Origin of the sequence: Pedobacter nanyangensis (assembly GCF_003313505.1) — a bacterium.
GTDB classification, from domain to species: domain Bacteria; phylum Bacteroidota; class Bacteroidia; order Sphingobacteriales; family Sphingobacteriaceae; genus Pedobacter; species Pedobacter nanyangensis.
Genome location: NZ_QMHO01000003.1, coordinates 57672 through 115342, shown reverse-complemented (window position 1 = coordinate 115342; position 57671 = coordinate 57672). Strand labels below are relative to the sequence as shown.

General features: G+C 40.1%; 49 protein-coding genes and 5 tRNA genes (2 of these 54 cut by a window edge). 39 read left to right on the top strand and 15 right to left on the bottom strand.

Annotated elements, in window-relative coordinates:
- The 5 genes from DUT71_RS06510 to DUT71_RS06485 all read left to right on the top strand — a co-directional run.
- A protein-coding gene (locus DUT71_RS06510) for a TetR/AcrR family transcriptional regulator (protein ID WP_113661734.1) crosses the window boundary here: on the top strand, window positions 1-157 show its 3' portion. The gene continues 464 nt to the left of window position 1, outside the view; 157 of the gene's 621 nt are visible here — the last part of the coding sequence; the start codon falls outside the window, past its left edge; it ends in the stop codon at window positions 155-157.
- Window positions 154-1476: a TolC family protein gene (locus DUT71_RS06505; RefSeq protein ID WP_113661733.1), complete on the top strand. Its 1323-nt coding sequence runs from the start codon at window positions 154-156 to the stop codon at window positions 1474-1476. Before DUT71_RS06510 ends, DUT71_RS06505 begins: the two co-directional genes overlap by 4 nt.
- Window positions 1477-1484: 8 nt before the next feature.
- Window positions 1485-2522 (top strand): HlyD family secretion protein, encoded by a 1038-nt coding sequence (locus tag DUT71_RS06500; protein WP_113661732.1) that lies wholly within the window; start codon window positions 1485-1487, stop codon window positions 2520-2522.
- 117 nt (window positions 2523-2639) lie between these two features.
- A complete protein-coding gene (locus DUT71_RS06495; protein WP_113661731.1) occupies window positions 2640-4187 on the top strand; it encodes a DHA2 family efflux MFS transporter permease subunit in 1548 nt (515 codons plus the stop codon).
- 430 nt (window positions 4188-4617) lie between these two features.
- On the top strand, window positions 4618-5595 hold the full coding sequence (locus DUT71_RS06485) for a metallophosphoesterase family protein (RefSeq protein ID WP_113661729.1): 978 nt from the start codon (window positions 4618-4620) through the stop codon (window positions 5593-5595).
- A gap of 149 nt (window positions 5596-5744) precedes the next feature.
- Here the strand turns inward: DUT71_RS06485 and DUT71_RS06480 are convergent, their stop codons facing one another.
- Window positions 5745-6185, bottom strand: a complete 441-nt coding sequence (locus DUT71_RS06480) for an SRPBCC family protein (RefSeq protein WP_113661728.1) — start codon at window positions 6183-6185, stop codon at window positions 5745-5747.
- Between the two features lie 11 nt (window positions 6186-6196).
- Window positions 6197-6610, bottom strand: a complete 414-nt coding sequence (locus tag DUT71_RS06475; RefSeq protein ID WP_113661727.1) for a VOC family protein — start codon at window positions 6608-6610, stop codon at window positions 6197-6199.
- Between the two features lie 194 nt (window positions 6611-6804).
- Here DUT71_RS06475 and DUT71_RS06470 point away from each other — a divergent pair, with 194 nt between their 5' ends.
- From DUT71_RS06470 to DUT71_RS20570, 4 genes are all read left to right on the top strand, one after another.
- A complete protein-coding gene (locus DUT71_RS06470) occupies window positions 6805-7197 on the top strand; it encodes a BlaI/MecI/CopY family transcriptional regulator (protein WP_113661726.1) in 393 nt (130 codons plus the stop codon).
- 31 nt (window positions 7198-7228) lie between these two features.
- Window positions 7229-8848 (top strand): M56 family metallopeptidase, encoded by a 1620-nt coding sequence (locus tag DUT71_RS06465; RefSeq protein ID WP_113661725.1) that lies wholly within the window; start codon window positions 7229-7231, stop codon window positions 8846-8848.
- Between the two features lie 28 nt (window positions 8849-8876).
- Window positions 8877-11330 carry an outer membrane beta-barrel protein gene (locus tag DUT71_RS06460; RefSeq protein WP_113661724.1) on the top strand — a complete coding sequence of 818 codons (2454 nt, stop codon included), beginning with the start codon at window positions 8877-8879 and terminating at the stop codon, window positions 11328-11330.
- An 81-nt stretch (window positions 11331-11411) separates the two neighbouring features.
- Window positions 11412-14261 (top strand): S8/S53 family peptidase, encoded by a 2850-nt coding sequence (locus tag DUT71_RS20570; RefSeq protein ID WP_113661723.1) that lies wholly within the window; start codon window positions 11412-11414, stop codon window positions 14259-14261.
- Between the two features lie 278 nt (window positions 14262-14539).
- Here DUT71_RS20570 and DUT71_RS06450 read toward each other — a convergent pair whose 3' ends face one another.
- Window positions 14540-15115, bottom strand: a complete 576-nt coding sequence (locus DUT71_RS06450; protein ID WP_113662125.1) for a thymidine kinase — start codon at window positions 15113-15115, stop codon at window positions 14540-14542.
- A gap of 94 nt (window positions 15116-15209) precedes the next feature.
- Here DUT71_RS06450 and DUT71_RS06445 point away from each other — a divergent pair, with 94 nt between their 5' ends.
- Window positions 15210-16364: a hypothetical protein gene (locus DUT71_RS06445; protein ID WP_162795957.1), complete on the top strand. Its 1155-nt coding sequence runs from the start codon at window positions 15210-15212 to the stop codon at window positions 16362-16364.
- A gap of 92 nt (window positions 16365-16456) precedes the next feature.
- Here the strand turns inward: DUT71_RS06445 and rodA are convergent, their stop codons facing one another.
- The 7 genes from rodA to purN all read right to left on the bottom strand — a co-directional run bounded on the left by rodA (window position 16457) and on the right by purN (window position 24900).
- Entirely contained in the window at window positions 16457-17719 is a 1263-nt protein-coding gene (rodA, locus tag DUT71_RS06440) for a rod shape-determining protein RodA (RefSeq protein ID WP_113661721.1), read from the bottom strand.
- A complete protein-coding gene (gene mrdA, locus DUT71_RS06435; protein ID WP_113661720.1) occupies window positions 17703-19679 on the bottom strand; it encodes a penicillin-binding protein 2 in 1977 nt (658 codons plus the stop codon). The genes rodA and mrdA overlap by 17 nt, the downstream gene beginning before the upstream one ends.
- Complete coding sequence (locus tag DUT71_RS06430; RefSeq protein ID WP_113661719.1) at window positions 19680-20195, bottom strand: rod shape-determining protein MreD; 516 nt, start codon at window positions 20193-20195, stop codon at window positions 19680-19682.
- Window positions 20185-21024 carry a rod shape-determining protein MreC gene (gene mreC, locus DUT71_RS06425; RefSeq protein ID WP_113661718.1) on the bottom strand — a complete coding sequence of 280 codons (840 nt, stop codon included), beginning with the start codon at window positions 21022-21024 and terminating at the stop codon, window positions 20185-20187. Before mreC ends, DUT71_RS06430 begins: the two co-directional genes overlap by 11 nt.
- 77 nt (window positions 21025-21101) lie before the next feature.
- Window positions 21102-22124 carry a rod shape-determining protein gene (locus tag DUT71_RS06420; protein ID WP_055132282.1) on the bottom strand — a complete coding sequence of 341 codons (1023 nt, stop codon included), beginning with the start codon at window positions 22122-22124 and terminating at the stop codon, window positions 21102-21104.
- Window positions 22125-22647: 523 nt separating this feature from the next.
- The gene (purH, locus tag DUT71_RS06415) at window positions 22648-24174 is read right to left on the bottom strand and encodes a bifunctional phosphoribosylaminoimidazolecarboxamide formyltransferase/IMP cyclohydrolase (RefSeq protein ID WP_113661717.1); all 1527 of its coding nucleotides are present in this window, start codon (window positions 24172-24174) and stop codon (window positions 22648-22650) included.
- A gap of 147 nt (window positions 24175-24321) precedes the next feature.
- Window positions 24322-24900 carry a phosphoribosylglycinamide formyltransferase gene (gene purN, locus DUT71_RS06410; RefSeq protein ID WP_113662124.1) on the bottom strand — a complete coding sequence of 193 codons (579 nt, stop codon included), beginning with the start codon at window positions 24898-24900 and terminating at the stop codon, window positions 24322-24324.
- Window positions 24901-25134: 234 nt separating this feature from the next.
- On the opposite strand from purN, the gene rpsT reads away from it, so the two are divergent.
- The 11 genes from rpsT (at window position 25135) to DUT71_RS06355 (ending at window position 38831) form a co-directional block, all read left to right on the top strand.
- Window positions 25135-25389 (top strand): 30S ribosomal protein S20, encoded by a 255-nt coding sequence (rpsT, locus tag DUT71_RS06405; RefSeq protein WP_113638735.1) that lies wholly within the window; start codon window positions 25135-25137, stop codon window positions 25387-25389.
- Window positions 25390-25465: 76 nt separating this feature from the next.
- Window positions 25466-26164 (top strand): RadC family protein, encoded by a 699-nt coding sequence (gene radC / locus DUT71_RS06400; RefSeq protein WP_113662123.1) that lies wholly within the window; start codon window positions 25466-25468, stop codon window positions 26162-26164.
- Window positions 26165-26240: 76 nt separating this feature from the next.
- Complete coding sequence (locus tag DUT71_RS06395; RefSeq protein ID WP_113661716.1) at window positions 26241-27074, top strand: endonuclease/exonuclease/phosphatase family protein; 834 nt, start codon at window positions 26241-26243, stop codon at window positions 27072-27074.
- A 224-nt stretch (window positions 27075-27298) separates the two neighbouring features.
- Window positions 27299-29800 carry a phenylalanine--tRNA ligase subunit beta gene (pheT, locus tag DUT71_RS06390; RefSeq protein WP_113661715.1) on the top strand — a complete coding sequence of 834 codons (2502 nt, stop codon included), beginning with the start codon at window positions 27299-27301 and terminating at the stop codon, window positions 29798-29800.
- 120 nt (window positions 29801-29920) lie between these two features.
- Window positions 29921-30211, top strand: coding sequence for a hypothetical protein (locus DUT71_RS06385; protein WP_113661714.1), 291 nt, complete (start codon window positions 29921-29923; stop codon window positions 30209-30211).
- Between the two features lie 30 nt (window positions 30212-30241).
- A complete protein-coding gene (locus tag DUT71_RS06380; RefSeq protein ID WP_113661713.1) occupies window positions 30242-30532 on the top strand; it encodes a cell division protein ZapA in 291 nt (96 codons plus the stop codon).
- A gap of 294 nt (window positions 30533-30826) precedes the next feature.
- The gene (gene rny / locus DUT71_RS06375) at window positions 30827-32389 is read left to right on the top strand and encodes a ribonuclease Y (protein WP_113661712.1); all 1563 of its coding nucleotides are present in this window, start codon (window positions 30827-30829) and stop codon (window positions 32387-32389) included.
- Window positions 32390-32565: 176 nt separating this feature from the next.
- Window positions 32566-33081, top strand: coding sequence for an Mpo1 family 2-hydroxy fatty acid dioxygenase (locus DUT71_RS06370; protein ID WP_113661711.1), 516 nt, complete (start codon window positions 32566-32568; stop codon window positions 33079-33081).
- 123 nt (window positions 33082-33204) lie between these two features.
- Window positions 33205-36012 (top strand): TonB-dependent receptor, encoded by a 2808-nt coding sequence (locus DUT71_RS06365; protein ID WP_162795956.1) that lies wholly within the window; start codon window positions 33205-33207, stop codon window positions 36010-36012.
- A gap of 89 nt (window positions 36013-36101) precedes the next feature.
- Window positions 36102-37460 (top strand): T9SS C-terminal target domain-containing protein, encoded by a 1359-nt coding sequence (locus tag DUT71_RS06360; RefSeq protein ID WP_113661709.1) that lies wholly within the window; start codon window positions 36102-36104, stop codon window positions 37458-37460.
- Between the two features lie 183 nt (window positions 37461-37643).
- Entirely contained in the window at window positions 37644-38831 is a 1188-nt protein-coding gene (locus DUT71_RS06355) for a M57 family metalloprotease (RefSeq protein ID WP_113661708.1), read from the top strand.
- Between the two features lie 548 nt (window positions 38832-39379).
- On the opposite strand, the gene DUT71_RS06350 is transcribed toward DUT71_RS06355, so the two are convergent.
- The 5 genes from DUT71_RS06350 to DUT71_RS06330 all read right to left on the bottom strand — a co-directional run bounded on the left by DUT71_RS06350 (window position 39380) and on the right by DUT71_RS06330 (window position 45416).
- Window positions 39380-39892 (bottom strand): REP-associated tyrosine transposase, encoded by a 513-nt coding sequence (locus tag DUT71_RS06350; RefSeq protein WP_113661707.1) that lies wholly within the window; start codon window positions 39890-39892, stop codon window positions 39380-39382.
- Between the two features lie 947 nt (window positions 39893-40839).
- The gene (locus tag DUT71_RS06345; RefSeq protein WP_113661706.1) at window positions 40840-41322 is read right to left on the bottom strand and encodes a hypothetical protein; all 483 of its coding nucleotides are present in this window, start codon (window positions 41320-41322) and stop codon (window positions 40840-40842) included.
- A 133-nt stretch (window positions 41323-41455) separates the two neighbouring features.
- Window positions 41456-42664, bottom strand: a complete 1209-nt coding sequence (locus tag DUT71_RS06340) for a hypothetical protein (RefSeq protein ID WP_240186870.1) — start codon at window positions 42662-42664, stop codon at window positions 41456-41458.
- A 221-nt stretch (window positions 42665-42885) separates the two neighbouring features.
- Window positions 42886-43350 (bottom strand): acyl-CoA thioesterase, encoded by a 465-nt coding sequence (locus DUT71_RS06335; RefSeq protein ID WP_113661705.1) that lies wholly within the window; start codon window positions 43348-43350, stop codon window positions 42886-42888.
- Window positions 43351-43664: 314 nt separating this feature from the next.
- Entirely contained in the window at window positions 43665-45416 is a 1752-nt protein-coding gene (locus DUT71_RS06330; RefSeq protein ID WP_113661704.1) for a lysophospholipid acyltransferase family protein, read from the bottom strand.
- A 189-nt stretch (window positions 45417-45605) separates the two neighbouring features.
- Here DUT71_RS06330 and DUT71_RS06325 point away from each other — a divergent pair, with 189 nt between their 5' ends.
- The 18 genes from DUT71_RS06325 to DUT71_RS06240 all read left to right on the top strand — a co-directional run.
- Window positions 45606-46502, top strand: coding sequence for a helix-hairpin-helix domain-containing protein (locus DUT71_RS06325; RefSeq protein ID WP_113661703.1), 897 nt, complete (start codon window positions 45606-45608; stop codon window positions 46500-46502).
- Between the two features lie 43 nt (window positions 46503-46545).
- Complete coding sequence (locus DUT71_RS06320; protein ID WP_113661702.1) at window positions 46546-47121, top strand: adenine phosphoribosyltransferase; 576 nt, start codon at window positions 46546-46548, stop codon at window positions 47119-47121.
- A gap of 598 nt (window positions 47122-47719) precedes the next feature.
- Window positions 47720-48871 (top strand): acyl-CoA dehydrogenase family protein, encoded by a 1152-nt coding sequence (locus tag DUT71_RS06315; protein WP_113661701.1) that lies wholly within the window; start codon window positions 47720-47722, stop codon window positions 48869-48871.
- 321 nt (window positions 48872-49192) lie between these two features.
- Complete coding sequence (locus tag DUT71_RS06310) at window positions 49193-50104, top strand: hypothetical protein (RefSeq protein WP_113661700.1); 912 nt, start codon at window positions 49193-49195, stop codon at window positions 50102-50104.
- A gap of 172 nt (window positions 50105-50276) precedes the next feature.
- Complete coding sequence (gene rpsU / locus DUT71_RS06305; protein WP_113646965.1) at window positions 50277-50471, top strand: 30S ribosomal protein S21; 195 nt, start codon at window positions 50277-50279, stop codon at window positions 50469-50471.
- A 125-nt stretch (window positions 50472-50596) separates the two neighbouring features.
- Complete coding sequence (locus tag DUT71_RS06300; RefSeq protein ID WP_113661699.1) at window positions 50597-51481, top strand: tyrosine-type recombinase/integrase; 885 nt, start codon at window positions 50597-50599, stop codon at window positions 51479-51481.
- A gap of 13 nt (window positions 51482-51494) precedes the next feature.
- Window positions 51495-51842, top strand: coding sequence for a ribosome hibernation-promoting factor, HPF/YfiA family (hpf, locus tag DUT71_RS06295; RefSeq protein WP_113661698.1), 348 nt, complete (start codon window positions 51495-51497; stop codon window positions 51840-51842).
- Between the two features lie 243 nt (window positions 51843-52085).
- Window positions 52086-52158 (top strand) — tRNA-Thr (locus DUT71_RS06290).
- A gap of 38 nt (window positions 52159-52196) precedes the next feature.
- Window positions 52197-52282 (top strand) — tRNA-Tyr (locus tag DUT71_RS06285).
- 46 nt (window positions 52283-52328) lie between these two features.
- Window positions 52329-52401: transfer RNA gene (locus tag DUT71_RS06280), tRNA-Gly, on the top strand.
- Between the two features lie 80 nt (window positions 52402-52481).
- A tRNA-Thr gene (locus tag DUT71_RS06275) sits at window positions 52482-52553 on the top strand.
- Window positions 52554-52678: 125 nt separating this feature from the next.
- Window positions 52679-53866: an elongation factor Tu gene (gene tuf, locus DUT71_RS06270; protein ID WP_113661697.1), complete on the top strand. Its 1188-nt coding sequence runs from the start codon at window positions 52679-52681 to the stop codon at window positions 53864-53866.
- Between the two features lie 64 nt (window positions 53867-53930).
- Window positions 53931-54004: transfer RNA gene (locus tag DUT71_RS06265), tRNA-Trp, on the top strand.
- Between the two features lie 103 nt (window positions 54005-54107).
- On the top strand, window positions 54108-54299 hold the full coding sequence (secE, locus tag DUT71_RS06260; RefSeq protein ID WP_113646961.1) for a preprotein translocase subunit SecE: 192 nt from the start codon (window positions 54108-54110) through the stop codon (window positions 54297-54299).
- Window positions 54300-54312: 13 nt separating this feature from the next.
- The gene (gene nusG / locus DUT71_RS06255; protein WP_113661696.1) at window positions 54313-54855 is read left to right on the top strand and encodes a transcription termination/antitermination protein NusG; all 543 of its coding nucleotides are present in this window, start codon (window positions 54313-54315) and stop codon (window positions 54853-54855) included.
- Window positions 54856-55100: 245 nt separating this feature from the next.
- A complete protein-coding gene (locus DUT71_RS06250; protein ID WP_113661695.1) occupies window positions 55101-56537 on the top strand; it encodes a hypothetical protein in 1437 nt (478 codons plus the stop codon).
- An 11-nt stretch (window positions 56538-56548) separates the two neighbouring features.
- Window positions 56549-57022: a hypothetical protein gene (locus DUT71_RS06245; protein ID WP_162795955.1), complete on the top strand. Its 474-nt coding sequence runs from the start codon at window positions 56549-56551 to the stop codon at window positions 57020-57022.
- Between the two features lie 362 nt (window positions 57023-57384).
- Window positions 57385-57671, top strand: partial view of a hypothetical protein gene (locus tag DUT71_RS06240; RefSeq protein WP_113661693.1) — the 5' end (the start) only. Its footprint extends 313 nt past the window's final position; 287 of the gene's 600 nt are visible here — the first part of the coding sequence; the start codon lies at window positions 57385-57387; its stop codon lies beyond the right edge, outside the window.

The window sequence follows — 57671 nt, the reverse complement described above, 5'->3', positions numbered from 1 at the left end:
TATGGGAACGATATCAATGGTAACCACTTCTCCAAACAAAATTGCTCCCGACAGTAACTACGACCTAGAAAACGAAAAAGACAGGGAAATCATTAAAGCCAGATTAATTGACCACCTACAAGAAATGATCCTTACGCACTTAACACCCAAAAAATGATATCAACAAAAATCAGGTTGCTTTTGATAGGTTTGGCTACACCCTTCATCCTGCAAGCTCAAACTACAAAGCAATTAAGTTTACAAGAAGCGGTAGATTTAGGTATTGCCAACAGTAAAAACCTGAAACTATCGCAACAAAAAATAGACGAAGCGGTAGCAAAATTGGCTACGGTAAAAGATAACGCCTTGCCAACCGCAACCGCTAGCTTCATGTACAACCATGCCGAAATCCCAACCAACACCTTGAAAATAGGGGAGGGCAATCCCATCCATCTACCAAACAGGGCCGACGCCTTTGTGGGGACCGCAGCAGTGCAAGAACTGGTGTATGGTGGCGGCAAGTTGAAATATGCCCAAGAATCCACCAAACTTTTAAAAGAAGTAGCGGTACTTGATGCGGATAAGAACAAAGAAGAAGTAAGCTATGCCGTGGTTAACGGATACTTTTCGCTTTATAAATTATTACAAAGCAAAAAAGTAGTAGCGCAAAATCTTACGGCCATTGCTAAACAGTTGAAACAAGCGCAACGCTTTTATGAACAGGGCTTGGTCACCAAAAATGACGTGTTGAGGTTCCAACTACAACAGGCTAATGTTTCGTTAACGGAAATGGAGATTGAGAACAACAGAAAAATAGTGAACTACAACCTCGATATTTTGTTGGGCCTGCCTGAAAACACCGATATTGAAACTAAAGGTGCCGACGACACCTTGCCTCAAATAGGAACGCTTGCCAACTACCTTGGCACGGCCATGTCCAACAGGCAGGAGCTGCAACAATTGGGCATACAACACAAAGTGGCCGATTATAACATCAAATCTATCAAAGCTAACATGTTACCCACCGTAGGTTTGGGCGCCAACCTTTACTACGTGAACCCAAGTGGCAAGTTTATTCCCAGCAGCCAACAATACATTATGCCAATTACCCTGGGCGCCAATATCAGCTGGAACATTGCTTCGTTATGGAGCAACAAAAACAAAGTTGCCGAAGCCAAAATACAACAACTAGAAATAGATACCCAAAAGGAAATTTTAACCGATAACGTTAAAACCGAACTGAATAGGAACTATCAAAACTACCAATTGGCCATACAAAAAATTGCGGTGTTGGAAACTTCTATTGCCCAAGCAAGTGAAAACGATAGGTTGTTAGAATCTAAATACCAAAACAACATTGCTTCCGCCATTGATAGAATTGATGCAGAGACCCTGCTTTATCAAGCTAAAATCAACTTGGAATTAGCCAAAGCCGATGCCAAATTAGCTTACTACACTTTATTAAAATCCACAGGAAAAATATCACAAAATAACTAAGCATAACCATGACAAAGCCAGCAAAAAAGAAAAATAAAGTAATCCCTGTTATACTTGGCGCACTCATTATCATTGGTGCAGTATTTGGTTACACCGAATATAGCTACTACAGCAAACACGTAGATACTGATGACGCTCAAATTGACGGTGATATTAGCCCCGTAATTGCCAGAGTAAGCGGTTACGTAAAAGACATCAACTTTGAAGAAAACACTCAGGTAAGCCAAGATCAGGTATTGGTTACCCTTGATGATAGCGACTATAAAATTAAGCTGGAGCAGGCACAGGCCGGACAAGTTGGAGCCAACGCCAGCGTAGGCGTTTCGCAGGCACAAATTGCGGCTACTGCCGCCAATACCAGCACCGCAAAAGCCAACATAGAAGCGGCTAAAGTAAAGCTTGAATTGGCTAAAAAAGACTACGACAGGTATGAAAACTTGGTGAAAGACGGCTCGATAACCAGGCAGGCATTTGACCAGGCCAAAGCTCAAAAAGAAACAGCCCAAGCTACTTATGATGCTGCCGTTGACCAATATAACGCTGCCGTTAAACAAGTAGGCACCACTCAATCGCAACTGAGCGTAAGCAATTCGGGCGTTAGCCAACGCCAAGCTGATGTTGATTTTGCCAAACTTCAACTTTCGTACACGCAAATCAAAGCCCCCGCAACAGGTATCGTCTCCAAAAAAAATGTACAAAAGGGCCAATTGGTACAAGCTGGCCAATCGCTATTTTCTATTGTTAACGAAAACAGCATTTACGTAACTGCCAACTTTAAAGAAACCCAGTTGGAAAAAATCCACTCAGGACAAAAAGTAAAAATAGACGTAGATGCTTATCCCGACCAGGAAATTGAAGGTGAAGTTTACAATTTCTCGCCCATCACTGGTGCCAAAGGTTCGTTGCTACCTCCGGATAACGCCACCGGAAACTTCGTGAAAGTAGTACAGCGTGTTCCAGTAAAAATCAAAATCATCAACAAAGACAAAGCAATTTTAGAGAAACTGCGCCCAGGAATGAGCGTAAAAGTATCTGTTGCGATATAATGAGTTGTAGGTTATCAGTTTTAAGTTATAGATCTGGATTAGTATGCTAATAAATGTTTAATCACTTTAATTAGAAACTTGTCTCAAATCTAAATACTCATATCTAAGTACTAAATAATGGCCGAAGTAGGTTTAAAAAAATGGATCATCACGTTTACGGTAATCACGGCAGCCCTTTTGGAGCTCATAGATACCACCATTGTAAACGTGGCATTGCCCCAAATACAAGGTAACCTTGGCGCTACGCTCGAAGATGTAGCCTGGCTATCTACCGGCTACGCCGTAGCCAACGTAATTGTACTGCCCATGTCTGGTTGGTTAGGCAGTAGGTTTGGCCGAAAAAATTACTTTCTATTTTCTATCATCCTGTTTACCATTGCCTCTTTTTTATGCGGCAACGCCGATAATTTATGGGAACTGGTAGGTTTCCGTATTTTACAGGGACTGGCTGGCGGTGGCTTAATTTCAACGGCACAAGCCATCCTCATTGAAACCTGGCCACGCGAAGATGTAGGTATCGCCACAGCCTTGTTTGGCCTAGGAGCCGTAGTGGGTCCAACCGTAGGCCCTACCATTGGAGGTTACATCTTAGAAATTACCACCTGGCCCTGGATATTTTACGTCAACATTCCAGTGGGCATCCTGGCGGCCTATTGTGCCTACATGTTTGTCCGAGAAACACCCAAGGACGGCAAGGGTGCACCTATCGATTGGTGGGGGATTGTATTATTGGCCGTGGCCATTGGCAGCTTGCAAACCGTATTAGAAAAAGGTGAAAGCGAAGACTGGTTTGCCACACCATACATCACAGCTCTTGCCATTACCTCCGTTTTTGGCATCCTGTTCTTCATTTGGCGTGAATTAAGTACCGACCATCCTATCGTAAACTTTAAAATCATGAGACATCGAAGCTTCTCCATCGGGATGATTACTTCATTTGTACTCGGTTTTGGATTATATGGTTCCGTGTTCGTTTTCCCCATTTTCTGTCAAAACCTGTTAGGTTTCTCGCCGCTGCAAACCGGAGAGCTGTTTATTGCCGGCGGCCTATGTACCATTGCCATGATGCCCTTTATTGGCATTATGCTTAAAAAAGGTGTGCCTGCCCAATTTATGGCCACTGGCGGAATGATCTTGTTTTTCATCTTCTGTCACATGCTCAGCAAATCAACCCTTTCATCAGGCACCGAGCAGTTCTTTTGGCCTTTGGTGATCAGGGGATTTGGCATGGCATTGCTTTTTGTACCCTTAACCACCTTGGCTATCCAAGACCTCAAAGGCGCAGAAATAGGTCAAGGTTCGGGACTAAACAACATGATGCGCCAATTGGGAGGCTCTTTTGGCATTGCAGCCCTAACCACCTTGATCCACGTAAGACAAGGTTTCCACCGAAACAACCTTTTAGTAAATATTAACGAAAACAATCCAGCATTTACCGAACGTTTAAACGGCCTTATCCACAATTTTATGGCAAAAGGTGCTGCATTTTTAGATGCAAAACTGATGGCCATGAAAGCCATAGAAGGAGCCGTAATTAAACAGACCCTACTGCTAACCTATAGCGACGCTTATTGGGTAGCTGGAGGCGTAATGTTATGTTCAATTCCGCTTTTATTCTTGCAAAAATTTAAAAAGAACGTGAACATGCCCGTAGATGCGCATTAATACTCCACACACAATAACCTAAAAAAGGCCGGCTTTATGCTGGCCTTTTTTGCTCGCAGCAGCTCACCCCGAGGTGCGGGTAATCCTTTTCCAACCACCATCCTTCGAAATCCTTCGCTGCGCCCTACCTACCAGTGGCCCGTAACAGCACCCCATATTTGCCTGTCGAAAATTATGGCAACAACACCGGTAATAGAACTTGAAAAGCTACTCCCTACACCATCGCCTCCTACAGTCCCACTTTCCGCTGCAATCTTTTTGTTGAACCTTCTTGCTGTTATGCCAAGGTACGGCCAATCTCCTGCTCAAGTGCAACCCTTTGGGGTCCTTCACTACGTTCAGGACGGCCGCACAACAAAAAGTATTTCCGCTACAATTGGGTTTATCGTTTTACGGCACAGCAATAAACTCCTTTTCCTATCTTAGCCTAATGAAGCCACTCCATATCGTTACGCTTGTACTGTTTAGTTTGATTTGTCCCTCTTGGCAAATTGAACCGCAACCAAAAACCGTTAAAATAGCGGTCATCAGCGATTTAAATTCCAGTTATGGTGCTACCGTTTATCATCCAGATGTAGCAACTACCTTAAAAGCGCTCGACAGCATTAAGCCCGACATCATCTTATGCGGTGGCGATATGGTAGCGGGACAAAAAGCTTCCCTTACCAAAGCACAACTTCAAAACATGTGGAGCAGCTTCAACAACCATGTGCTCAAGCCAATCCAGAAGATGAACGTACCTTTTGGATTTACCGTAGGTAATCACGATGCTTCCCCAAGTTATCAGGAGGATAGGCAAACGGCACAAGAATTTTGGATGGCAAAACGCAGCCAATTAGGGTTAAAATATGTCGACGACAGCCATTTTCCTTTTTATTTTAGTTATCAGCAACAAAATATCTTCTTCATTAGTTGGGACGCTGCCGGCGCTACAGTAAACCAAGAAGTATTTAATTGGATGGAACAGCAGCTGCAATCGAAAGCGGCTAAAAAAGCGAAGTTGCGAGTGCTATTGGGTCATTTACCCCTATATGCTATTGTAGCTAGTAAAAACAAGCCGGGCGAAGTGCTGGCACACCACCAGGATGCCGCCAATTTCTTCAGGAAAAATGGCATTGATTTGTATATCAGCGGCCACCAACATGCTTATTATCCTGCCCGCCAGCAACAATTGCGCCTACTTAATGCTGGCTGTATTGGCGAAGGTCCAAGGCCTTTATTGGGCGATGACAAACCAGCCACCAGAGCCTACACCATTATTGAAGTGCCAATTAATAACGCCAAGTTGTTTGACTACAAAACTTTCGTTCCCAACACAGGAAAGCAAATTGAACTTTCGCAACTTCCAGATTCGGTAGTGGGTTTTAATGGAATTTCTAAAAAAGACAGGGCAGCCAGCAGTTTGTAGCTACCTACGCCGTTACCTCAATAGGAGCGGAAAGGCCCAGCCACCAACAAACAATGTTGTTAGCTAGAAACTATTTATAACATCGTGGCAGATTGCTCACATGCGCACGAAATAATGGCAATCGCAATGTTTCTTGCTCCGAAACATTGCTAGCCCTCTGCCAGCTCCTTAACCTTTTCCAAAGCCTTTGGCCAGGTTTCCTCAAAGTAAGACTTGTATTCTTCGGTGGTATCCATCTCCACACTTAACACCGATTTGCCATCTTGTTTGGTACTAATTTTATAGTTTTCAAAAGCATTGCCCCATTTTTTCACTTCTTCACTTTCATAATCCTCCACACCATTTTTGTAAAAGCCCAAATGCTGGATCGAAATGAATTCATTGGGAATATGGTCGGCAATTTTTGAGACCATTCCTTCATCTTTTTTACCCAAAAACAAAGCTTTGCTACCCTTTTTCCAGTCAGTTATTACTCTAGAACCTTCTGCAAAAAAAGTTGTCCAAAGAGGATAGGTGGTTTCTCCCAGCAAAATGTCCCAAACTTTTTCTTTAGGAGCATCAATTTCAATTTTAAAATAAATCCGTTCCATAGTTTTGTTTTTTATTGAGGTAATTTACTAAAATCCATGAACAAAACATTCCATTTGTGGCCATCAGGATCAGTAAAGCCCCCGCCATACATCCAGCCGTCCCTTTCGCCGCCTTTGGCAAAAATATGGGCACCAGCTTCTGCGGCCCGCTCTAAAATAGCGTCTACACCTTCTTTATTTTCGGCATCAATGGAAATCAAGCACGCTGTAGCACCGGATAAATCTGCAATTTGAAAGGGAGTGAAAGTTTTAAACGCTTCCTCCGTAAAAAAGTTCACAATAAAATCTTTCTGGCCTATTTTAAACGAAGCCATTGAATTGCTTTTTGGGGCATGCTCGTTTAATTTAAAGCCAATTTTGGAGAAAAATTCGGTCGTTTTTGCAATGTTTTTAACAGGTAGGTTAAGCCAAATTTCTTTTGTCATGGTCTAAGGGTTTAGTGGATAACCAAATTTCACCAAAATTATTGGTGTACTAGGGGTTAAAAAACGACAATAACAAGGCGCAAAAACGACAAAATTTTTCACTTTAAAAGCAAGATCATATACAACTTGTTGATTTTTAAGGTTAAAATTAAAGTAAGTATTGTTTCGTACGAAAGTTATCCTACCTTTGTGCTATGGAAGAGAAGCAATCTATCAATTCAATCCCAGAGCCTACCAGAGCTGAGCTGGAGGTATTGCAGGTGTTATGGGAATTTGGCCCTAGTACAGTCCGCTTTGTAAACGACGAACTGAACAAACAAAGAGAAGTAAATTATACTTCCACTTTAAAGCAAATGCAGATTATGGCCGAAAAAGGCATCCTTAATCGTGATGCGAGCCAAATGAAACATATTTATATGCCCGTACAGGCTGAACTTAAAACAAAAGGACAATTGCTAGACAGGTTTGTGGATACACTTTACAAAGGCTCGGCCGCTAACTTGGTGATGCAGTTACTAGATCACAAAAAAACATCGAAAGCAGAATTAGAAGAAATCAAAAGGTTATTGGATGAGCTTGAGAAATAGATAAAACCAAATAAAAAGAACCACAAACTATATGGAATTTAAATGGGTTAATCTTTTGCCGTCGACATGGATGGAGACATTGTTTGAAACATTGTTCCATTCTTTATGGATAGGCGTAGTGATGGCATCGCTTGCAGCCTTGGTTATGGTAGGTACTAAAAACAGTGCGCCAACTTTGAGATACAATTTGTTGGTAGGGCTACTGGGGCTGTTCGTGCTGAGTATGGCGGCGGTTTTGGTGCTGAGCGTAAACCACGTGAATATTGCGGCTTACTTATTCAGTTTTGACCAAGCACAGCACAAAGTACTGTTTAATTTTCAGTTGGATATTTTTTTGGCGCTGAGCCAGTTTCTAGAAGCGCTAAAGAATTATACCAATCCAATGATGTTGATTTGGATAGCCGTTATCCTTTTTAAATCTGCGCAGTTACTGCTTGGGCTGCATGCCGTAGGGCGTCTTAAGAAAAGCCAAACTTTTGCCGCAGGCCATTTTTGGGAGCAAAAAGTTGATCAGCTTGCACAGCAACTGCAGATCAATCAGGGAATTTCTATTTTGCAATCTGGATTGGCAAAAATCCCAATGGTTATCGGGCACCTCAAGCCTGTTGTTTTAATGCCTATCGGCTTGTTAAATCATTTAAGTTTAGCTGAAGTAGAAGCTATTTTAGGTCATGAACTGGCGCATATCAAACGTAAAGATTATCTCGTAAACATTCTTCAAAACACGCTGGAGGTATTGTTTTTCTTCAACCCAGCGGTGTTATGGTTATCAAAAATGATTAAGGAAGAAAGGGAAAACTGCTGTGATGACTTGGCCATAGCTTGTACAAATGACAAGAACGGCTATTTGAAAGCCCTGGTTTCCTGTCAGGAATTTAGCCTAAACGCTACCGGTTTTGCAATGTCAATGGCCAATGGCAAAAGCCAGCTGATTAGCCGTATTCGCAGAATTGCATTTAACCAAAGAACTGCTTTAACGGCTTTGGAGAAAACAACCTTAATTATTGCGCTATTTTGCTTTCTGGGAGTAGTTGCGGCTTTTAAAATAAGCAGGTCGCACATACAGAAATCATCGCCGTCTAAAAAGGAAATTACCTACCGTGCGGGACTTGGCCATACATCTCAAAATGCAAAACAGAATGACCAAAAAACGATGAAAAGTATTGAGCCCGTAAAAAAATCAAGCTTTTTGTTTAAGGAAACGATAACTGGAGACGTTTTGGAATTGGCCGAAGCCAATGATTTAGAGCCTATCGAAGATCCTGTTTTGCCACAAGCCAAACCAGAAACGCCTGTGAGCCCGGTAAAACCTGTAAAGAGTGCTGTGGTAGTTGTAATGCAGCCCACATCAAATTTTATCTGTGAGCCTGAAGGTGTTTCTACCACTACAACCATAACTACTACAACCAGCACGGTTAAAATAGATGGTAAGGTAGTGGTGCGTGTTGTTCACGACGGCAAAGATGCCAGCCAGGAGATACAGAAAGAAATGTTACAGGACAACCTTATTCTTGGGGGGGAGAAATTACACGATATCCTCACCGAAAATGAAATGCAAATCAACGGTGTGATACAAGATGCCAATGTGCATCATAAATACAAGGAAAAATACATTAAACGACCAGATACCCAGTATCGAATTGGCAGTTAAACCTCAATAAACAACTAAACTTCCTTTAATGAAACTTAAACTTAAGGCTATTTTAACCACTGGGCTTTTTATTGCCTCAATTTTCGCCCATGCGCAGCAAAATACAACTGTAATTAATGGGAAAATAACTGATAGTAGCTTAAAACCTCTCGATTTGGCAACCGTGGCCCTATTTACCGTCAAAGATAGCATACTCGTGAAAACCTCATTTACCGAAGCAGATGGCAAATTTACCTTCGATAAAGTTGTAGCTGGTAGCTATCAGGTTAGGGTGATCCTGGTGGGCTATGCTAACTTTAAAAGCCAACCAATTGTTGTAGATGGTAGCCGTAATTTGATTGACCTTGGGGAGCTTAAGCTAACGGCAATTACCAAAACTTTAAAGGAAGTTAATGTGGTGGCAAAAAAGCCATTTGTAGAGCAAAAGATAGACAGAACAGTAGTGAACGTAGATGCGTTAATTTCCAATGCTGGAACATCAGCCCTTGATGTTTTGGAAAAAGCGCCAGGGGTAAGTGTTGATCAAAATGGAAGCATTAGCCTTAAGGGAAAACCAGGGGTGGTGATATTTATTGATGATAAACCCAGTTTCCTTTCCGGAGAGGAGCTGGAAAATTACCTGCGTTCCTTGCCATCTTCCATGGTTGATCAGATAGAACTGATGACCAATCCGCCCGCAAAATATGATGCCGCCGGAAATGCAGGCGTTATCAATATCAAAACCAAAAAGGACAGAGCTGTTGGTTTTAATGGTGCAGTAAATTTAAGCTTAACAAGGGGTAAGAAAACACGTTCAAATGATAGTTTTAATTTCAACTATCGAAAAAACAAGCTGAACATTTTTGGGAATTTCGGATACAACCTCAATAACAGTTTTACCGATTTGGACCTGAACAGGAGATACCAAAAACCTGATGGTAGTACCGATTATTTCTTTAATCAAAATTCCTACTTTCAGCGGCACGCCAATACTTTTACCGGCCAAACAGGCGTAGATTTTTACCAATCTGACAACACTACTTGGGGTGTTTTGCTGCGGGGCAATATCCGCAATGCGGAAAATGTAAACGACAATACCAGCAATTTGTTTAACCCATCCATGGTTAAAGATTCGAGCATTGTGGCCAAAAACATGGATGATATCTCTTTTAAAAACGGAGGGATAAATGCCAATTACCGCCATAAATTTGGGAAAACAGGCAAAGAAATTACCGCCGACGCCGATTACATCAACTACAACACCCGCACCTACCAGCGCTATTTTAACGATACCTATTTGGGGAATGGAACTTTAAAAGCACAGGATTTATTGGAAGGGAATTTACCAGCAAAAATAAATATCTATAGCCTCAAATCAGATTATTCGCAACCATTGATGAAAACTTGGAAAATGGATGCCGGGGCAAAAACAAGTTACATCAAAACCAATAATATTGCCAGCTATTTTTACACCGCAAACAATGTTACAAGCCCTGATTATGATAAGAGCAACCATTTTGTTTATAGCGAAAACATCAGCGCCGCCTATCTTAATTTGAGCAAAGAAGGCAAACGTTTTTCTTTGCAAGCTGGTTTAAGGATTGAAAATACCATCTCCAAAGGGCATCAGCTAGGTAATTTGATGAAAGCAGATTCAAGTTTCAAAAGAAGCTATACCAATGTATTTCCAACTTTGTACTTTACCTATAAGCTTGATACCACTAATACGCACCAACTTGGCCTAAATTATGGCAGAAGGATAGACAGGCCAGTTTACCAAGACTTAAATCCGTTTTATTCGCCTTTGGATAAATTCACTTATTATGTGGGCAATCCATATTTGAGACCATCATTTACGCAAACCATCGAACTTTCGCATACCTATAAAAATAGGGTAACTACCACACTTGGCTATAACCACAGTAAGGACCAGGTAAACGAAACCATTGAAATTGTTGACGGCACGTATTACAGCAGGCCGGCTAATATTGGCAAGCAGGAAGTTTATAATGCATCCATTAACGCTAATCTTGACATAACCAAATGGCTGGGTCTAAATTGGTTTGGCCAATACACCTATATTCATTCGAAAAGCGATTTTTATACCGGGGTTTTAAATACTAAGGGGGGCTTTTTCTCAAGTAACGGGAACCTGCAACTGAAGTTTCATAAAAGCTGGAGTGGAGAAATAAATTACAGATATCAAACCAAGTTGAGAAACGTACAGTTTGAAATAGGTAAGGTTTATGACATTGGTTTGGCCCTGCAAAAGAAATTGAGCACTGCCAGTACCTTAAGGTTAAGCGCCACGGATGTTTTTCAAACCAGGGCTATTAATGGAGTTATCAATAATCTTAATCTAACGGAAGCCAACTGGCGGAACAGGGGCGATTTTACCACCGTGGTACTGAGCTATAGTTACCGGTTTGGGAAAGCCATTAGTAATTTGCGCAGGCACAATGCCGATGGTGCACAAAGTGAGCAAAACAGGGTGCGTAATTAGGTGCCGGCCAAACACAGATCGTTTGTTTTTCTTGCCTTGGCACTTAATTATCAATATCTTCGTTTAAATTTCGCCCCTAGGATGAAGAAGAATTACCTGTTCGTTTTGGTGCTGGTTATCCTGTTAGCTTTTAAGCAGGATAACGGCCGGTTTTCTTTCCATAAAACAAAGTTTAAACTGCCTACGGGAGTTACAGAAAAAGATTACCTGCCCAATACCTTGGTCATTAAATTTAAGGCAGGTGCTAAACGCAATGCCACAACGCAAAGCGCCGAAAAGCAGCTGAGTGCCCAGGGTGTTTCATTGGCCGTGTTTGAACCAATATTCAGCGAAAGCTCAAATGTTGAACAAGGCTCAATAAGCAACGAAACAGACTTTCGTGCCGAAAGCTATTATCGGGCAAAATACACTGGAACCGCTAATATCGAAAGTGTCATTAATACTTTGTTGCAAGACCAAAATATTGCTTATGTGGAACCTAGTTACATCCATACCACATGGTATGCCCCTAATGATGCTTCTTATGGAACACAATTTTATTTACCACAAGTAAAGGCTCCACAAGCGTGGGATGTGTTAAAAAGCTCTTCAAACGTAGTTATTGGGATTGTTGATTCTGGTTCTGAAGTGACGCATCCAGATTTAGCTGGAAATATCTATTTAAATACAGCAGACCCCATCAATGGAATAGATGATGATGGCGATGGCTACGTTGACAATTATTACGGCTGGGATTTATGCGGACAATCAGCAAGTACCATGATCCCCGATAATGATCCCAATGTTAAAAGTGCCGCCGCCGACCACGGCGTGCATGTTAGTGGGATTGCTTCGGCGGTATCAGATAACGGGATAGGAGTGGCAAGTATCGCTTACAATGCAAAACTTTTAATTGTAAAAGCAGGAGCTGATGATAACCCAACTTCAATTTACAAAGGTTATGAAGGCATCAAATACGCTGCCGATAAAGGTGCACAGATTATCAATTGCTCATGGGGAGGTGTAGGCGGAGGCCAATTTGGACAGGAGATAATCGATTATGCCATTAGCAAAGGTTGTTTGGTTATTGCAGCTGCGGGAAATTCAGGGAATGATATCCCTATTTATCCCGCCGCCTTTGATGGCGTACTCGCCGTAGCAAACCTCGACCCAAATGATGTGAAAAGTGCTAACTCTAATTACGGAACGTATGTGGATATTTCGGCGCCTGGAGCGGGGATCTATAACACCATTTACGGAAATTCCTATGGCTATAAATCGGGAACTTCCATGGCGGCACCTTTGGTAGCTGGTGCAGCGGCCTTGCTAAAGGCAAAATACCCTGCTTATTCGGGGTTGCAGATCGGAGAACTGTTACGCACCACCGCTGATCCTATAGATGCTAAAAATCCAAATTATGCCAATTTATTGGGAAAAGGCAGGCTAAATGTTTATCGGGCCTTAACCGAGAATGGGGCATCGGTTCGTTATCAACAGCTAACCATTAGCGACCAAAGTTTGGGCAACCGGGCGCCCGGAACGGAAATTACCCTACAATTTGCGCTTAAAAACTTTTTGGGACCTATCAACGGGCTAACCGTAACGCTTGCCACCAGCAGTCCTTTCGTGCAGGTGGTAAATCCATCTTTAAATGTTGGCAATTTGAATAGCCTTGAAACCAAAACAGGCCTAACGCCCATTAAAGTGAAAGTGTTAGCTAATGCTCCAGAAAATCAAAAAGTTGTTTTTACGCTTAATTATGCAGGAAATGCTGGTGCATATACTGATGTAGAAAGCTTTGAAACCATTGTCGCACTCGATTATCTTAACATAGCAGTTAATCAAATTAATACTACGCTTACTTCAAATGGCCGGGTTGGCTACAGTAAGGCCAATGCCACCGCAGGACTGGGCTTTATCTATAAAAACGAAAATTTGCTTTATGAAGTAGCCTTGCTCATCGCCAAATCGGAAACACAGGTGATGAACAATGCCCGCACAGACACCTATTACAGTGAAGATTTTAGGAAGCAGCAAACCGCATCGGTAGTGGCCAACAGTACCGCACCATTTGAAGGCGCCAGTATTTTTACTGATGGGGGAGCGGCAAATCCCATTGGATTGAAAGTGCTTTCCCGGGTTTGGGCATTCAATACCATTACCGATGATAAATATGTGCTGGTAGAGTATGAAATTGTGAACACCAGTAATGCTGACCTGGAAAACATTTATACAGGTTTGTTTACCGATTGGGATTTGGACGAATCATCTGCCAATGCTACCGAATATGATGTGCCAAACAAAACTGCTTACGTTTATGCCAAGAAAAATGCTGCCTATCCTTATGCCGGCATACGGTTGTTGAGCCATTCGGCAGCACCTGCTTATTATCCACTGTCCTATCAATTGCCGAATAGTTTTCTTTCGGATAATGTATTTAACACTTCAGAGAAATACAAAACCCTAACTTCTGGCATACAGGCCGTAGGTTTAGGGCATAACACAGCTAATGGTTATGATGTGATGTTTACCCTGGGGAGTGGGCCTTATAAAATTCCTAAAAATCAGTCGATAACACTGGCCTATGCCTTTTTAGCAGGCGATAATAAAGGCGAATTGACGACTGTTGGCGATGCGGCGCAAGTTAAATATACGGAAGTGAGCAAGAGGCCAATTAGGGTAGTTCCTACCGAATATGCTTTAGGACAGAATTATCCTAACGAAGGTAAAACGTTTACCTATATTCCGGTAAACCTGCCTGAAAAAACGAAAATTGATTTGACCATTTACGATATAATGGGCCGAAAAATAAGAAAGGTGACCGAAGGAACCGTTGAAGCAGGTAGCTATCAGTTTTATGTTGATTTGAGCACTTTTGCCAGTGGGATTTATACCTATAAACTAAACACGCCCAATTATAAGCAAGCCAAAAAAATGATTGTAGCGAAATAGCAATTAACCTAAGTTGGGGATAAGCGTTTTGTGATTTTTCATTATATCCAGCTCCAGCATAGCCTCTTTGTTATACACGCTCACGTGCCTATGCGGTTGTATTTTTTACCAGCAAAAGTTTCTAAAATAAGCCAGATAGGTGCATCGTAAACTCAATGGTGTTACAAATACCCTAAGGCAGTAAGCCTTGGATTTTTATTTATTTGTTTCTGAGGTTTCAAAGGATTTTCTTAACCCGAACTCAGCGAGTTAAGGAATAATCCAAAAAGAAGTAGCTGTTATCCCAAAGTATTAAAGCAGGCTCTGCAACGAGGCTCGTAGCTATCTTTCTCGCCCAAAAGCACCCGGGCTTCGCTTGCTGCGGTGCGGTAAGAATAAACTGCCGGACTACCACACTGCATACATACCGCATTTACTTTGGTAACGTGTTCAGCAATGGCCATTAAGGCTGGCATTGGGCCAAAAGGTTTGCCTAAAAAATCCATGTCCAAACCAGCAATAACCACCCTAATACCTTTTTTGGCCAATGTATTACAAACTTCTGGAAGCTCGTCGTCAAAAAACTGCGCCTCATCAATACCCACTACTTGGGTGTTGGTTCCCAATAATAAAATGGCCGATGAACTGTCTACAGGTGTAGATTGTATGGAGTTTAAATCGTGTGATACCACTGCGGTATCATCATAACGGGTGTCGGTTTTTGGTTTGAAAATCTCAACGTTCAATTTAGCGATCTGCGCCCTTTTTAATCTTCTGATCAACTCTTCCGTTTTACCAGAAAACATGGAACCGCAAATTACTTCAATACTTCCACTAAATTCTCCCCGTCTAAAATTTTGCTCACTAAATAACATTGTAAAGGTATTTTTAGCCAAATATAAAAGATTTTTATAGTATTTTTGGTTATCAGTTACTAACATAAAACGCCAAAACTTTCGTTACAAGATTATGATGAAACAAGAAGCTCTTTTCAGGAAATTAGGGAATATACTTCACGAATTGAACGACCAATATCAGTTTTTGTCTCAAAACCCTGAGCAATTGAGCGAGCTGGAGCTGGAACTTTTTTTAGCAAATGCGAACTTCTTGGCAGACCATATCCAGATCATTAGAAAACTTAACCTTCCTTTTCAGGCTCCTTTAGCGATACAAGCGCCAGAAATACCTGAAAACTCCGTGATAGATGATGAGATTGTTGATGAACTGAAGGACGTACAACAAGTTGAAGCCATTACTTTTGCTAACGCCGAAGAAAAATTGGAAGCCATATTTCCGGAAAATCAAATACAGGAACAACCTCAAATCGTTAGCGAAGAACAGGTAGAAGACGAACAAAACCAGGGAGTAGAAGAAATAGAAATGCCTCACATTGTGGAGGAAAAGATTGAAGAAGTGGCTCCATTGGTAGAGCACGAAAAAGAGTTATTTAGGTTAGAAGAGGAGCCAACCAAAACTTTTGAGTTTATCTTAAACAGCGAAAGCTACACCGAAGAAGATAAATTTGATTTTGAGGAAAAAACTGCCGATCAGTTATTCGACAGGCCATTGAGCAAGGAAGAAGAACTGATTTTGGAGCAAAAAAAGAAGGTGAAGCAAAATCTTATCCGTAACCCTGAGGATTTAGAGGAAGATGAAATTGGCCCCGAACCATTTTTGGTACATCAAGAGGAACAACTGCAAATTCCTAAAATAGTTGCTGAACCTGTCGATAAAGAAGTGCCGCCAACAACAGAAACCGTTGGCAAAGTAACCATTGAGGCCACCAAGATAGCGGTAGAAGTTGAGGCCACCTATAAACCTACGTTAAATGACATTTTAGCCGGAAAAAATACCAGTACAAGGTTAAATGAAACTTCTGGTAACAATATCACGGACCTCAAGGCGGCCATTAACCTAAACGATAAGCTTTTATATATTAAAGATCTTTTCAATGGGTACAATTTGGCTTACGCCGAGGCCATAGATATTGCCAACAAAATGCCAAATTTTGATGCCGCTGATAATTTCTTCCAAAAGAACTATGCGGTAAAAAACAATTGGGCCGATAAACAAGCCACCGTAGACAAGTTCTATCTGTTGTTGAATAGAAGGTTTAAAGACTAAGTTTGGATAAATGAACAAGGAATAAGGAACAAGGAACAAGGACTTCTTTTAAAACGTATATCTTTATTCTTTGTTCCTTATTCTTTGCTCCATCAAATAAATCCCATCCTGTTCGAATCCAGTTTCAGGAAAATGAAAAGCAATATCGTAAAACTCCATAGCGAAGAGCCACCGTAGCTGATAAAAGGTAAGGGGATACCAATTACGGGCATAATACCGATGGTCATCCCGATATTGATAAAGACGTGGAAAAATAAGATGCAGGCAATGCTGTAGCCATACACCCGCGAAAAAACGGAGCGTTGTCGTTCGGCCATATTCACAATTCGCAGCAGCAGGAACATATAAAGGCCAATCACTACAAAACAGCCTACAAAGCCCCATTCTTCACCTATGGTCGAAAAAATAAAGTCGGTACTTTGGGCAGGCACATAGCCATATTTGGTTTGAGTACCTTCTAAATACCCTCGGCCGGTAAGCTGTCCGGCACCAATGGCTATTTTAGATTGGATTACATTATAGCCAGCCCCTCGGTTATCGCTGGTTAGTCCCAAAATCAATTCAATACGTGTACGCTGATGCGGTTTTAAGACATTCTCGAACAGGTATTTGGCTACAAATAAGTAGCAAATGGCAATCAGGGTAATGATCCCGATATTAATTACTTTCTGCAACCTTTTCCTTGCATTGTAGGCAAACAATCCACCGATAATCAAAATACAGCAGATAAGTAGCGAAGGGGAAACAAATAAGTTGAGGATAAATAGTAACACCGCTCCCCAAAAAATGATGAGCAAGCTGCCCGGTAAACCTTCTCTATAAAGCGGGAACATGAACGAAAGAAACACTAACATAGACCCTGCATCGGGTTGTAGCATAATTAATACCATAGGCAATACAATAATTGCCGCACAAATTAAAATAGGTTTTAACGAATTTAGCTTTACGTTAAAGGAGCTGATATATCTGGCCAATAGCAGGGCAGTGCCAAACTTGGCAAATTCCGACGGTTGTAACCTGAAGGAGCCAATGGGAATCCAGGCTTGGTTACCGCCAACATTTCTGCCAACCACCAACACCGCTAGCAGCAAAAGAATGGTTACACCATAAACTATTGGAGCAAAAACACTGAAAAACTTGGAGTCGAACAACAAAATGGACAGGCCCAAAACCAAGGCAGAAATGATGAAGATCAATTGCTTGCCGTATTCCGCAGAGAAACTGAATGCCTCTGATTTATCTGGATCGTATTGAACCGAAAAAATATTGACAAAACCAATAGCACACAGGGCCATATAAATTAATATGGTGATCCAATCAACATTAAAGAAAAACCTGCTATTCTGTTGTTGCATTGTTTTTGGGTGCTATAGCTACTTTGTTAAATTGGTTATTTGCGGTATTGCTTTTTAACGGAACTGTCTTTTTGGTGCTGTCTACCTTGCTGGTATCTGTTTTAATTTTCTGTTTAGGCAATTTGTCCTTTAAAACAGGAAGCAGGTTGGTGCTTTTATATTGGTCAATAGTAGCGCCGTTAATTCTTCTGCCTTTTAAACTATCCGTTAAATACTTCTCGGTAATAAAACTGGCTATTGGAGCAGCATAAGCACCACCATAACCACCATTTTCTACAATTACCGCAATGGCAATTTTAGGATTGTCGCGAGGGGCAAAACCAATAAATACCGAGTGGTTCTTACCGTGTACGTTTTGTACCGTTCCTGTTTTACCGCACATCAAAATATTGGGGATACGTGACTCTGTTGCGGTACCTATTGGGCTGTTCACCGCATCTTGCATTCCATCAATTACAGGTTCAAAATGTTTGGCATCAATGCCAACATAATGTTTTTCCTTATACTTAGGGTCAATATGTTTACCCTCGCCAATTCCCTTAACCAGGTGCGGTTTCACATAATATCCCCGGTTGGCAATAATGGCCATAATATTGGCCATTTGCAATGGGGTGGTGGTAATTTCACCTTGCCCAATACCTACTGATAAGATAGTGGTATAGCCCCAATATTTACTGTAACGTTTAGTATAATCTTCGGCGGTAAATAATTTGTAGGCACTTTCTCCAGGAAAATCAATTCCTAAAGTATCTCCAATACCAAATTTACGCACTTTCTCCTGCCACTCATCATAGGCTTTATGCTGATTTTTATAGCCTTTTTTCAGCATCATTTTGGCAAAAATGCTCCAAAAGTAAGTGTTACAAGAACGAGCAATACCTCTACGCAGGGCAATATTTCCATCAACGTGCTCGCATTTAAACCTTCTATTACCAGCAATATAGTAGCCCGGGCAGTTAAAAGTTGAGTTTTCATCTACCACACCATCTTGCAGCGCAATCAAGGCGTCTAGTGGCTTAAATGCCGAGCCAGGAGAGTACCTTCCTCTTAACGGACGGGAAAACAAAGGGCGGTAAGGGTTCGATAAAATCCTCATGTAATTGTTTCCCGTTTCAGGGCCAACCATCAAATTGGGGTCGTAACCAGGGCTGCTTACAAAGGCCAATATTTCGCCCGTAGCAGGTTCTATGGCCACAATACTTCCCACTTTGGTAGTTAAAAGCTGCTCGCCAAGTTTTTGTATCTCTACATCAATAGTGGTAGTGAGCTGTTCTCCGGCAACAGCTAGCGAGTCAAATTTTCCATCGGCGTAGCTTCCCTGGGCTACATTGTAGGCATTGTATAAAATCCTTTTTATGCCCTTTGAGCCCCGCAGTTCAACTTCATATTGTTTTTCTAAACCAGATTTTCCAATATAATCACCAGGCTTATAATAACCTTGGTATTTTTCTATCTCTCTTTGGTTGGCCTCTCTGATGTAGCCAAGCAGCTGCCCGCCTATGCTGTCGGGATAATAGCGGATAGTTCTTTTCTGTACATCAAAGCCCTTATAATTGGCCATACGCTCCTGCAACGTCGCATAGGTTTGCACCGAAAGCAGTTTTTGAAAAATAGAAGATTGATACCTTGATTGTACTATAGCTTTATGAAATTTCTTTCTGAAATCTTCCATGGTAATACCAATGATATTACACAAAGAAAGGGTGTCAAAAGGTTTTACCTCATTGGGGGTAACCATTAAATCGTAAGTGGGCTGGTTTTGCGCCAAAACTTTCCCATTTCGATCGGTAATCACACCGCGGGCCGGATAAATAAATTTTTTGCGAAGGGCATTGTTGTTGGCGTCCAGAAAATACTTGTCGCTCGCTACCTGTATATAAAAAAGTCTACCCAGCAAAATCAGTGCAATCAGCACAAATAAGCCCTGTACGATATATTTTCTATTAAACAGCTGATCCATTTAGGCCGATTTTCTGTTATGGAAGATAAACTCAACCAACAACACGGTAAACAAGGTAAATACCACGCTCAATAAAGTTCTTCCCAAAGTATAAGTTAGTGATGTAAATTTAAAAGCTTCTAGGAAAAACAGTACAACGTGGTGAGCAAAAATACACAATACCGCATATAAAGAAAACCACCTAAAGCCCATATTCCCCAGCGAAGGCTCAGGTTCGTCAATGGATTCTCGGTTTAAACTCACTGAAATGAAAAGAATCCTTACAAAGGCCAGGGCTACGCAGGCGCTGGTGTGTACGCCCAAAGTATCGTAAAACGAATCAAGCGTTAGGCCGGTAGCAAAAGCAACGATGTACAGTAGTAAATTTGGGATATGGAAAGGCAATACCAAAATGAACAGCACATAAATAAATGGGGTAGACAGGTTGTAAAAGGCCATGTTGCGCAACAGAAAAATCTGTATAAACAACAGCACCATCCATCTAAATATATTAACTAGTATAACTCTACTGTTCATTTTTAATTTCTGGCTGCAAAGATTTTACTTCCTCTGCAAATTTATCCTTAACCACGTAAACAAATTGTAACGTACTAAAATTATTAAATAGCGTTATTTCCAATGTCATAAAGCTATCACCCGTACTCACGTTGGTGTTGGTCACTCTGCCCACCTCAATTCCCCTAGGGAAACCCCCAGAACCTGAAGTGATAATGGTATCTCCAATCTTCACCTTGTAATGGTTGGGAATTTCTTTGACATAGGCTTTTCGATAATCGAAATTATTGTCGCCCCAAACCAAACTACCAAAAGCATTGTCTTTTTTGAGCACTACGCTGATTGCTGTTTCCTGATTGAGCAACGGACGGATAGTGGCAAAGTTTTCAGAGATATTTTGAACAAAGCCTACTACGCCCTTACCTGGAGAAATAACCGCCATATCCTTTGCAATACCATCTTTAGCGCCTTTGTTGATGGTAAGAATATTATTGGTTAGCGTTACGGAATTTTTAAATACTTTAGCCGCGATTAAGGTGTATTGTTGACGATAAATGGTGTCCTTTACTTTGGTGACCTGCGTACTGTCAATACTTGAGATAGCAAACAATTGCGTTTTTAAAGCCGCATTTTCCGCCGCCAAGCTATCGTTTACCTGCACCAGGTTCAAATAGCGCTTGATAACGTTTAGCCTTTTATAGGCCGTACCAACAATTTCATTGGTAGAGCCAAAGGTAACGCTGCGCTGATATACATTGTTCCTAATGGTTAGGATAATTCCAGCGGTAAAAAAGATAATAAAGAAGAAAAATGCGTTATATCTGCTAAGAAAAATCCAAAGGTTACGCATTTAGGTATTGAGTTATAAGTTATAGGTTGTAAGTTACAAGACGTAAAACTCTTATAACTTACAACCTATAACTTGATTTATTGCATTAAAAATTTAAAATTACCAATGTTTTTCAGCGCAATGCCAGTACCACGTACTACTGCACGCAACGGATCTTCGGCAACGTGTACAGGCAATTTGGTTTTGGCAGCTACACGCTTATCTAAACCGCGTAACAACGCACCACCACCGGTAAGGTAAATACCCGTCTGGTAAATATCGGCCGAAAGCTCGGGAGGGGTAATCTCCAGCGCCTTCAAAATCGCCTCTTCAATTTTCGAGATGGATTTGTCCAAACAGTGTGCAATTTCAGTGTACGAAACCGTAATCTGTTTAGGTACACCAGTCATCAAATCACGGCCTTGAACGGCAAAATCAGCAGGGGGGTCGCTCAATTCAGGCAATGCTGCACCTACCTCAATTTTAATTTTCTCGGCCGTACGGTCACCAATCATAATGTTATGCTGACGACGAATATAGTTCACAATATCCGAATCGAAGTTGTCTCCCGCCACACGGATAGACTGGTCGCAAACAATACCCGACAAGGCAATTACCGCAATTTCGGTAGTACCACCACCAATATCAATAATCATGTTGCCCATCGGCTCTTCCACATCGATACCGATACCCACAGCCGCCGCCATTGGTTCATGGATCAAGTAAACCTCTTTAGCTCCCGCAATCTCGGCACTATCTCTAACCGCACGTTTCTCCACCTCGGTAATGCCCGAAGGAATGCAGATCACCATTCTTAACGAAGGGAACATCCATCCTTTACCACCGTTCAGCATACGGATCATTCCTTTAATCATGGCCTCAGCAGCATTAAAATCTGCAATTACACCATCCTTCAAAGGCCTTACGGTTCTAATATTGTCGTGGGTTTTACCTTCCATCTGCATCGCCTGGCGGCCAATGGCGATAATTTTATTGGTTTGTCTGTCAAAAGCCACAATCGATGGCTCGTCAACTACTACTTTATCGTTATGTATAATAAGGGTATTCGCGGTGCCAAGGTCAATGGCAACTTCCTGCGTAAACCAATTAAATAATCCCATGTATGAGGTATGTTACTGTATGTATTAACAAATATGTCTAATATCCTAAATGTAAAATTAGGCAAAATATTATATTAAGTTTCTTTTTTCTGTTGAAAATCAAAACTTGTACTGCTTTTTAAAGGCAGTCCCGCTTTACGTTACAATATTTTGCAAAACCCTACAGGTTTAAAACCTGTAGGGTTTGTCCGCAAAAATATTTTCACTCCAATCGGGTTTAGTTAACCTTTGCCTTTGCTAAAGATCACGACCACAAATCGCCTTAAGATTGCTTCGTCGTACCTCCTCGCAATGACCGGAAGATTAAGCTCTCTCCGCCTGTCGGCATCTTTCCCAAAAGGGAGCGAAAAGCATTTATTTAAAGGCAGCTCGTCTTTGCTCCTTGTTCTTTGTTCCTTGTTCCTTGTTCCTTGTTCCTTGCTCCTTGTTCCTTGTTCCTTGTTCCTTGTTCTTTGTTCCTTGTTCCTTGTTCCTTGTTCCTTAATCCCAGACTAATTCCCAAATCCTAATCCCTAGCCACTAATTAGTGTTTAAAATGTCTCACACCGGTGGTTACCATAGCAATGCCCTTTTCATTGGCTTTCGCTACAGAATCAGCATCTTTAATAGAGCCTCCAGGCTGCAAAACTGCCACAATGCCAGCATCAGCGGCAATCTCCACACAATCAGGGAAAGGGAAAAAAGCATCAGAAGCCATTGCGGCGCCTTTAACGCTAAAGCCAAAAGAGGCAGCTTTTTCAATAGCCTGTCTCAAAGCATCAACCCTAGAAGTTTGCCCCACACCGCTAGCTATTAAAACATCATCCTTAACCAAAACAATGGTGTTCGATTTGGTGTGCTTCACAATTTTATTAGCGAAATATAAATCTTTTAACTCCTGTGCAGTTGGAGCTTTTTCAGTTACGGTAGTCATTTGCTCAGGACCTTCAATAATCAAATCTTTGTCTTGCTCAATTACACCGTTCAATAAGGTTTTGAATTGTTTTTTGTTCAGTTCTACGTAATTGCGTTTCAAAATCACGCGGTTTTTCTTAGTCTTAAACAAGTCAACGGCCGCTTGTTCGTAGCTAGGTGCAATCAATACCTCAAAAAATAAGTTGTTGATTTCCTCGGCGGTAGCCAAATCAATTTCCCTGTTGGCAATTAAAACCCCACCAAAAGCCGAAACAGGGTCACAAGCTAAGGCGTCAACCCAAGCCTGTTTAATATTGCTTCTCGAAGCCACGCCACAAGCATTAGTATGTTTCAGGATGGCAAAAGTAGGCTCCTCAAATTCATCAATTAAGCTCACTGCCGCATCAACGTCAACCAAGTTGTTGTAGCTTAGTTCTTTACCGTTAAGTTTGGTGAACATCTCATTCAGGTCGCCGTAAAAAACGCCAGCCTGATGCGGGTTTTCACCATAACGCAAAGTTTGTGCGCTAGCAATGCTTTGTTTAAATACACTTAAAGGCTCTTCGTTATTAAAATAGTTGAAAATCGCTGTGTCGTAATGCGAAGAGGTGTGGAAAGCCTTTTTAGCAAAAGATTTACGTTGTGCCAAGGTAGTAGCACCATCTTGCTCCTCTAACTGGGTTAACAAGGTGGCGTAATCATCTTTCGAGGCAATAATCACCACGTCGTTAAAGTTCTTAGCGGCCGCTCTAATTAAAGAAATGCCGCCAATATCAATCTTCTCAATAATTTCTTCATCGGTACCGCCATTTTTTACGGTTTCCTCAAAAGGATAAAGATCTACAATCACTAAATCAATTTCAGGAATTTCGTATTGTGAAATTTGTTCCTGGTCGCCTGCAAGGTTCCTGCGATTTAAAATGCCACCAAATACTTTTGGGTGCAAAGTTTTTACACGGCCGCCCAAAATAGAAGGGTATCCGGTTAAATCTTCAACGGCAGTTACTGGCAGTCCCAAATCTTTAATAAATTGTTCGGTTCCACCGGTAGAAAATAAGGTTACACCTTGTTTGCCTAGGTACTCCACTAATGGCGCTAAACCATCTTTGTAATAAACTGAAATTAAGGCATTTTTGATCTTTACTGATTGGCTCATTTTGAGGGTATTGTTTTGAGCCGCAAAGGTATGAAAACCATCATGATTTTACAACGCCATTAGGATAAATAAATAAAAAGGAAAGCTCGTAAGTTGGCAAGTCAGCAAGTGCCCAATTACGAACCGTTATCCATTAGCTATTGGTTCCTATTTTTTGATTTTCTTGATCAGTGTTTCTACAATACGAGGATAGTGGAGGTGTTCCAATTGCTGGCCTTTGAACTTGATCATCTCTATGTTGTCGTCCTTTTCAATACGATATTTGGCCTGATAAATAAATTCGCCCTCATCATAGTGCTCGTTTACGTAGTGGATGGTAATTCCACCTTCAGTTTCTTTGGCGTCCATTACTGCCTGGTGAACGCGATCTCCGTACATGCCTTTGCCGCCAAATTTTGGTAACAGTGCAGGGTGAATGTTGATGATCCTTCCGGGATATTCCTTCAGTAGGTTTTGGGGGATGAGCCATAAAAATCCAGCAAGCACAATCAAGTCAACCTCTAGGTTCTTCAGCAAGTCAACCACATCATCGGTATGGTAAAACTCGTTCCGGTCAAAAATGTGTGAGGGTATTTCAAAACTGTCAGCTCGTTGTAATACGTACGATTCAGGATTGTTGGTTAAAACAAGGGCAACTTCTGCCTCTGTACTACGTTTAAAATGCTCCATAATTTTTTGAGCATTTGATCCTGATCCTGAAGCAAAAATGGCGATACGTTTCTTCACTAAATTCAATGTTTTTTTCAAAAATAATACTTTGAGGCTTTTTGCACTAATTTTGTGCCAAAAAACTGCATTTAATCTCAAAACGGCCAAAGGCCGCAAAAGTTTAAAGCCCAATTGCTTCTTTTCGGAAATGGCAGGTGAAAATATTTTTTTAAAACCCTTTTGTATTTAAGAATAATACTTCTATATTTGCAGTCCGAAAATAAAAACAGAGAAGAAATAAAAGGCTAAACAATGGCAAATCATAAATCGGCATTAAAAAGAATTAGAGCAAACGCTGCAAAACGTTTACGTAACAGATATCAGGCTAAAACTACACGTACTTTTATCAAAAGATTGCGTGCTGCTGAAGATAAAAAAACAGGGTTAGAGTTACTTCCTAAAGTAATTTCAATGTTAGATCGTTTAGCTAAAAAGAACGTAATCCACAAAAACAAAGCTTCGAACAATAAAGCAAAATTGACCAAGTTTGTTAACAACTTGAAATAATCGCTTTTTTAAACGATATTAGAAACGGTATCATCGCAAGATGATGCCGTTTTTTTATGCCTATAATTTTTTATCTATGCATCACTATGAAAACAAACTGGGCATCAAAGCCTGGGCAGAGGCCGATAGGCCACGCGAAAAACTACTGCAGCAGGGCCGAAGACAGCTCACCAATGCCGAGCTGATTGCTATACTGATAGGCTCGGGCAGCCGAAACGAAACCGCAGTAGATTTGAGCAAGCGCATTTTGGTTTCCTGTCAAAATGACCTCGACAAACTTTCGCAATTGGGAGTAAAGGAGCTTTCCAGGTTTAAGGGCATTGGCGAAGCAAAAGCGATCAGTATAGTGGCGGCACTGGAACTGGGCAGAAGAAGACGTGGGGCGCAACCCGCTGAACTGCAAAAAATCAAATCTTCAAAGGATGCCCACCGGATCATCAAAGCTGATTTGGCCGATTTGCCCCACGAGGAATTTTGGATCCTGCTGCTCAATAGGGCAAATGTGCTCATGGGAAAACAGTTTTTAAGCCGAGGTGGACAGGCAGGCACCGTTGTTGATCCAAAGATGATTTTTAAAATGGCCTTGGAGTATAGTGCTGCATCGGTAGTGTTGGTGCACAACCATCCCTCTGGTAACCTAAAGCCAAGTAATTCCGATATTTCCATTACCAAAAATTTGATGGCCTTGGGCAAAATGATGGAAATAGTGGTTTATGACCATCTTATTGTGTATAATGATGATTTCATAAGCCTGGCCGATGAAGGATACCTTTAAAACGGTAGGGAATTGCATAAAATTAATTGAAGCTTAATTTGTATTCTTTACATTTGGCGTGAAATTCGAAGAGAAAATGAAACAAATTATAGCAGTTCTTTTGTTGGCCTTGTTCAGTGTGCAGTTAAAAGCGCAAAAAGATAAAGCTTTAAACGTAATGACCTATAATATTAGGTACAGTACCGAGAAAGATGGTGTAAATGCCTGGAGCAAAAGAAAAGATCACGTAAAAGCTTTAGTGAAATTTCACGACGTGGATATTCTTTGTGCCCAGGAAGCCTTAGCCGAGCAGTTTGATGCTATTCTGGAAAATACTGATTTTGAGGCCGTAGGTGCAGGTCGTGACGATGGCTTGCGTAAAGGCGAGTTTTCGCCCATTTTCTACAATAAAAATAGATTTACTAAAAAAGACGGCGGTATATTTTGGCTGTCGCAAACCCCAAATGTTCCGAGCATAGGCTGGGATGCCATGTTTAATCGGGTTTGTACTTGGGTGCGTTTGTACGATAAACTCAACAAAAAGGAATTCTTGGTTTTCAATACCCATTATGACCACGTAGGCGTACAGGCCAGGATAGAATCGGCCAAGCTGATCAAGCAAAAAATACAGGAAATTGCCCCAAAGCTGCCGGTGGTTTATACGGGCGATTTAAACGTAACCCCCCAAACCGATGCCATTGCTACTATTAAATCATTTTTGAGCGACAGTAAAGAAGTGAGCGTAGAGCCGCCCTATGGGCCTGATGGCACTTTCAACGGTTTCAAGTTTGACAGCCCACTGAAAGACAGGATCGATTATATTTTTATCAACAAAGGTTTTAAAGTGCAGAAATATGGGGTGATCACAGATAGCAAAGACCAGCGTTATTTTTCAGATCACCTGCCCGTTTTTGCGAAATTGTTTTTTTAAGGCAATTTTATGGACAGGGCCTACGAAGTTCTTAAAGCCTCGTAAGTCTGGACTGGAAAAAATTAAATCGTAAAGCCAAACTTTGCAAGTGTAAAAAAGCTGAACTTCGTGGTCCCCATTCCTTCGGCTTTAGCTTTATAAATAATATCTTTGCATTTTATTTTTTAGACCTGAGTATGCCAACAATGTTTGGATACGCAATACTAAATACCTGATACTCCAAAATGAAAATATCATATAGCTGGCTTAAACAATTCATACAAACTGATAAAACCCCTGAGGAAATTTCTCTGATCCTTACCAATATAGGCTTAGAGGTTGAAAGCCTAGAGAAAGTGCAAACCATTCCAGGTGGGCTGGAAGGCTTGGTAATTGGATATGTTGAAGAGCGCATACAGCACCCCAATGCCGATAGATTAAGTGTAACCAAGGTGAACGTTGGCGGGCCAGAGCTGTTGCAAATTGTTTGCGGAGCGCCAAACGTAGCCGCCGGACAAAAAGTAGTGGTGGCTACTGTGGGTACCACGGTACACCCAAATGATGGCGAGCCTTTTAAAATCAATAAATCAAAAATTAGGGGCGAGGTTTCCGAAGGCATGATCTGTGCCGAAGATGAAATTGGTTTGGGTGGCTCACATGCAGGAATTATGGTACTGTCGGCAGACGCACCTGTGGGGCTTGAAGCCAAAAAATATTTTAACGTAAACGATGACTATCTGTTTGAAATTGGTTTGACACCAAATCGTGCCGATGCGGCATCTCATTTAGGTGTAGCCAGAGATTTAGTGGCAGCGTTTAATCATCACGGTTACACTATCCGTAATATGAAAGGTAGTGTAGACAGAGATTTTGAAATTCAAGCGGCAAGGCCAATATCTGCGGAAGAGCTATTCGGGCAAATTGATCATCAATTGATCATGCCCGATGTTTCTGCCTTTAAAACCGACAACGAAAACTTAAATATAGCGGTAGCGGTAGAAGCTGCCGATGCCTGCCCACGCTATAGCAGCGTAAGCATTAGCGGCGTAACCGTAAAACCATCTCCTGATTGGCTAAAAGATAAGCTGAAAGTGATTGGCCTACGTCCAATTAACAATATTGTGGATGCTACCAATTATGTATTGCATGAACTGGGCCAGCCCTTACATGCTTTTGACGCCGACCAGATTGCAGGCAAAAAAATCGTCGTGAAAAAATGCGCAGAAGGCACACCATTCACCACTTTAGATAACGTAGAGCGCAAGCTTTCTGCAGAAGACCTGATGATTTGCGATGCCGAAAAACCTTTGTGTATTGCTGGGGTGTTTGGCGGAATTGGATCAGGTGTAACGGAGCAAACCACTAATATCTTTTTAGAAAGTGCCTACTTCAATGCCGTATCGGTACGTAAAACCTCTAAAAGGCATGCCTTAAAAACCGATGCCTCTTTCCGCTTTGAACGTGGAACCGATCCAGAAATGACAGTTTTTGCCCTTAAGCGTGCAGCTTTGTTGATCAAGGAAATTGCCGGCGGCCAAATCTCATCAGCTATTTCAGATCTATATCCCGTAAAAGCCAAGCCATTTGAGGTAACTATCAAATACCAAAATGTGAGCGATCTGATAGGGCAGGACATCCCTAATGCGCAGATCAAGGAAATTATTGCTGCATTGGGAATTGGCATTGCAGCAGAAACTGCCGAAGGATTGGATTTGCGAGTGCCGGCCTATAAGGTTGATGTAACCCGCGAGTGCGACATTACAGAGGAAGTACTGCGTATTTACGGGTATAACAATATCCATATCCCATCAAAAGTGAATGCCTCACTGGCCTACACCGTGAAGCCCAACAAGGAAAATATCCAAAACTTGGTGGCCGATATGCTTACCGCCAATGGCTTTATCGAAATTTGGTGCAATTCGCTCACTCGTTTGGCCAACTCAAAAAATGAGGCAGAGGCCGTACAGATTTTAAATCCGTTGAGTTCTGACTTAAATGCCATGCGCCAAAGCTTGTTGCAGCCGGCCCTGGAAAGTGTAGCCTATAATGTTAACCGTAGAAATGCAGATATCAAGTTTTATGAATTCGGTAAAACGTACCATCTCATCAACGAAGCATATGTAGAGCGTCCACGATTGTTGCTGGTGCTAAGCGGCGCCAAACAGGGCGAGCAATGGAACCAACAATCCACACCGGCTACTTTCTATAACTTAAAGGCGGCGGTAGACGCTGTGGTGAACCGCTTAGGTTTGGCCAACTACCAAACAGACGAAATCAGTGACGAAAACTTTGCCTATGGCCTTAAATATTTTAGGGGTGATAAAACCTTGGTGAGTTTTGGTGCCGTAACCACGGCAGATAAAAAGAAAGCTGGTTTAACCAAAGATATTTTCTATGCCGATTTTGATTGGGCCTTTGTATTGGATGCTTTAAAGAAAAACAAGATCATCAACAAGGAAGTGCCAAAATATCCGGCTGTAAGAAGAGATCTGTCGCTATTGGTAGATCAGGCCATTACTTTTGATCAATTAAAAACCATCGCCTTTAAAGCCGAACGCAAATTGGTTAAAAATGTGCAGGTGTTTGATGTTTATCAGGGAGATAAATTGCCCGAGGGAAAAAAATCTTATGCCCTAAATTTTACCTTGCAGGATGAGGAGCAGACTTTGACTGATAAGCAGATCGATGCAATTATGCAAAAGATTATTGCTAACTTAGCCCAAACTGCCAACGCAGAGATAAGATAAAATAAGTTAAAAGTAGAAAGTTTAAGGCTAAAAGTTGAAAGTTATGAGGGGAAATTTGGCTAACATCTAGATATCCAGAGCTCATAACTCATCACCTATAACTCACAACCCGATAAAAAAATGGCTGCTGTAGTAGATCAACTCAATAGTGTACTGCAAAAAACAGATAGATTGATTGCCCTTTGTCATGCCCTACAAGAAGAAAATGAACTTCTGAAGGCAGAAAATAAGCAGCAAAAACAAGCTTTAGAGGTGGCCAAAGGCACACAGTTAGAGCTAGATGAGAAAATTAGGGTGCTCAAATTAGCGAAGAGTATTGAAGGAACAAGTGAAAAGACACTTGATATAAAGCAAAAAATTAACGAATTTGTGCGTGAAATTGATAAGTGTGTAGTATTGCTTAAAAAATAAGCATACGGATTAATTGAAACAAAGCTAAAAATGGGAGAAATCTCGATTAAAATAACTATCGCCGACCGCATTTACCCCCTAAAGGTAAGTATGGAAGAAGAGGAAATTGTGAGACGAGCGGCAAAGATTATCAACGAGCGCATCAAAGACTATCAGGAAAATTATGCGGTTAGAGATAAGCAAGACTTGTTGTCAATGGCGGTATTGCACTATGCCACGGCAGTTTTAAAAGCCGAGCATAAGGTACACAGCCAAGATACCACGGTTGCCGATAAGGTAGAGGAATTGGATAGTTTATTGAACGGGTTTTTCGCTAAATAAAAAAAGTTCTTTATTAACCTCATGGGGCATATTTCCCTAGGTTTACTATAGCTATAATTTGGCCGTGGCTAAATTTTTATGTTTCATTTAATTTGCACCAATCAAACGGTAAAGGAACATTAAATTTAGCTACGGCTTTTTTTTTACGAAGAATATAGATGGCCTAAAAACCATCGCTAAACAAACAACAAACCCTGGATCCCTCAGCAATGGTGGTTCCATAAAACAACAGCGGACAATGGGCCCCTCGTTTTTTACGACAGGTACCATTGCCCTTAAAACACCAAAAGTACAATGGAAATATTAGGAATAGTAGGATGCATACTCGCCAGCTTAATTGTTGGTGTGGTCATTGGCAGGTACCTGCTGCGTAACCTCCTGAAGCAGCAGGAAGTGGCAGCTCAGGCAAAGGCGAAAAAGATCTTGAAAGATGCCGAAAACAATGCCGAGATCTTAAAGAAAAACAAATTATTAGAAGCGAAGGAGAAATTCCTGCAATTAAAAAGTGAGCACGAGCAACAAGTACAAAGCCGCAATAGCGAAGTTGCCCAACGTGAAAACACCATCAAACAAAAAGAACAATCGCTTAACCAGCGTTTGGAAAATGTGAGTAGAAAAGAACAGGAGTTAGATAAGCAAAAAGATAACTTCGAGAAGCAAACCGCCCTTGCCGTTAAAAAACAGGAAGAAGTGGATGTGCTGAAAAATCAGCATGTGCAGCAATTGGAAACCATTGCTGGTTTAAGTGCTGAGGAAGCCAAGAACCAATTGGTGGAAAATATGAAGTCGGAAGCCCGCTCGCAGGCCCTGATGCAAGTGAAGGACATTGTTGACGAGGCCAAGCTTACCGCCAGCAAAGAAGCCAAAAAAGTGGTGATACAAACCATCCAGCGCACCGCCGCCGAAGCTGCTATCGAAAACTCGGTGTCTATTTTCCATATCGATAACGACGAAATCAAAGGTCGTGTGATTGGTAGGGAAGGACGTAACATCCGTGCACTGGAAGCGGCAACAGGTATCGAGATCATTGTGGATGATACTCCCGAAGCCATTATCCTTTCGGGCTTTGATCCGGTAAGAAGAGAAATTGCCCGTTTGGCCCTGCACCGCCTGGTAACTGATGGCCGTATCCACCCGGCCCGTATCGAGGAGATTGTGGCCAAAACCAAAAAACAGATCGAGGACGAAATTATCGAGATCGGTGAGCGTACCGTCATTGATTTGGGCATCCACGGTTTGCACCCTGAACTGATCAGGATGGTAGGCCGTATGCGCTACCGTTCATCATACGGACAAAACCTGTTACAGCACTCACGCGAGGTGGCTAATTTCTGTGCTACCATGGCCGCTGAACTGGGCTTAAACGCTAAGTTGGCCAAACGTGCCGGTCTTTTGCACGATATTGGTAAAGTGCCTGATGATAATCCAGAATTGCCACACGCTATTTTGGGGATGCAATTGGCCGAAAAATATAAAGAGCATCCGGAAGTTTGCAACGCTATTGGTGCCCACCACGACGAAATTGAGATGACCTCGATGATTTCGCCAATCATCCAGGCCTGCGACTCTATTTCAGGTGCCCGCCCGGGAGCCCGCCGTGAAGTGGTAGAAAGCTACATCAAGCGTTTGAAAGAACTTGAAGAACTGGCTTTGTCATATCCGGGCGTAGAAAAAACTTTTGCCATCCAAGCAGGTAGAGAACTGCGTGTAGTGGTTGAAAGTGAAAGGGTAAGCGACCAACAGGCAGAATTGCTGGCGGCAGATATCTCTAACCGTATCCAAACCGAAATGACCTACCCAGGCCAAATCAAGGTAACGGTAATTAGAGAAACCCGTTCGGTAGCCTTTGCGAAGTAGTTTTGTGATTACACCGATTTCGGGATTACACGGATTAATAGTTCCGTCATTGCGAGGTACGAAGCAATCTTAAAGCGATTTGCAATTCGCAAGTGTGGCTTCTAAAAGATACTAAAACTAAAAGCGATAGATTTCTATCGCTTTTCTTATTTTTATCATTCCAAAAAACACCAGATATGAATAAAACTGCACCAGCCCCAGCAAAAAAGCCAGTAGACATTTTATTTGATAAATATGCCGAAAGCCACCAAAATGGTACCAATAAACTCATCCATTGGATTTGTGTGCCCCTCATTGTATTTAGCTTATTGGGCTTGGTTTGGTTAATCCCATTTCCGCAGTTATCTTTTTTGGGCCAGTACCAAACTTTCTTTAATTGGGCATCATTTCTAATTGCCTTTGCCATGTACTATTATTTTACGCTGTCGCCAACCTTGTTCTTTATGATGATCTGGATCATAGCAGGCATGAGCTACGGCATTGTACAAATTGAGATGTGGGAGAAATACCATAACGGCCCAGCAGCTTGGATCATCTTTTTGGCCATTTTTGTGCTGGCCTGGATAGGGCAGTTCATTGGTCATAAAATAGAAGGCAAAAAGCCTTCATTTTTAGAAGATGTTAAGTTTTTGTTAATTGGCCCAATTTGGTTATTGCACTTTATATGCAAAAAAATCGGCTTAAAATATTAATACAAAAGCGTTACCAATAGGCTTTAACAATTTGTTAACCTAGTGGTAAACAAATGGTAATTTCGAGCTAACACGAAGCTAACATTGTGGTAATAGTTTTGCCCTAATTAAAAATAAGGCAAATTGAAATCACAATTAACTCTAAAGAAAACACTACTAACCATCATGTTTGCGTTAGCCAGTGCGCTTGTTTTCGCTCAGGGAACAGGAAAAATTTCAGGAACTGTAACGGATGCTAAAACAGGAGAAACCCTTATTGGTGTTTCTGTAAAAATTTCAGGAACTAATAAAGGTGTAGGCACTGATGTGGAAGGAAAATATGTGTTGGGTGGTTTAGCTTCTGGTAAATATCTAATAGAAGTATCTTACATTAGTTATGCAACAAAGAAAATTGCAGAGGTAGAAGTCACAAGCGGAGCGGTTACTACATTAAATGTGAGCTTGGAAGAATCTTCTTCTCAAACCCTTAATCAAGTAGTTATTACTGGTAACTATAAGCAGGAATCAGTAAATTCCCTACTTCTTCAACAAAAAAATAGTGCTAGGATTTCCAGCGGTATCTCAGCGGAATTAATTAAAAGATCTCCAGATAGAAATACTTCTGAAGTTCTAAAACGCGTAAGCGGTGCAAGTATCCAAAACAATAAATTTGTTGTTATTAGAGGTTTGGCAGATCGTTATAACACCTCTATGTTAAACAACTCATTGTTGCCATCTACGGAGCCAGACAAGAAAGCTTTTTCTTTTGATATCATCCCCGCAAACTTAATTGATAATCTAGTTATTCATAAAACGGCCTCACCAGATTTACCGGGAGATTTCGCAGGAGGTATTGTTCAAGTAATTACTAAAGATGTTCCAGATCAAGATTTCTTGAACTTTACAACAAGCTTTGGTTATAACACACAATCAACGTTTAAGGATTTCTTAGGTAATAGCAGAGGTAAATACGATTATCTTAGTTTTACAGATGGTAGTAGAAATCTTCCATCTACTTTCCCAGGTTCATTCCAAGAATACAATCCTTTAAGTACGTCTCAAAAGGCACAATTATCTAAGCAACTTTCTAACCCATATGCGGAGAAAACGTATACCGCTTTACCATCTCAAAACCATCAAATTAGTTATGGTAAACGTATAGATTTTAAAAATGGAGGTTCTTTGGGTAGTGTTGTTTCGCTTTCTTATAGAAATGGACAAAATATCAACCCTGTTCAGCGTAATGACTATCAAAATGATTTTAGAGATGTTTATTACGATTATGATGATTCTCAATACGTATTTAATACTAGTGTAGGCGTATTAGCTAATATTACTTATAAAAAAGGTAAGAGTAAATTGAGCTTTAAAAACCTATTTAATAATGTATTTGACGAGACTTATACAGATAGGACGGGTTTCAATACTAATATTGACGCTAACTTGCGTTTCAATAACTCAGATTTAACAAAGAAAACTATTTATAATACGCAATTAGAAGGTGACCATCAGTTTGGTAAAGCTGATCAAAAGCTCAACTGGAATGTAAGTTACTCGCTAATTAATAGAACTCAGCCTGATTTAAGATCTATTTATTATCGTCAAATAGGTGGACCTAACTCTGATACATATAACGTAGTGGATAGAAACAGTAGGAGGTTCTACTCTTCTTTAAAAGAAGACAATTTTTCAGGTCAGGTAAATTATTCACTTCCTTTTAATTTTCTTTCGAAGAAAAGTACTTTTAAGACTGGTTTGTTAAGTATGTACAAAACTAGAGACTTTGATGCTAGGATTTTTAACTACTTGTTTAACTCTTCTGGTTCAGCAAGCATGGATGATTATTTGTTGAGTTTGCCAAAAGGATCAATTTTTGCGCCAGAAAACATTAACGCTACGGGAGGCTTTATCCTGAGTGATTTTACCAGTAACACTGATTCATATCAAGCACAAACTTTGTTGAATTCAGGTTATTTGATGTTAGATAATAAGTTAGGAGAAAAATCTAGATTAGTATGGGGAGCTAGGATTGAAAACTACTACCAAAATATTGATTACACAGACCTAAGTGGTACTGCTAGAAGTTTTGATCAAACTTTTACGGATATATTACCATCTATAAATTATACCTACGCTATTACCGATAAGAGTAATTTCCGTGCGTCGGTTTCAAGAACAGTATCTAGACCAGAACTGAGAGAGCTTGCTCCATTTGCATTTTACGATTTCGTAGCGCAGACTTCTACATTGGGTAATCCTAAGTTAGAAAGAGGTACAATTAATAATGCAGATTTGAGATATGAAATTTACCCTAAAGCGGGAGAAACCCTAACTTTTTCGGTTTTTTATAAAGACTTTAATAATGCAATAGAACAGACATTAGATGAGGGTGGAACTCCAGAAAGAAGACAAATCAATTTTACAAATGTTGGAGAGGCATCTTCTTATGGGGTAGAACTGGATTTTAGAAAGAGATTAGATGTTATTGATGGCCTATTCTTTAGAGATTTGACTGCATTTGCAAATGCAAGCTATATTAAATCAAAAGTACAGCTTAGCTCATTGGGATTAGATGCAAGACCTTTACAAGGGCAGTCTCCATATTTAATCAACGCAGGATTACAATACGCAAATGATAAGAGTGGTGTTTCAGTAACGGCATTATACAATAGAATTGGCGAGCGTATCGCATTGGTTGGAAACTCATTGATTCCAAATATTTGGGAGAACTCTAGAAACGTAATTGATTTCCAAATTAGCAAGAAGTTAATAAAGAATAGAGCCGAATTGAAACTTAACATTGGAGATGTATTGAACCAAAAAAGTATATTCTATTTGAATATGGATGATAAAAATGGCTATAATCCAAATATCGACAAGCAATATACCTCAACTCGTTTCGGCACAAACTTTACATTGGGTTTCAACTACAATTTTTCTTTAGGGAAATAGAATTAATGTAGTCAATCGTTAAGGAAATCTTAATGTGTTGATAATCTATACGTAACATACACGAAATAACTTTACAAAAAAATAAAAACATGAAATTAAAACACTCTATTGTGGCAGTATTGATGACTGCAGTTGCTTTTACCGCTTGTAAAAAGAACAATAACGGCGATGGAACAACAGGTACTATCGAGATTACTAATGGTGGAAACTTAACTGGTACTTTTAAGAAGGATCAACACGTAGTGGTAAGAAAAGGTACAATTACGCTAACAGGTTACACTTATTTCGAAGAAGGATCTTCGTTGACTATTGAACCTGGAACTATTATTAAATCAAGTACTAGTAATAAAGGTGCTTTGATCATGGAAAGAGGTTCTAAGATTATGGCAGAAGGTACTGCTCAATCTCCAATTGTATTTACTTCTGGTAGACCAGCAGGTCAAAGAACGCCAGGTGATTGGGGTGGAATTATCCTTTTGGGTAGAGCTACTGTAAATGCGAACAATCCAACTATTGAAGGTGGAGTTGGTAGACAATACGGAGGCACTATTGATAACGATAACTCTGGTAGCTTAAAATATATCAGAATTGAGTTCGCTGGTATCGCTGCAGAACCTAATTCAGAAATTAATGGATTAACTTTAGGTGGTGTTGGTTCAGGAACTACTATTGAACACATTATGGTAGCTTATGGTAACGACGATGCTTTTGAGTTCTTTGGTGGAACTGTAAATGCAAAATATCTAATCGCTTACGCTACGGCTGATGATGATTTTGATTTTGATAATGGTTATAAAGGTAAAATCCAATTCGCTGTATCATTGAGAGATCCCGAGTTTGTTGATGGTGGCGATGCTGGTAACGGTATTGAGTGTGATAATAACTCTAGCGGTTCTGATGCTTTGCCTAGAACTAGACCAAACCTTTCAAATTTCACAATTTTAGGTCCTAATGGTGCCGCTAATACAGCTGCGAACCATAACTTTGCAAATAGATTCAGAAGAAATACAGCTTTTATCCTTAACAACTCAATTTTGTTAGGTCATCCAGATGGTGGTTTATCTTTAGAATCTAACGGTACTTACAATGCATTTATCGATGGTACTTCTCAATTCAAAAACAATATCCTTTACGCTTTGGCTGCTCCTTTCAAATTAGGTAGTGATGTTACTGTTGCAGGTGCTTCTGCAACTGCAATTGAAACTAAAGCAACTACTGATGGAACTGTAAAATTAACTTCATCAGCAGGTGCTGGACTTACAGACGCTTTCAGTTTAACTAATCCTAACTTCTTGCCAGCTGCTGGTTCAATCGCTTTAACAGGTGCCGCCTTCACTGGAGATCAAAATGATTCATTCTTTGAGAAGGTAGCTTTTAAAGGTGCATTTGGTGCTACAAACTGGACTACTGGTTGGGCTAGTTGGACACCTAAAACTAACGTTTACTAGTCGTTATAAAATTATATGTGTGAGAAACCCCGGGGCATTGCCTCGGGGTTTTTTGTTTACAAATAAGTTATGTTAAGCTCATGTTAACACTTAAAACCATAGGTTTTATAGTTTTTCTAAATCCCTGAAATATGTTAATGTGCCTTTAACTTCTTGTTGATGATAGGCCGTTAACTTGTTGTTATGAAAAATAAAAATTTAACGTTTCTTAAAATCACAATGGTTGTGGTTTTAGGAGTTGCAACGGTTACCGGTTGCAAGAAAAGTCAAGAAGATTTTAACATTAACGAGAAAAAAACAGATAAAGATCTTTACAATACCCTGTTAAAGACAGGCGTAAAAAAACAAAACATTGTTGAAGTAGATGAATATTATGTCGTTGAGGGAGATATTTTATTTAAGAAAAATAAAACTGATTTGAAAAAAGTTATTGAATATTTTAATTTTTTAGAAAATGCTAACAATGAGCTGATATCTTTAAATAAAATCCAATCGACCCGTGATATTCCACAGAAGATTGCTCAATGGCAGAGTCCCGGATCAGTCTCTAATTGGAATGTAGAAAGAATTTATATTCAAAATACAACTTATCTAAGTTACCAAATTATACATGCTGCTTTCGGAAACTGGGCAAATGTGGAGAACTGTAAAATTAATTTCTATGGTTTTGCAGCAAAAGAAGTTCCAAATGAAAATTCGATTAAAGTAGTAGCCAATAATAATATCTCTGCTTATGCTAGTGCTGGTTTCCCTAATTCAGATCAGCCATATTATCAGATATTCGTTAATATGAACCTATTCAACACATTAAGCGATGCGCAAAAAATCTATATTTTAACTCATGAGATTGGCCATTGTTTGGGCTTAAGACATTCAGATTTACTTACAAACGGGGAAGGTAGTGGCAACGCTACGCAGATACCAGGAACACCAGCCAATGACTACTATTCAATAATGAATTCTGGAAGCTATCATTCCTATGTTCCGTCATTTAGCAGTATGGCTTACTATGACAAAGTTGCGGTTCAATATCTCTATCCTTTAAATTTATATGATAATTGGATCACTTATCCTTCAGGTAAGTATCCAAATATCGAATTGTTTACTTATGACTTTAATCAAAATATAGAAATTAAGTGGAATAAAGACTTAGTCCAAACGTCTGGAGTTAAATTAGAGCTTTATCAAAATAATCAAATGATCCATGTAATAGGTAATAATATCCCTAATACTGGTAGTTACTCTTACCCCTTTAATAAATATGCGACACCTACTTCTAATTATATATTTGACACATATTTAAAAATTACTTCTGTGGATAATCCCAATATTTTTGATTTTTCCCCACTATTCAGAAGTTGGTATGATTAACAGCTTTTTTCCCTTTCCCCTCTAGTTGGTGTTATCACCAACCATTTGCCTTCTATAGCGATAAAGCATGGCCGCCAAACCTATCAACTTGAGCTGTTTAGTTGACTAGCAGAGATATGTAGTTGGTGATAACACCAACCATAAGGGTGTGAGGTGTTCGAAACATTGAAGGGGATAACAGCTTTTTTCCCTTTCCCCTCTGGTTGGTGTTATCACCAACCATTGTACACTATAAACAAGGCCCCCAAGCTTTCAATCTAGGGCTCGCTAGTTGTTTGGTTGATTACTAGCGGTATGTGATTGGTGATAACACCAACCACAGGATTAAAAGCCTATAGGTAATTCCTTTGGGCTTTTTACACTTCCCCTCTGGTTGGTGTTATCACCAACCATTTTTTGCCTTCTAAAAGGTGTACGTAAAATCAAAAAAGGTCTTCGAAACATTTTTCCTCTGGATGGTATTGTCACCAGCCAGAGGTTTAAATGTGGTTGGTGATAACACCAACAGGAAAATGGTATTGTCACCAACCACAGGGGAAACGCCTTCCTTAATAAATATGCTCCATGTAATGCGTTAAAAAGGTAGATTTCTCCAGACCCTCGTAAAATCTAGCCGAAGAGTATTGATAATCTAAAGGTGAGGTAGATAATTTCTTTTTAACCGGATTGTAATGTATATAATCTAGTTTTTGGGCTACAATATTTCTGTTGTTCATAGTAGCTTGATACGGCCTTCGTTCCCAAAAATGATATTTTCGATCCGACTGTGAGCTTTTATACTTGGTCAGTTCTCCAGGATGATTGGCCATCAGGTTAAACTTAATCTGCTGTGCCGTGAACTTTAAAAAGATTTGGGCGATGTTTTTGTCTATCCAGGCATCTTGTTTGCGCCAAAGTAAATGGATATGGTTAGGCATAATCACATAGCCGTACAGCCATATCCTATTGTCATTAACTAAAAATTCTAGACTAGAAAGGATCACTTGTTTATGTTGATCTGGTTCGAGTAAGTTTTGCCAGTTAAGGCATGTAGCCGTGAAGAAATCAATGTCTCCGTTCATATGCTGTATGTTAATTTGGTTTTTCTATTTCTTCCTCTGGTTGGTGTTATCACCAACCATTTGTTTTACACTATAAGCAGGGCGGCAAAGCTTGCAGTCTTGAGCTCGTTGCGGTTTAATTAACTGGTAGTGGTTTGTGGTCGGTGATAACACCAACCACAGGGCAGCACCAACCACAGGGGTAATGTCGCCTTTCATAAGCTTTTGTTAATTTGGTTTTTCTATCTTCCTCTGGTTGGTGATAACACCAACCATTTTTGTTTTACACTATAAGCAGGGCGGCAAAGCTTGCAGTCTTGAGCTCGTTGCGGTTTAATTAACTGGTAGTGGTTTGTGGTCGGTGATAACACCAACCACAGGGCAGCACCAACCACAGGGGTAATGTCGCCTTTCATAAGCTTTTGTTAATTTGGTTTTTCTATCTTCCTCTGGTTGGTGATAACACCAACCATTTTTGTTTTACACTATAAGCAGGGCGGCAAAGCTTGCAGTCTTGAGCTCGTTGCGGTTTAATTAACTGGTAGTGGTTTGTGGTCGGTGATAACACCAACCACAGGGCAACACCAACCACAGGGCAAACAACGATAGGCATACATTGCACCTCCGAGGAGAAAATTGCACCTCGAAGGAGAAACTTTGGTGCTCCGAGGAGAAATAATGGACCTTGGAGGAGAATCATAGCTCCTTTAAGGAGAAACATTGGTCTTCGGAGGAGAAATAATAGACCTCAGAGGAGCAACATTACACCGATGAGGAGATATTTTGTACCTCCGAAGAGAAACATTGCCCCTCGAAGGAAAAAAATTGAACCTTGGAGATGAAACGACTGACCTTAGAAGGTGTAGTAGGTTTGTTAGAATACACAAATAGAAAGAAGCAAAATAAATTTTACTCGCATATTAAAAGAGGACCTCTATAACGAAGTCCTCTTTTAAGTTTAGCACAAATTAAAGGTCTGAAGAATCTTTTGCCTTCTTGGTCCTTCCAGGATAGCGTTGTTTCAAATCATCATAAATAGCTTGTGCACCAGGCTCGTTAGACCTGGCAGCGCCTTTAACAGAATGATAAAACATAAGTGCTCCAGCATAAGCCTCGCTGCCCGCTACCATGGTTACATCTTCTACTGCACGTAGCGAAGTCAGCAATTTTTGCTCAATTACATAAAGGTCACTACTCAGTTTGTAATCTTTTTGCGCTTCAGCAAGATCTAAAAAATTGGGTGTTAGTTTTGGATTTTGCTGCGCATACTCTAGTGCTTTTTGTACAAAAGCTAAGGTTTTGTCCCCCATTTTTCGCATGTCAGATCGCTCTTCGTTGGTAAGGTTAATGATGAGCACATGCGATAGCGCTGTTTTTAATGCTTCGATGCTACTGATTGCTGCCGCGGCTTGCTCGGGAGTAATAACTTCCGAAATTCGATTGTCTTTCATAGTCATAATGATTTATTTATATATGTAAAACTATAAAATAAATCATTATAATACTAATAATCAGTTAATTACAACTTTTTTGAGTGTTTGTTGCTGAGATATGGGACGGCATTAACTAAACAATCATTACAGTTTAACGCGAATGTGGCTGGTAAGCATAAACCACCTCATATTGCTGCTTTTTCAGATCATCAGCAATTTCACCCACCTTTAGGTTCTTCTTTTGAGGAGTAGGTTCGCACACGCTGTAAGCTTTTCCATTATAATAAATGGCCTCGCCAACAGGTTTGTCAAAAGCTACGGCCATGGTAATGTGCGTAGGGTAAAGCAGGGCAATCATGGGTAGGTTATAAATTTCCTTTACCAGAAAGAAAAACAAGGCCGCACGGTCATCGCAATCACTTTGATCGTTTAAAAGCGTTTGCTCGGGCGAGAACCTTTTTTCCTTGCCCAGTAAAGCCTCATCATCCTCGTATAAAAAAGCATAGCGGGTAAACTGCATCAAATAATCAACGCCCTTTTTGGTCGACATTTTCTTCACGTTTTCCTTCAATATCGGAATCAGCGATTGATAGGTTTCCCTACTTAGCGGAATATTGAAATACGTTTCAAAATCAACCACTGGATAATTGGCAAAAATACGGGACACCTCGGTGTTCACCTTTACATTAAAATGGTAGGCCTTATGCTTGTAATTAAAGGCGATTTGTTTTTCCTGGTAATCCTCGGGTTTAAAATCGGGCATTTTAGTTACCTTATAGCTAAAATCATTTTTGGCTTCGGCAACGTCAATTTTAACGGGAATATAAGTATCAGCCTTTTTAAATAGTTTTTGGTAGTCGTGATAGTTCAGGCACATGTACTTGTTGCCATCGATCATAAAATAAGGAATGTCTGAAATGTCCTCGTCGCACTTCACGTAAAAAATAATCTGGTTATCGCCAATGGCAAGCCTGGCATCGTAACCAGATTTTACCATCAGGTACCATTTATATAAGGTATAGCTTGGATAGTTTTTGGCCTTTGGACTTAACTGCTCGGCGGTTTTTCTGATGAGTTGGTAGTACAGCCAATCATTAAGTTGGTACTGCTTACGGTAGTTCTGTAATGCCGCAATCAAATCGCTGCTATGCGCACGTTCCAATTGCTGGTAATACTGTTGGATATGCTTGGCCGAAAGTTCGCCAGTGAAGTTGCGTTGCAATAAAGTATCGACCTGAAAATTGAAAGTACCCTCATAAAAATCAAAACTATATCGCTGTGCCTTTACGCTAGAGAAAGCGCCTATATTGATCAGCAAAGCTGACAAATAAAGCAGGCTATATTTTTTGAAGCAGTACATATTATTAATATTGGCTTAACATTAAATTTAAACAATATTAACATGATAATGGCAACAATTTTTGGAAAAAAAGATGGTTTTTACCCGAATTTGATTTTTGCTGTTAAGCCAATATAAAATATGCTAGGTTTTGCAAAGGCTTAACATAGCAGCACTACTTAGTGGCGTTTGTTTTATCCTTGTCCTGTGCATGGTTGATCACTGGCCACTTGTTTAAGACCTTACAAAAACGGCTGCATTTCGGTTTCAATTTGCTTGCGCAAATCCATGAGCTTAATGGCATATTGTTCCATCTGTTTTTCGTCGTCGGTTGCCGCATTAAATTTAGGCACTTTTACGGGCGCCCCTTCATCATCAACCGCTACAAATACAATGATACAATGCGTTTTCTTTTCAAACTCCTGCCGCTTAATGTTCCTGGAAAAAACGTTAATGGCAATATGCATGCTGGTTGATCCGGTATAAATTACCTGGGCCTCTACTTTTACAATGTGTCCTATCTTAATGGGCGAGTAAAATCTGATGCCACCTACATAAACCGTTACGCAATAGCTAGAACTCCAAGAGCTGGCACAGGCATATCCAGCTTGGTCAATCCACTTCATTACACTGCCACCGTGTACATTGCCGCCATAATTTACATCGGCTGGCTCAGAAATAAACTGAAAGATTGTTTTTTGATTCATGATATAAAGATGGCTATTTCACCGCACTTATCCTATGGTGTGTTAACCGGGCATTGCTGTTTTTTCGCGATGGTTATATCTGATCAACAACTTTTTTTATTAAGAGGATATAAATATAAAATAACCTTGTTTTTACAAGGACTTAACATAGCCGCCCTACATTTGTGACGTTAAATATTTGGTTAGTATTTATCATACAGTTTAGGTTAGTTGATCGCAAAAAGCCCCGATGGATGTCGAGGCTTTTGCTATTTACCCCCAACCCCTAAAAGTGGAGTTGTAGCGTAATAAGTCCCCTTTAGGGGATTTAGGGGTTAAAAGTTCTTCCCAATCTTCTCCAGCATTTCGGCAGGGATCTTTTGGGTATCCACCACTAGGAAACCATCCAGGCAATCGGAAAACTTAGGGTCAATATTAAAGCAAATGATTTTGGCATTCAAATTCATGTATTGGCGCAACAGCACAGGGATTTTGATGTGGCTGCTTTCGATATCGCCAATTAAACTGTCCAAATCCTTTAAGCTTTCGCTTTGCTCAATCAAAAGATCGGTGTTGATAGGCGTAAGATCCGCTTTGAACTTGTTTCTTGGTTTTACGTAATGGGCCATTTCATAATCAAAATGGTTTTTGGTAATAAAGTCCACAATCAGCGATTTACTGAACTTCGAAAAGTTGTTGCTGATACTTACCGGCCCAAACATGTATCGGTACTGCGGGTTTAGGATCAGGTACTTCAAAATACCTTTCCATAATAAAAATAAGGGTAGGGGTTTTTGTTGGTACTCTTTCCTGATCCACGAACGGCCCAGTTCAATGCCCTGTCTCAGCACCGGATAAAAAGGCTCCTTGATTTTAAACAGCTCCGAGATATAAAAGCCACGTTTGCCCATGGTGTTCAAAATCTCATCGCCCTTGCCAATGCGGTAGGCGCCTACAATCATCTGGGCCTCTTTGTCCCAAATGAAAAGGTGGTTATAGTAAATATCGTAATTATCTAGGTCAATTTTTTTGTTCGTTCCTTCGCCCACTTCCCTAAAGGTAATTTCACGTAAGCGGCCAATTTCCCTTAAAATGTTTGGAATGCTGGTGGTAGGTACAATATAAACCTCGTAGTTTTTCTCTTCCCAAACCCTATATTCGGTTAAAGATTCCACTTCCTTTACCATCAGGTCTTTTTCCGTTTCCTGAACAATTTCGGCGGGTTTCTTTTTAATTTTAAATAAGCTGATAGGGTTAAAGAGCTTTCTTTCTTGTTCAATGCTGGTACCCAAAGCATACGTGCGGGCCCTTAAAAAATCTAATAGTTTATTGGTATCTCTGTTGTAAGATATATCTTCGATCTTGATGGGCTTGCCAATCCTCACTTTCATTTTCAAACCTTGTTTGTTTAAAAACTCAGAAGGCAGTTTAGCCGTCCTTAACGTAGGATGTAAAAAGCTAAGGATGTTGAACAAAATCCCATTGTTGCCATGAAAGTAAATAGGAACAACAGGCAGTTTCGATTTAGCCACTAATTTGCCCACTACGGGGTGCCAAAGCCTATCCGTAATTTCCTGTTTTTCCAGGTTAAAGGTGGATACCTCCCCCGCAGGGAAAATACCAATGGGCGTACCACTCTGTAAAAGGTCAAAAGTGCTTTTTAGTCCGCTAATGCTAGAGGAGTGCTGCACATTCTCAAACGGATTAACCGCCACAAAAAACTCGCTAAGGTTGGGGATTTTTTTGAGGATAAAGTTCACCATCACCTTGGCCTCGGGCCTAACGGTACAAAGTAATTTTACCAGGGCCAAGCCCTCAACGCCACCGTAAGGATGGTTGGCTATGGCAATAAAGCCGCCAGTTTTGGGAATGTTTTTGAGGTCATCCTCGTCAAAGTCGATAGAAACGCCAATGGTTTCCAATATCTTGTCTACAAATTCTAAGCCTTCGAAATGCTGGTTTTTAGAAAATACCTTGTTAATGTCGTTCAGTTTCATCACTTCCATTAACAGTGCCGCAAGCCCAGGAACACCTAACTTATCAATCTTTGTTGCCTGCGCAAATTCTTTCGTAGTAATAATCTTCATGTATAGATAATGAGGATAAAGTATAAAGCAATGTCAAAAATAAGATTTATATTTAGCTTAAACACCTAAACGATGAAAACATCTCAATTTTCTACCATTTATTTGAGCCAACATAGGTCAAGGGCTCTTTCATCGGCATTAAAGATAATTAATAAAAGATGAAACCTTTTGTAACCAAAACCCAACCTCATGAAAAACTGGCTAATCAATCATTACGGATTTAGCAAACGAAGCCTCAATGGCTTGTTGGTACTGTTGCTACTGATTGTTCTCACTATCTTCGCACCAATCATTTACCGCTACTATTTTCTAAAACCTCCAAGTATTGACGCCAATGAAATGCAGGCTTTGCAGCGGTTGGAACTCGTAGATCGTTACGCTAAACGTAATTATAAAAATACCCGTAGCGAAATAGAGGACCTGGCAAGTAGGCCGTTGGTGCATTATCAAACTTTTGACCCCAATTTAATTGACGAGAAAATGTGGCAGCAGTTTGGTCTTTCCTACAAACAAGCAATGTCCATTGTTAACTATGTGAAAAAAGGCGGCAGGTTTTACAAGCCTGAAGACCTGAAGAAAATGTACACCATTTCCCCAAAAAAATATGAAGCCCTGTTGCCATTTGTATCGATAGCCTCAAGTAAACCTTTCGAAAAGAAAACAATCACTCCGTATCCAAAAAAGGAACCTGTGATGGTGGAAATAAATACGGCAGATACTTTAGCGCTGGATAAGATTAAGGGCATTGGGATAGCCTTTGCCAAAAGAATTGTAAAATACAGGGAACGCCTGGGAGGTTTTTATCGTAAAGAACAGCTTTTTGAAGTGTTTGGCATTGACACCCCTAAGTTCAATGAAATTAAAGATCAAATTAGGATAGAGGTGGAGGCCATCCGCAAGCTCAATATCAATACCGCAGAATTTGAGGACTTGAAAAAACATCCCTATCTCAGCTTCAAGCAAATGAATGCCATCATACAATATAGAAAGCAACACGGGCCATATAAAAGCATTGCCGATTTAAATAAAGTACTTATCTTGAACCCTGAAACCATACAACGGATTGCTCCTTATTTGAGTTTTTAATGATTGTAAATTAAAACCTATAACTTACAACGTATAATTTAAAATGATACAAGACCAAATCAAACAAGTCATTAGAGATGTTCCTGATTTCCCAAAACCGGGAATTATCTTTAAGGACATTACGCCTATCCTCAAAAATCCAGCTTTGTGTGGTGAAATTACCCAAGCATTGGCCCAACAATTAGCTTCGTTAGAAATAGATGTAGTGGCAGGAATAGAAAGTAGGGGCTTTTTATTTGGCTTGGCACTGGCCCAACAACTGGGCGTACCGTTTGTCCCTATCAGAAAAGTGGGGAAGCTTCCTTACAAAACCATTCAACAATCCTACAATTTAGAATACGGCAGTGCAACCCTCGAAGTTCATGAAGATGCCTTTGAACCTGGCCAAAAAGTATTGATCCATGATGATTTATTGGCTACAGGGGGCACTGTTGTGGCAGCATCGGCATTGGTGCAAAAACTGGATGCGGAAGTAGCGGGCTATTCTTTTCTCATTAACCTAGATTTTTTGAACGGAAAAGAGCGATTGAAAAATTCAGTCAACATATTTTCTCCTTGGCAGATTATTAGGTGGTTGGTTTTTTGGATGGGTGGCTTTGTGGTAGGGAAGCTGGCTTAATAGCTCCATTAAGCATTTTGTCATCCTGCGTGCAACGAGGATTTTATTCGTATGTATTAATGACATTCTCCCTAACGCCGGAATGACAAAGTGCGAATATAACGAACTACAGGAGTAACTATCGGTACTGTTGGTAGGCCATTGGTTTTTTGACGATGGCTCTTGTCTTTTTTTCATTCAGCGCAAAGCGAAGAATCTCTGGGACTTCAATGGAACGATCTACTGATCAGATTGGCAAAGAATTTCATCAGTACAATAAATAATGAGATTTACTTCATCGTTCCCGTATCATCAGAACGACAGCAAGTATTGCACAAACGGCTAAAACACAGCCAAAGTTCTAAACCCACCAAAAAACCTGAAAAAAAACTTATCTAAAATAGCAATGGCTATTTCTGCGCCAATGCCATTGCTTGCGAGGTTATTGAACCACATACCAAATCATTCTGCTAAAAAGTAGCGGAAAAGGCTTTGAAAGTATAATTTAATTTGTTTAACATTGCCCTCAACCAAATATAAATTAACTAAACTGTTTAAATGCCTCAAGCTAAATAAAGCCCAGTATTTAAACAGTTTTTTGTTTTAAAATCTATCGAATATGGACATAGGAATAAGTTTTAATGAAACCGAAAACAGGACCATGGTGAAAAACATGGTACGCGACTTTGCGGAAAAGAATATTCGCAAAAACGTAATGGCATGGGACGAAGCACAACATTTTCCCCTTGAACTATTTAAAGAACTTGGGCAAATAGGCTTAATGGGTGTTTTGGTGCCCGAGGAATACGGAGGCTCTGGTTTTGGATACCAAGAATATGTAGATGTGATTGTAGAGGTAGCTAAAGTATGTGGTTCTATCGGTTTATCAGTGGCAGCGCATAACTCATTGTGTACAGGGCATATCATGGCCTTTGGTAATGAGGAGCAGAAAGCAAAATGGCTGCCAAAGCTGGCCACTGCCGAGTGGATAGGAGCTTGGGGGCTAACCGAAGCCAATACCGGCTCTGATGCCCTGCGTATGCGTACCACTGCGGTATTAGACGGTGATGAATATGTCATTAACGGATCCAAAAACTGGATTACCCACGGCAAATCAGGAGATGTTGCCGTAGTAATGGTGCGTACCGGAGAAACAGGAAGTTCCAAGGGGATTTCTGCCATTGTGGTAGAAAGAGGCACCCCTGGTTTTACCGCAGGAAAAAAAGAGAACAAGCTGGGCATGCGTGCATCGGAAACTACTGAAATGATTTTTGATAATTGCCGTGTACCTAAAGAAAACTTATTAGGTGTAGAAGGAGAGGGATTTAAGCAAGCCATGAAGGTGCTGGATGGCGGGCGTATCTCCATTGCCGCTTTAAGCCTTGGGATTGCCAGGGGAGCCTACGAAGCGGCATTGGCTTATTCAAAGGAAAGACAGCAGTTTGGGCAAAGCATTTCGAGTTTTCAGGCCATTAGCTTTAAGCTGGCGGATATGGCTACTGAAATTGAAGCGGCTGAATTGTTGATCCGTCAGGCCGCTGATCTGAAGAACCGCCACTTACCCATGACCAAAGAATCGGCCATGGCTAAATATTACGCCTCGGAAGTAGCCGTAAAGTGCGCCACCGAAGCCGTGCAGATTTTTGGCGGCTATGGTTATACCAAGGATTTCCCGGTAGAAAAATTCTATCGCGATAGCAAACTTTGCACCATTGGCGAAGGCACTTCCGAAATACAGAAAATAGTGATTGCCAGAGAAATCCTGAAATAGAAATTAAATCTACCTATAATTAAAATCAACAGGACCGTAGCTAAAAGCTGCGGTTTTTTTTGTTTTAGGCAGGGCTGATTGGAACTGTTAAATACGAACAATAATATTAAAGCTAGCGATGAGACTGCTTCGTTCCTCGCAGTGCCAATGCCATTTCCGTGTTTGCGAGGAGGCACAGCGAGGCATCTCATTAAATGAACTTTTTATAAAACACTATTTTTCCAAAAACATGGGGTAACAAAAAATCAAGCTGGTTGATATGCTTATGAAAGGCGGCAGCAGAAAAGCCAAAACAGAGTAAGCAATATTAAACTAAGCATCATGAAAAATTTAACCTTAATCACCCTACTATTCGTCAGCATTCTTTTTGGCTGCAAAAAAGACAAGCCAAACAATGATGACACCCTTAGCCTGTCCGAATTTAACAGCAAGTTTACCGTGCCTACGCAAAAATTTAACGGCACGGGCGGTGCGGCATTTAGCATTACCGGCACAAAAGGAATGAAGTTCGATTTCCCTGCCAATGCATTTCTGGATAACAATGGAAATCCGGTAACTGGAAATGTAGTGCTAAGCCTAAAAGAAGTTTTGAGCAAAAGGGACATTGTCCTGTCGGGCAAGGTAACCCAATCCAACGGGCAATTATTGATTACCGGAGGCGAGTTTCAGCTATTGGCCAGTCAAAACGGGCAAGCATTGAGGCTCAACCCCGCCGTTACCGTAAATGTAAAGGTGCCAACCACGTTAAATACCGATCCGATGGACCTGTTTGTATGGGCGCCAACAGGAACCTCAGACAGCACTTGGGTATTGGACCAAAAAGCTAGAGTGGCCTCCAGCCCAGATTTTTATCAATTTAACCTGCCAAGTTTCGGTTGGGTAAACTGCGACTATTTCTACAGCAACCCTAATCCAAAAACCACCATTACGGCTACCCCCATATATGCAGGTGCAGTGCCCAGCATTAAAGACCAAAGGGCCTATATGGTTTTTGACGACATCAAAACCGTAGCGGGACTGCCATTTGTACTAGCGATCAATAAACACCGCTCTTACGAAAACTCCATGCCAATTGGCTTAAAAGGAAAGCTCATTATCCTTTCTACAGATATAAATAATGTGGTTTATTTTGGTCATGCCAATTTTACAGTAAGCGCCAACCTGAATGTTGATGTGGCGGTTGCTCCCGCAACAACTGCGCAGATAGATGCAGTATTGAACACACTGAATTAACATAAAGCCAAATATCATTTTAACTTTCAAAAGGATGCCCATAAAAAGCGTCCTTTTGTCTTTTTAAAATTAAAGCATAAAAAACTTTCTCATATCCAATAAAATATCTACATTTGCATCCCCAAGTTAAAGCAGGGAATTTAAAAAAGCGAGAGGAGGTATTTTCAACGTTATGATTATTATAAACATTAAAGATGGTGAGTCGTTAGATAAAGCGTTAAAACGTTTTAAGAAGAAATTTGAGAAAACTGGTGTGTTGAGAGAGCTACGTAGCCGTCAAGCATACGAGAAAAAATCTGTAACTCGCCGTACTGAGATTAAAAAAGCAAGATATATCCAAGGCTTAAACCAAGAAGGAACTTTGTAGTTCTAGCCTAGATCACAGCGATATAAATGCCTCCAATTTTTTGGGGGCATTTTTTTTGCCAAAAAAAACTTGTTTGATGCTCTTTTTTTCCTAAATTGACTCGTCAACCAATCTACAAATGTAATATGTCAATCAACGATTTTCTAACATATTTGCAGTATGAAAAGCGTTATTCGCCACACACTTTACAATCGTACCGTATCGATTTGTTGCAGTATGAAGCATTCCTAAAAAAGGAATCGGTTGACCAACTAGAAAAAGCCGCAGGTTTAAATATTAAGAATTTCATGGTGGCCCAACTTGAAAAAGGATTGGCCCAAAGTGCTGTCAACAGAAAACTGTCCACTTTAAAAAGTTTTTATAAGTTTTTGCATAGGGAAGGCGTGATCAATGATAACCCCACCCGATTGGTGAAAACATTAAAGACCCCCAAAAAACTTCCCGTTTTTGTAGAAGAGGTAAAAATGGATGAACTACTGGATCGGGAGCACAGCTTTGGCGATTCTTTTTCCGGACAGCGAGATAAAATAGTAATAGAGATCTTGTTTGGTACAGGGATGCGCCTGGCGGAGCTCATCAATCTCAAAAACGAGGATGTTAATGCCTACGAATCAACGGTTAAGGTGATGGGTAAAAGGCGTAAAGAAAGAATCATTCCCTTGCACCGTTCACTAATGAAGGCCCTCGCAGATTTCATGGAAACGAAAGCTTTGCAAAATTTTGACAACAAAAGCCCGTACCTAATCGTTACCAATAGTGGTGGCCAAGCTTACCCACAGCTCATCTATCGTATTGTGAATAGTTGTTTGAAATTGATATCCACACAAGATAAAAGAAGCCCTCACGTGCTGAGGCATTCATTTGCGAGCAGCCTGCTAAATCGCGGCGCCGATTTGAATGCCATTAAGGAATTGCTGGGGCATGCCAGTTTGGCGGCAACACAGGTATATACACATAATTCAGTTGAAAGATTAAAGTCCATTTATAAACAAGCCCATCCTAGGGCGTAAAAAAGGAGGAAAAATGAAAATCAGAGTGCAGTCGATCCATTTTAATGCAGACAAGAAGCTATTGGAGTTTATTCAGAAAAAAGTAGATAAGTTGGATCAATTTTTTGATCAGATCATAAGTGGCGAAGTATATTTAAAACTAGAAAACGTGGAAGACGAGGCCAACAAGATAAGCGAGATAAAACTTATTGTACCAGGCGGAACAATGTTTGCCAAAGAGCAGTGCAAAACATTTGAAGAAGCCACAGACCTCGCAATTGAATCACTAAAAAAACAGATCACTAAACATAAAGACAAAACCAGAGCAAAATTAAGTGAGCACAAAACAATTTTAGCCAACGGAGAAGTGGCTGATTATTAGAGCTATATTTTGCGATAATATAAATGCATGAAATTGGCGGGAAATTCCCGCCAATTTTTTTTCAAAAAATATTTGCAGCTAACAATAATGCGTGTATATTTGCATTCCATTTCGGAAACGGGGTAGCTGCTCCGGGTGAAATGTTAGTTCTGTGAAAGATTAAAAAAAGAAAAAAAATGTGAACGCATTTAGGTAAGAATACAAATTTTTATATATTTGCGCCACATTAAAAAAAAGATAAAAGCCTCCTTAGCTCAGCTGGTAGAGCAACTGACTTGTAATCAGTAGGTCATTGGTTCGATTCCGATAGGAGGCTCTTTTTTATTTCAGGATGTCAAATTTTGGAGTAAAAGGGGGGAGATACCAGAGTGGCCAAATGGGACAGACTGTAACTCTGTTGTCGCAAGACTTCGAAGGTTCGAATCCTTCTCTCCCCACCATATTTCATTAGCTAATTAACTAATTTGATAAATAGCTAATCAAAAAGCGGAAGTAGCTCAGTTGGTAGAGCGATAGCCTTCCAAGCTATAGGTCGCGAGTTCGAACCTCGTCTTCCGCTCTTGACAAAAAGAGTGAGCAGTTGGCGGTTAGCAGTTGGCAGTTTTACTGAAAACTGTTTATGCTACTGAGAACTAAAAAGCCGAAGTAGCTCAGCGGTAGAGCACTTCCTTGGTAAGGAAGAGGTCGTGGGTTCAAGTCCCATCTTTGGCTCAAAAACAACTAAATAACTTTGTTTAGTCTGTTGAAAATACAGAAAGAACAAGGTTTTTTGTATTGAAATTGTATCAAAGCAATAATTAAATAAAAAATTTTAACCTACTAATAAGTATAAAAAAATGGCAAAAGAAAAGTTTGACCGCAGTAAGCCGCACTTAAACATCGGTACAATCGGTCACGTTGACCACGGTAAAACAACTTTGACAGCAGCAATCACTAAGGTATTAGCTGATGCAGGTTTATCTGAGGCACGTTCATTCGATTCAATTGACTCTGCTCCAGAGGAAAAAGAAAGAGGTATCACTATCAACACTGCACACGTTGAGTACTCAACAGCTAACCGTCACTATGCACACGTTGACTGTCCAGGTCACGCGGATTACGTGAAGAACATGGTTACTGGTGCTGCTCAAATGGACGGTGCTATCATCGTAGTAGCTGCAACTGATGGCCCTATGCCTCAAACTCGTGAGCACATTCTTTTGGCTCGTCAAGTAGGTGTACCTGCACTTGTAGTGTTCATGAACAAAGTTGACATGGTTGACGACCCTGAGTTGTTAGAGCTTGTTGAAATGGAAGTTCGTGAGTTATTATCATTCTATGAGTTCCCAGGTGATGACATTCCAGTTATCCAAGGTTCTGCACTAGGTGGTTTGAACGGCGATCCGAAATGGGTAGCTAAAATCATGGAGTTAATGGAAGCTGTAGATAGCTACATCCCAATCCCTCCACGTTTGACAGATCTTCCTTTCTTGATGCCTGTTGAAGACGTATTCTCAATCACTGGTCGTGGTACTGTTGCTACTGGCCGTATTGAGCGTGGTGTAATCAACTCTGGTGATCCAGTTGAGATCCTAGGTATGGGTGCTGAGAACTTGAAATCAACCGTAACTGGTGTGGAAATGTTCCGTAAAATCTTGGATTACGGTGAGGCTGGTGATAACGTAGGTTTATTGTTACGTGGTATTGAGAAAACTGATATCCGTCGTGGTATGGTAATCTGTAAACCAGGTTCAGTAACTCCTCACACTGATTTCAAAGCAGAGGTTTACGTATTGTCAAAAGCAGAAGGTGGCCGTCACACTCCATTCTTCAACAAATACCGTCCTCAGTTCTATTTCCGTACTACAGACGTAACTGGTGAAATTTCACTAGCTGAAGGTACTGAAATGGTTATGCCAGGTGATAACGTAACCATCACTGTAAAGTTGATCAACGCTATCGCAATGGAAAAAGGTCTACGTTTCGCTATCCGTGAAGGTGGTAGAACAGTAGGTGCTGGTCAGGTAACTGAAATCTTAGCTTAATTAATAGCTATAGCATAAATAAATTAGCTAATCAGCAAATTCGTTGATTAGCTAATTTTTACCCACGGGAATAGTTCAATGGTAGAATAGAGGTCTCCAAAACCTTTGATCAGGGTTCGAATCCTTGTTCCCGTGCCAATATCACAATGAAGTACTTGAATGAGTGAATGGTTGATTTGAAAGTTGCTTTCAGATATGATCATTCACTCATTTAGTCATTAAAACATTCAACACTTTAAATATGGCTAAGCTAGTTCAGTTTATAAAAGAATCGTACGAAGAAATGACCCAAAAGGTAACTTGGCCTACTTGGGGTGATTTGCAAAACTCGGCAGTGTTGGTGCTAGTAGCATCGGCAATCATTTCCCTAGTTATTTTGGCTATGGATAAAGGAGCCAATTTTGTTCTTGAAACTTTTTACAATTCACTTTAAAATAGAATATTAGATGAACGATCAGCTAAAATGGTACGTTGTTAGAGCGGTAAGTGGTAAAGAGAAGAAAGTAAAACAGTATATCGATTCTGAGATTAGCCGTTTAGGAGTTTCCCATCTAGTTCCGCAAGTATTGATCCCAACAGAGAAGTACTATCAGATGAAGGATGGTAAGAAAATTGCCAAGGAGCGCAACTACTACCCAGGCTATGTTTTGATCGAAGCAGCTTTGGACGGTGAGTTGGAACACGTCATCAAGGGCATCAACAGTGTAATAGGTTTCTTAGGTGATAAAGCTGGTAACCCTATCCCAATGAGGCAGGCCGAAGTTAACCGTATTTTAGGTAAGGTTGATGAGATGAGCCAGCAAAGCGAAACCATGAACATTGCTTACTATGTTGGAGAGAACGTAAAAGTAATGGATGGACCTTTCAACGGTTTCACCGGAGTGATTGAGGAAGTTAACGAAGAGAAGAAAAAACTAAAAGTAATGGTTAAGATTTTTGGACGTAAAACGCCGCTTGAACTTAACTATATGCAAGTAGAAAAAGAATAATATATTTCTGATGATATAAAAAACCTCCAATATTTATTGGAGGTTTTTTTTTGCCTTACAATTCTGTAATAGAACCTTTATACAGGCACTTCTCTAAGGTTCTTTTTGCATGTCAGTTTATTTATTTCGGACGTACGCTTGCTTGTCATATTCCTTATTAGCGTATTCAGTGTAGGTTAAATATTTTATTTTGTTGGTTTCTTGGGATTTAATTTTTTATATTTAGTATCTATCTATAAAAACATATGCTCAAAAATTCTACTATATCTACAAAAATAACGCTAGTCTTATTAGTTTTTTCCACTACTTTATTGCTGGTAAATTCTTGTAAAAAGACCGATCGTGTTGAAAATCCGATAGAAAATGCGAAGACTTGGTATCTTAATACCATTGATAAGGTTCAGCTTCGATCAGGAAATGGCACAAGCCAGCCTATTGACCAGGAAATAGACTGGATGACGGCTAAATCCTTTAAGGATAGTGCTGGAAAAGATATTGTTTGTGCAGTGGCAACCATGAAGATTGGGAAAGGTCAGATGGGCGGCAGTTACATGCTCTTTATATATAGAAGCAAAGAGGGAGCTTACACCAGTCATATCGCTTGGAATGCAAAGAAGCGTTATTTTGAAGATCATATTTCTGATAGTGATTTGATGACTGTTTACAACGAAGGATTGAAGGTTTCCAATGATCAAAGTAAAAGAAGTAGAAATAAGAATTTAATGAGCGCCGGATGTACAGATTGGTACCTGGTTACTACTTATTATAATTCATGGGGCGATGTAATAGGAAGTACCTCAAGATTTCTTTATACTTCATGTTTTAGTGATCCCAATTCATATCCCGAACCAGACCTTGGCGGGCCGGTAGATTGTGCCGGAATGTTGGCTGGAGGTGCTTACCTGTCAGATTGTGGGTGCATTGGGGGAACTACGGGCATAACAGCTTGCCCAAATACCATACAGCTTGATACATCGGTAATTAATAATCCGAAAATAAACTGCCTGCTAAGAAAGCTGCTAGGTTTAGACAACAATAACCCCAACCCAGAATTTACGGCGCTTTTAAATGCTTTTAAGGGCAAAGGTTTTGACGTGATTTTTAAGATTGGAACCACTAAGCCTACTTCGTGGGGAGAAACGAGTGAAGACCCGAATAACCCAACCAAATATAATATGGTGCTTAATAGAAATAGAATTAACGAAGGTTATCAAATGGATTGGGTAAAGACATTGCTGCATGAGGCTTTTCATGCCAATTTATTGCAGAAAACTTATGAACTTTTTGGTGCTAGCGCTATTGCACTTTGGGATAAGAACCCGGGTAACATGTCGTTTAATGAATTGATGGATTATGTAAGTATGAAAGCACAAACTAGCGGTAATCCAGTTTTAAAAGCAGAGCATCACAACTTTATGGCAAGGAATTTTGAGATCATACGAGATGGATTGAAAAGTTTTTCTTTGACTTATAATCCCAATCATGCCGATTATAATAATTTTCATTTCGATGCGCTTGCGTATCAAGGTTTAACCGATACATCATATTATCTAAATAATGTAATTAAAAACCCAGATGGCAGCCTGAAAACTGTGGAAGTCAATGGCCATCAACTGCTATTAGAGGATGTAAATAATCGTTTTTATATTGATTTGATAAAAGAAAATATGTCATGCAATTAATATATTTAAATATGAAAAATATCTTAATAATTACTTTTCTGCTTTTTTATATAAATAACGTAAAAGCGCAGAAAAAAAATAAATTGGATACAGTTTATGTGGTATGTCAACAAGATAAGCTGCATTCAAAATATCACTTTATGTCTCCTACGAAAGATAGCTTTTATACCGTTTTTTCATTTAAAGTAGATTGGGAACTATATGGTTATAAAAAGAAAACTTTTGAGTTTGAGTTTAATTCAAAATCAGAACATTATGAGCCCGCCAGTAATTTTTTTGTTAAAATCATAGATACAATTGCGATACGACGTTTTAAAAATCTTTATACTTTAGAACAGTTTACCAAGGCTTTAAATGAAGAGAAATTTCTAGTGCCAATATTTAATGGAAAAGTTCAAATTATAATGCTATATGGGGCAAGTTGTCTTAATAAGGTAGAGGTATATCCTGTAGAAGTAATTACGAATTTGTCTAGTGAAGGTTAGTTTGCAATACGTATAAAACGAGCAAAGGCTATCTAAGCCTGTAAAGTCAAACCATAGTTTTATAATGCAGCACTTTGAAGTAATATAAGATGATTAAAAAGTATTTCAGAGGTAAACAATTCAAATCATAGCCAATTTAGCGATTATCATTTTGAAGGTTTGGCATATGAGGGATTACATGAAACACAATATTATCAGCAAAAAGTTATTAAAAATATAGATGGAAGTGTTAAAATGGTTGACTTTTTTGGTACTCCTACTGCTATTAACACCGTATATGTTACTTTAAATTCGGTAATCCAAGTAGATAGTATTATTCCATGTAATTAATATATAATATTTTAAAAACTATTCTAATTGCCATGAAAAAGAAAATAGTAGTGTGTTTTACATTAATTTTTGTTCATCTTCAAGTATTTGGACAATCAAATGGAGTTACCCCATTGCATTTGTTTTTTCAGAAAAATGCCGATAGTACAATAATAATTGAATATCCAACGGCTTCTTATGACCCGCATCGTTATGGATTACTAACCAAAACGGGAGACACCATAAACACTTTTAAATATGATGCAATACAGAATAATCTTAAAGTTTTGATGCCTAAGAGGTTAGGTGCTTTAATTTCATTGGAGAAGTATAAGTATTT

Coding starts and splice junctions, on each gene's coding strand:
- DUT71_RS06505 (WP_113661733.1), top strand. CDS start 154: ATGATATCAACAAAAATCAGGTTGCTTTTGATAGGTTTGGCTACACCC.
- DUT71_RS06500 (WP_113661732.1), top strand. CDS start 1,485: ATGACAAAGCCAGCAAAAAAGAAAAATAAAGTAATCCCTGTTATACTT.
- DUT71_RS06495 (WP_113661731.1), top strand. CDS start 2,640: ATGGCCGAAGTAGGTTTAAAAAAATGGATCATCACGTTTACGGTAATC.
- DUT71_RS06485 (WP_113661729.1), top strand. CDS start 4,618: ATGAAGCCACTCCATATCGTTACGCTTGTACTGTTTAGTTTGATTTGT.
- DUT71_RS06480 (WP_113661728.1), bottom strand. CDS start 6,185: ATGGAACGGATTTATTTTAAAATTGAAATTGATGCTCCTAAAGAAAAA.
- DUT71_RS06475 (WP_113661727.1), bottom strand. CDS start 6,610: ATGACAAAAGAAATTTGGCTTAACCTACCTGTTAAAAACATTGCAAAA.
- DUT71_RS06470 (WP_113661726.1), top strand. CDS start 6,805: ATGGAAGAGAAGCAATCTATCAATTCAATCCCAGAGCCTACCAGAGCT.
- DUT71_RS06465 (WP_113661725.1), top strand. CDS start 7,229: ATGGAATTTAAATGGGTTAATCTTTTGCCGTCGACATGGATGGAGACA.
- DUT71_RS06460 (WP_113661724.1), top strand. CDS start 8,877: ATGAAACTTAAACTTAAGGCTATTTTAACCACTGGGCTTTTTATTGCC.
- DUT71_RS20570 (WP_113661723.1), top strand. CDS start 11,412: ATGAAGAAGAATTACCTGTTCGTTTTGGTGCTGGTTATCCTGTTAGCT.
- DUT71_RS06450 (WP_113662125.1), bottom strand. CDS start 15,115: ATGTTATTTAGTGAGCAAAATTTTAGACGGGGAGAATTTAGTGGAAGT.
- DUT71_RS06445 (WP_162795957.1), top strand. CDS start 15,210: ATGATGAAACAAGAAGCTCTTTTCAGGAAATTAGGGAATATACTTCAC.
- rodA (WP_113661721.1), bottom strand. CDS start 17,719: ATGCAACAACAGAATAGCAGGTTTTTCTTTAATGTTGATTGGATCACC.
- mrdA (WP_113661720.1), bottom strand. CDS start 19,679: ATGGATCAGCTGTTTAATAGAAAATATATCGTACAGGGCTTATTTGTG.
- DUT71_RS06430 (WP_113661719.1), bottom strand. CDS start 20,195: ATGAACAGTAGAGTTATACTAGTTAATATATTTAGATGGATGGTGCTG.
- mreC (WP_113661718.1), bottom strand. CDS start 21,024: ATGCGTAACCTTTGGATTTTTCTTAGCAGATATAACGCATTTTTCTTC.
- DUT71_RS06420 (WP_055132282.1), bottom strand. CDS start 22,124: ATGGGATTATTTAATTGGTTTACGCAGGAAGTTGCCATTGACCTTGGC.
- purH (WP_113661717.1), bottom strand. CDS start 24,174: ATGAGCCAATCAGTAAAGATCAAAAATGCCTTAATTTCAGTTTATTAC.
- rpsT (WP_113638735.1), top strand. CDS start 25,135: ATGGCAAATCATAAATCGGCATTAAAAAGAATTAGAGCAAACGCTGCA.
- radC (WP_113662123.1), top strand. CDS start 25,466: ATGCATCACTATGAAAACAAACTGGGCATCAAAGCCTGGGCAGAGGCC.
- DUT71_RS06395 (WP_113661716.1), top strand. CDS start 26,241: ATGAAACAAATTATAGCAGTTCTTTTGTTGGCCTTGTTCAGTGTGCAG.
- pheT (WP_113661715.1), top strand. CDS start 27,299: ATGAAAATATCATATAGCTGGCTTAAACAATTCATACAAACTGATAAA.
- DUT71_RS06385 (WP_113661714.1), top strand. CDS start 29,921: ATGGCTGCTGTAGTAGATCAACTCAATAGTGTACTGCAAAAAACAGAT.
- DUT71_RS06380 (WP_113661713.1), top strand. CDS start 30,242: ATGGGAGAAATCTCGATTAAAATAACTATCGCCGACCGCATTTACCCC.
- rny (WP_113661712.1), top strand. CDS start 30,827: ATGGAAATATTAGGAATAGTAGGATGCATACTCGCCAGCTTAATTGTT.
- DUT71_RS06370 (WP_113661711.1), top strand. CDS start 32,566: ATGAATAAAACTGCACCAGCCCCAGCAAAAAAGCCAGTAGACATTTTA.
- DUT71_RS06360 (WP_113661709.1), top strand. CDS start 36,102: ATGAAATTAAAACACTCTATTGTGGCAGTATTGATGACTGCAGTTGCT.
- DUT71_RS06355 (WP_113661708.1), top strand. CDS start 37,644: ATGAAAAATAAAAATTTAACGTTTCTTAAAATCACAATGGTTGTGGTT.
- DUT71_RS06350 (WP_113661707.1), bottom strand. CDS start 39,892: ATGAACGGAGACATTGATTTCTTCACGGCTACATGCCTTAACTGGCAA.
- DUT71_RS06345 (WP_113661706.1), bottom strand. CDS start 41,322: ATGAAAGACAATCGAATTTCGGAAGTTATTACTCCCGAGCAAGCCGCG.
- DUT71_RS06340 (WP_240186870.1), bottom strand. CDS start 42,664: ATGTACTGCTTCAAAAAATATAGCCTGCTTTATTTGTCAGCTTTGCTG.
- DUT71_RS06335 (WP_113661705.1), bottom strand. CDS start 43,350: ATGAATCAAAAAACAATCTTTCAGTTTATTTCTGAGCCAGCCGATGTA.
- DUT71_RS06330 (WP_113661704.1), bottom strand. CDS start 45,416: ATGAAGATTATTACTACGAAAGAATTTGCGCAGGCAACAAAGATTGAT.
- DUT71_RS06325 (WP_113661703.1), top strand. CDS start 45,606: ATGAAAAACTGGCTAATCAATCATTACGGATTTAGCAAACGAAGCCTC.
- DUT71_RS06320 (WP_113661702.1), top strand. CDS start 46,546: ATGATACAAGACCAAATCAAACAAGTCATTAGAGATGTTCCTGATTTC.
- DUT71_RS06315 (WP_113661701.1), top strand. CDS start 47,720: ATGGACATAGGAATAAGTTTTAATGAAACCGAAAACAGGACCATGGTG.
- DUT71_RS06310 (WP_113661700.1), top strand. CDS start 49,193: ATGAAAAATTTAACCTTAATCACCCTACTATTCGTCAGCATTCTTTTT.
- rpsU (WP_113646965.1), top strand. CDS start 50,277: ATGATTATTATAAACATTAAAGATGGTGAGTCGTTAGATAAAGCGTTA.
- DUT71_RS06300 (WP_113661699.1), top strand. CDS start 50,597: ATGTCAATCAACGATTTTCTAACATATTTGCAGTATGAAAAGCGTTAT.
- hpf (WP_113661698.1), top strand. CDS start 51,495: ATGAAAATCAGAGTGCAGTCGATCCATTTTAATGCAGACAAGAAGCTA.
- tuf (WP_113661697.1), top strand. CDS start 52,679: ATGGCAAAAGAAAAGTTTGACCGCAGTAAGCCGCACTTAAACATCGGT.
- secE (WP_113646961.1), top strand. CDS start 54,108: ATGGCTAAGCTAGTTCAGTTTATAAAAGAATCGTACGAAGAAATGACC.
- nusG (WP_113661696.1), top strand. CDS start 54,313: ATGAACGATCAGCTAAAATGGTACGTTGTTAGAGCGGTAAGTGGTAAA.
- DUT71_RS06250 (WP_113661695.1), top strand. CDS start 55,101: ATGCTCAAAAATTCTACTATATCTACAAAAATAACGCTAGTCTTATTA.
- DUT71_RS06245 (WP_162795955.1), top strand. CDS start 56,549: ATGAAAAATATCTTAATAATTACTTTTCTGCTTTTTTATATAAATAAC.